40 protein-coding genes are annotated in these 51,113 nt (G+C 40.6%); 7 read left to right on the top strand and 33 right to left on the bottom strand.

Annotation, left to right across the window (positions count from 1 at the left end; all coding sequences use genetic code 11):
- Positions 1 to 764 precede the first annotated feature (764 nt).
- The 16 genes from CSV72_RS13680 to CSV72_RS13605 all read right to left on the bottom strand — a co-directional run bounded on the left by CSV72_RS13680 (position 765) and on the right by CSV72_RS13605 (position 17,927).
- Entirely contained in the window at positions 765 to 2,009 is a 1,245-nt protein-coding gene (locus CSV72_RS13680; protein ID WP_099678811.1) for a glycosyltransferase family 4 protein, read from the bottom strand.
- 14 nt (positions 2,010 to 2,023) lie between these two features.
- Complete coding sequence (locus CSV72_RS13675; RefSeq protein WP_099678810.1) at positions 2,024 to 2,758, bottom strand: GNAT family N-acetyltransferase; 735 nt, start codon at positions 2,756 to 2,758, stop codon at positions 2,024 to 2,026.
- Complete coding sequence (locus tag CSV72_RS13670) at positions 2,751 to 3,374, bottom strand: sugar transferase (RefSeq protein ID WP_099678809.1); 624 nt, start codon at positions 3,372 to 3,374, stop codon at positions 2,751 to 2,753. The genes CSV72_RS13675 and CSV72_RS13670 overlap by 8 nt, the downstream gene beginning before the upstream one ends.
- 20 nt (positions 3,375 to 3,394) lie before the next feature.
- Positions 3,395 to 4,585, bottom strand: a complete 1,191-nt coding sequence (locus CSV72_RS13665; protein WP_099678808.1) for a DegT/DnrJ/EryC1/StrS family aminotransferase — start codon at positions 4,583 to 4,585, stop codon at positions 3,395 to 3,397.
- A 36-nt stretch (positions 4,586 to 4,621) separates the two neighbouring features.
- Positions 4,622 to 5,329: an acyltransferase gene (locus CSV72_RS13660; RefSeq protein ID WP_099678807.1), complete on the bottom strand. Its 708-nt coding sequence runs from the start codon at positions 5,327 to 5,329 to the stop codon at positions 4,622 to 4,624.
- A gap of 83 nt (positions 5,330 to 5,412) precedes the next feature.
- Positions 5,413 to 6,525, bottom strand: a complete 1,113-nt coding sequence (locus CSV72_RS13655; RefSeq protein ID WP_099678806.1) for a DegT/DnrJ/EryC1/StrS family aminotransferase — start codon at positions 6,523 to 6,525, stop codon at positions 5,413 to 5,415.
- A gap of 14 nt (positions 6,526 to 6,539) precedes the next feature.
- The gene (locus CSV72_RS13650) at positions 6,540 to 7,643 is read right to left on the bottom strand and encodes a glycosyltransferase family 4 protein (RefSeq protein ID WP_099678805.1); all 1,104 of its coding nucleotides are present in this window, start codon (positions 7,641 to 7,643) and stop codon (positions 6,540 to 6,542) included.
- Between the two features lie 23 nt (positions 7,644 to 7,666).
- A complete protein-coding gene (locus CSV72_RS13645; RefSeq protein WP_099678804.1) occupies positions 7,667 to 8,782 on the bottom strand; it encodes an N-acetyl sugar amidotransferase in 1,116 nt (371 codons plus the stop codon).
- A gap of 26 nt (positions 8,783 to 8,808) precedes the next feature.
- Positions 8,809 to 10,029: a hypothetical protein gene (locus CSV72_RS13640; RefSeq protein WP_158232221.1), complete on the bottom strand. Its 1,221-nt coding sequence runs from the start codon at positions 10,027 to 10,029 to the stop codon at positions 8,809 to 8,811.
- A gap of 23 nt (positions 10,030 to 10,052) precedes the next feature.
- A complete protein-coding gene (locus tag CSV72_RS13635; RefSeq protein ID WP_099678802.1) occupies positions 10,053 to 11,318 on the bottom strand; it encodes a lipopolysaccharide biosynthesis protein in 1,266 nt (421 codons plus the stop codon).
- Positions 11,319 to 11,359: 41 nt separating this feature from the next.
- Positions 11,360 to 12,682, bottom strand: coding sequence for a nucleotide sugar dehydrogenase (locus CSV72_RS13630; RefSeq protein WP_199170110.1), 1,323 nt, complete (start codon positions 12,680 to 12,682; stop codon positions 11,360 to 11,362).
- The gene (locus CSV72_RS13625) at positions 12,649 to 13,710 is read right to left on the bottom strand and encodes a Gfo/Idh/MocA family protein (RefSeq protein WP_099678801.1); all 1,062 of its coding nucleotides are present in this window, start codon (positions 13,708 to 13,710) and stop codon (positions 12,649 to 12,651) included. Before CSV72_RS13625 ends, CSV72_RS13630 begins: the two co-directional genes overlap by 34 nt.
- A 34-nt stretch (positions 13,711 to 13,744) precedes the next feature.
- Positions 13,745 to 15,577: a polysaccharide biosynthesis protein gene (locus CSV72_RS13620; RefSeq protein ID WP_099678800.1), complete on the bottom strand. Its 1,833-nt coding sequence runs from the start codon at positions 15,575 to 15,577 to the stop codon at positions 13,745 to 13,747.
- Between the two features lie 81 nt (positions 15,578 to 15,658).
- Entirely contained in the window at positions 15,659 to 16,426 is a 768-nt protein-coding gene (locus CSV72_RS13615; protein ID WP_099678799.1) for a tyrosine-protein phosphatase, read from the bottom strand.
- A gap of 57 nt (positions 16,427 to 16,483) precedes the next feature.
- Entirely contained in the window at positions 16,484 to 17,203 is a 720-nt protein-coding gene (locus CSV72_RS13610; protein WP_304442243.1) for a CpsD/CapB family tyrosine-protein kinase, read from the bottom strand.
- Positions 17,181 to 17,927, bottom strand: a complete 747-nt coding sequence (locus CSV72_RS13605) for a YveK family protein (protein ID WP_099678798.1) — start codon at positions 17,925 to 17,927, stop codon at positions 17,181 to 17,183. Before CSV72_RS13605 ends, CSV72_RS13610 begins: the two co-directional genes overlap by 23 nt.
- Before the next feature lie 128 nt (positions 17,928 to 18,055).
- Between CSV72_RS13605 and CSV72_RS13600 the strand changes: the two genes are divergently transcribed.
- A complete protein-coding gene (locus tag CSV72_RS13600; protein WP_099678814.1) occupies positions 18,056 to 18,535 on the top strand; it encodes a VanZ family protein in 480 nt (159 codons plus the stop codon).
- A 33-nt stretch (positions 18,536 to 18,568) separates the two neighbouring features.
- On the opposite strand, the gene CSV72_RS13595 is transcribed toward CSV72_RS13600, so the two are convergent.
- From CSV72_RS13595 to CSV72_RS13520, 15 genes are all read right to left on the bottom strand, one after another.
- Positions 18,569 to 19,396, bottom strand: a complete 828-nt coding sequence (locus tag CSV72_RS13595) for a hypothetical protein (RefSeq protein ID WP_099678797.1) — start codon at positions 19,394 to 19,396, stop codon at positions 18,569 to 18,571.
- A gap of 155 nt (positions 19,397 to 19,551) precedes the next feature.
- Positions 19,552 to 20,646 carry an S-layer homology domain-containing protein gene (locus tag CSV72_RS13590; protein ID WP_099678796.1) on the bottom strand — a complete coding sequence of 365 codons (1,095 nt, stop codon included), beginning with the start codon at positions 20,644 to 20,646 and terminating at the stop codon, positions 19,552 to 19,554.
- A gap of 126 nt (positions 20,647 to 20,772) precedes the next feature.
- Positions 20,773 to 24,159 (bottom strand): DUF6359 domain-containing protein, encoded by a 3,387-nt coding sequence (locus CSV72_RS13585; RefSeq protein ID WP_233191294.1) that lies wholly within the window; start codon positions 24,157 to 24,159, stop codon positions 20,773 to 20,775.
- Positions 24,160 to 24,232: 73 nt separating this feature from the next.
- Entirely contained in the window at positions 24,233 to 24,484 is a 252-nt protein-coding gene (locus CSV72_RS13580) for a hypothetical protein (protein ID WP_099678795.1), read from the bottom strand.
- Positions 24,485 to 24,877: 393 nt separating this feature from the next.
- Positions 24,878 to 26,014, bottom strand: coding sequence for a M20/M25/M40 family metallo-hydrolase (locus tag CSV72_RS13575; RefSeq protein WP_099678794.1), 1,137 nt, complete (start codon positions 26,012 to 26,014; stop codon positions 24,878 to 24,880).
- A gap of 1,128 nt (positions 26,015 to 27,142) precedes the next feature.
- Positions 27,143 to 30,088: an S-layer homology domain-containing protein gene (locus CSV72_RS13570; RefSeq protein ID WP_099678793.1), complete on the bottom strand. Its 2,946-nt coding sequence runs from the start codon at positions 30,086 to 30,088 to the stop codon at positions 27,143 to 27,145.
- Between the two features lie 502 nt (positions 30,089 to 30,590).
- Positions 30,591 to 31,301: a WecB/TagA/CpsF family glycosyltransferase gene (locus CSV72_RS13565; protein WP_099678792.1), complete on the bottom strand. Its 711-nt coding sequence runs from the start codon at positions 31,299 to 31,301 to the stop codon at positions 30,591 to 30,593.
- Positions 31,298 to 32,590, bottom strand: a complete 1,293-nt coding sequence (locus tag CSV72_RS13560) for a nucleotide sugar dehydrogenase (RefSeq protein WP_099678791.1) — start codon at positions 32,588 to 32,590, stop codon at positions 31,298 to 31,300. Before CSV72_RS13560 ends, CSV72_RS13565 begins: the two co-directional genes overlap by 4 nt.
- Positions 32,591 to 33,190: 600 nt before the next feature.
- A complete protein-coding gene (locus tag CSV72_RS13555) occupies positions 33,191 to 34,378 on the bottom strand; it encodes a S41 family peptidase (RefSeq protein WP_099678790.1) in 1,188 nt (395 codons plus the stop codon).
- A gap of 89 nt (positions 34,379 to 34,467) precedes the next feature.
- Positions 34,468 to 35,682: a CAP and S-layer homology domain-containing protein gene (locus tag CSV72_RS13550; protein WP_099678789.1), complete on the bottom strand. Its 1,215-nt coding sequence runs from the start codon at positions 35,680 to 35,682 to the stop codon at positions 34,468 to 34,470.
- 462 nt (positions 35,683 to 36,144) lie between these two features.
- Entirely contained in the window at positions 36,145 to 37,062 is a 918-nt protein-coding gene (locus CSV72_RS13545) for a nuclease-related domain-containing protein (RefSeq protein ID WP_158232220.1), read from the bottom strand.
- A gap of 1,054 nt (positions 37,063 to 38,116) precedes the next feature.
- Positions 38,117 to 39,982, bottom strand: a complete 1,866-nt coding sequence (locus CSV72_RS13540) for an efflux RND transporter periplasmic adaptor subunit (protein WP_099678787.1) — start codon at positions 39,980 to 39,982, stop codon at positions 38,117 to 38,119.
- Between the two features lies 1 nt (position 39,983).
- On the bottom strand, positions 39,984 to 40,706 hold the full coding sequence (locus tag CSV72_RS13535; protein ID WP_099678786.1) for a hypothetical protein: 723 nt from the start codon (positions 40,704 to 40,706) through the stop codon (positions 39,984 to 39,986).
- A gap of 934 nt (positions 40,707 to 41,640) precedes the next feature.
- The gene (locus tag CSV72_RS13525) at positions 41,641 to 42,090 is read right to left on the bottom strand and encodes a transcriptional regulator (protein WP_099678784.1); all 450 of its coding nucleotides are present in this window, start codon (positions 42,088 to 42,090) and stop codon (positions 41,641 to 41,643) included.
- A 157-nt stretch (positions 42,091 to 42,247) separates the two neighbouring features.
- Positions 42,248 to 42,580 (bottom strand): hypothetical protein, encoded by a 333-nt coding sequence (locus CSV72_RS13520; protein WP_099678783.1) that lies wholly within the window; start codon positions 42,578 to 42,580, stop codon positions 42,248 to 42,250.
- Between the two features lie 166 nt (positions 42,581 to 42,746).
- On the opposite strand from CSV72_RS13520, the gene CSV72_RS13515 reads away from it, so the two are divergent.
- From CSV72_RS13515 to CSV72_RS13505, 3 genes are all read left to right on the top strand, one after another.
- Entirely contained in the window at positions 42,747 to 43,172 is a 426-nt protein-coding gene (locus CSV72_RS13515; protein WP_143561180.1) for a helix-turn-helix transcriptional regulator, read from the top strand.
- A 90-nt stretch (positions 43,173 to 43,262) separates the two neighbouring features.
- Positions 43,263 to 44,837 (top strand): hypothetical protein, encoded by a 1,575-nt coding sequence (locus CSV72_RS13510; RefSeq protein WP_099678781.1) that lies wholly within the window; start codon positions 43,263 to 43,265, stop codon positions 44,835 to 44,837.
- Positions 44,834 to 47,575 (top strand): DEAD/DEAH box helicase, encoded by a 2,742-nt coding sequence (locus CSV72_RS13505; RefSeq protein ID WP_099678780.1) that lies wholly within the window; start codon positions 44,834 to 44,836, stop codon positions 47,573 to 47,575. The genes CSV72_RS13510 and CSV72_RS13505 overlap by 4 nt, the downstream gene beginning before the upstream one ends.
- A 49-nt stretch (positions 47,576 to 47,624) precedes the next feature.
- Here CSV72_RS13505 and CSV72_RS16925 read toward each other — a convergent pair whose 3' ends face one another.
- Together CSV72_RS16925 and CSV72_RS13500 are read right to left on the bottom strand one after the other, a co-directional pair.
- Positions 47,625 to 47,783, bottom strand: a complete 159-nt coding sequence (locus CSV72_RS16925) for a hypothetical protein (protein ID WP_199170109.1) — start codon at positions 47,781 to 47,783, stop codon at positions 47,625 to 47,627.
- Between the two features lie 336 nt (positions 47,784 to 48,119).
- On the bottom strand, positions 48,120 to 48,533 hold the full coding sequence (locus tag CSV72_RS13500) for a single-stranded DNA-binding protein (protein WP_099678779.1): 414 nt from the start codon (positions 48,531 to 48,533) through the stop codon (positions 48,120 to 48,122).
- 145 nt (positions 48,534 to 48,678) lie between these two features.
- Here CSV72_RS13500 and CSV72_RS13495 point away from each other — a divergent pair, with 145 nt between their 5' ends.
- From CSV72_RS13495 to CSV72_RS13485, 3 genes are all read left to right on the top strand, one after another.
- Positions 48,679 to 49,230 carry a YwpF family protein gene (locus CSV72_RS13495; RefSeq protein WP_369802922.1) on the top strand — a complete coding sequence of 184 codons (552 nt, stop codon included), beginning with the start codon at positions 48,679 to 48,681 and terminating at the stop codon, positions 49,228 to 49,230.
- A 394-nt stretch (positions 49,231 to 49,624) separates the two neighbouring features.
- Entirely contained in the window at positions 49,625 to 49,918 is a 294-nt protein-coding gene (locus CSV72_RS13490) for a helix-turn-helix domain-containing protein (protein WP_099678778.1), read from the top strand.
- Positions 49,915 to 50,796, top strand: a complete 882-nt coding sequence (locus CSV72_RS13485; RefSeq protein WP_143561179.1) for an IS3 family transposase — start codon at positions 49,915 to 49,917, stop codon at positions 50,794 to 50,796. Before CSV72_RS13490 ends, CSV72_RS13485 begins: the two co-directional genes overlap by 4 nt.
- The last annotated feature ends 317 nt before the right edge of the window (positions 50,797 to 51,113 follow it).

The following is a 51,113-nucleotide window of genomic DNA, read 5'->3' as shown; positions in this document are numbered from 1 at the left end:
CTTGGTCGAAGACCTTACCAAAGAATTGTTATATCCAGTCAAAGAAATAGAAAACGCCCCAAGAATCTTTATGATCGATTCTTTGGGGCATTTTCTTTTATATTAAACAACGTGTTCACTGTTTGACGCTTACGAACCAACGTGACGCGTACCCTTCAGTCTCTGCGAAAAAAGTGATTTGAGTCTACTTCTTAGAATGATTTTATGCTATTATTATTCCTATGAGAAAACCAGACAAGAAAACCCAACTTACAATTGAAGAGCACGAGAAGAAGAACGAACAGTATCATGTATTATTTAAAAAATGTATGAATTTCACTTGCGATTTCAATAGAAGAAATCAATTCTTCAACTATTTTCTTTTACGATAAAAAAGCCACCAAATCGTTTGCACGATCAGATGACTTTACATTTTGTATGCTCAAAAATTGTCAGACTAGCGTCTGAATTGTGTGGTGCACAGGTAGCCTTTTCAAGTGGCTCCAATTACTTACATTTATTTCCTTAATATAATTTATTGATGACATAATCATTGTTTCCAGCTCCTCTTTTACTGGTGGGTAGGTTAGGAAGTCCTATAGTTGGTACTCCCCTATAGCCTGGAAAAAGTGGTTTATTTGTGTTTTAATCAATCTATTTCATATAATACATATGATTTTTAAGAATCTGTTGAATCTAGTCTAACATTAACAGCTGACTGTGTCTGTTTACTTAAAGGTAGATGAGGTTTTTCGAACTGAATTATGAGGTACTAGTGACTCTACTTATAAACTAGAATTACCATGCATCAAAATATCTTCCAATTCAGATGTTAAAGTTCTATAATCCAAACTTTTAGCGGCTGTTAATGCATTATCACAATATATTTTGTACTCATTTTCTCCCATACTGTAGAAGTACATTACACCTTTCGCTATCTGATTTGCGCTTGAATCTTCCGTGACAATTCCACAATTATATTTAGTGATTGGATTATAACTCATTTGTATAGTAGATAATATTGGTTTTCCACTAACAATATACTCTGATAATTTATTCAAACTACCTCCATATCTAAATGTAGGCGTCGGTTTACAATGTAGGATATTTAAATCACTTCTAGAAAGTATATATGGAATATATTTTTTATCTACTTGCCCCTTAAATACCACGTTATCAATTTCTTCATTCGCACATTTTCTTATTAATGCTTCTTTATCTGAGCCTTCTCCATAAATAATAAATATAATTTTACTACTTAACTCTTTAACTTTTTTTGCTGCATTAATAATTGCTTCAACATCATTAGCTAATCTAATTGAACCTGTATATATGACTTTAAATGTATCAGGATTTTCTAATTCTCTATCTTCCAAAGGGTAATCTACAATATTCTCTTTGTATACTTTAGTATCAACACCGTTTGTTATATTATGTATTTTGGACATATCGAGGATTGTATCCCATGATCTATCTTTAATATAATCTTTCCCACCAGGCATAGTGAATATCAAACTATCTGATTTACGATAAACATACTTTTCAACAGAATAAAGGATTTTTATGAATGGATTGTTCTTGGATAATCTTAAAAGTCCAACAATAGATTCTGGCCATAAGTCTCTGACTTCAAGTATAAATTTCACTCTTAATTTCTTTGCGATAAATAAGGGCGAAAGTGCAAATAATACACCTAGGTCGCAAACGATAACATCGGGTTTTAAAGATATTTTTTTATAATTCATTAATAGTCTAATTGGAAATTGTAAGTGGTTTATTATTCTTTTAATACGACTACCTTCATAATTGCTAGTTTTAATATGAATAAAATCTAAATCTTCATAACTTCTTTCGATAACTTTTTTAGGCTCATTATCCATGAGGTTGATATCAGTATTATGAATAGTACTTGCTGAAATAATTTTCACTTTATGACCGCTTAAATTTAAATACTTTGCCATAACATTATTTCTTACTCTTACCTCATATTCAGGTGGCATAGCATAGTGATTAATGATCCAAATGTTCATTACAATTTAACTCCTTAATAATTCATCGAATTCCATAAATGATATATTGAACTACAACCTTTAAACCTGTAATTTAGTTTGCTATAAAAATTATTTGCAACTATATTATTTATCTGAGTTCCAACTTGAATCTTTGTAAATTTGTTTTGGAAAGAAAATTCTTCTAATTTGGACATTAAAGACTTACCTACCCTTTTGTTTGCAAATCTTTTATCAACAGCTATTAACTCAACAATAATAGTTTTATCATCATTCTTTGAAAATAGAATGAACCCAGCTATTTCATTTTCCCTTTTTGTTATTATGAAATACTTATTCTTTTTATTAAATGCTGAATTAATCCAATGTAAGTAAACATTATTTTTTTTACAAGTAGATAGATAGGGGTCATTAATAAATCTAGAATGTATAAATTCATTTTGTGCAATATTTTTCACTTCTTTATTTTCGGGAAATGAATTATATATATAACTTTCTATATCAGAAGAATTTTCTTCTTTTTGAATTTCTTTTTCGAATTGAACATTCATATCTGCTAGGAATATATTGTCCATCTTACCTAACCAAATGTTATTTTCATTTAAGTTATTAAGGTTTTCTATAGTAATGAAATCATACCTTTTCATTTCATTTATAACTGTCGATTGATTTTCTTTTGATAGCACTCCATTTAAAATCACTCTAGCAGAATTCACTCCGAAGTATTCAGTATCCCAGACTAGCTCTTTTACAGAAAAGTTATTATTCATTTTTTCCACCTTCTGTATTCTTGTTATCTGATTCTATAAACACGCCTTTTCTTAGTAAGATCGTACTTATAGTCTTTAATAATATTTTTAGATCAAACATAAATGAGATGTTATTTACATAATACACGTCATTAATTAACCGCTCTTTCCATTGTATAGTATTTCGATAGTATGCTTGATTATATCCCGTAATTCCAGGCAAAACTTTAAGTTTTTTAATTTCTGAATCACTATACTGAAGTATGTGTTCTGGCAAGTCTGGTCTTGGACCGATAAAACTCATATTACCTAACAGTACGTTAATAATTTGTGGGATTTCATCAATGCTAGTTTTCCTTAAAAAGCTTCCTACTTTAGTTACTCTTACATCCTTATCTGAATTATATGTTGAACCATCCTCATTTCTTAAGTCAGGTGCGTTTTCTTTCATTGTACGGAGCTTATACATTTTATATGTTTTTTCATCTTTACCTAATCTAAGCGCAGCATAAAAAACCGATCCTTGATCCTCAATTTTTATCGCAATTGCACATACAATAATTATTATTAGTATCAATGGCATCAAAATTATTGAAAATAATATATCTAAAAATCTCTTTATTATTTCACTATACATTAATAGTATCTCCTACTTGTTTAAATTAGACTTAATAATGTTTGACAAACATATTTCACTTGTTCAGTAGTCATTTTAGTGTGCAAAGGTAAAGTAATTTCATTTTCATACATTTTGAAAGCGTTAGGGAAACCTTCTATCTGAAAGCCTAAATCCTTATATGCTGTATGAAGTGGCAGAGGCTTATAATGAACATTAGTAGAGATGCCCTTTCGAGCCATTTCAGTAATAATATGATTTCTAAAATCTTCATCTTTATCTATTAATCTGACCATATATAAATGCCCACTCGATTTGTATTCATCTGAAAAATGCTTTACTTTCTGAACTCTATCACTATTAAGTAACTCATCATACATCATAATAAGTTCTTTTCTCTTTTTTAATAAATCAGGATATCTTTCGAGTTGAGCTAATCCTATAGAAGCCATTATATCTGTCATATTACACTTATAGTTAGGTGCTACAATGTCATATTCCCATTGACCTACTTTAGACTTTTCCAAAGCGTCCTTAGATTGACCATGTAAAGACAATAGCATATACTCCGAGTAAATATCTTCGTTGCTAACTCCTTCAATATCTCTCCAAACTACCGCTCCACCTTCAGCTGTAGTTAGATTCTTAACTGCATGCATTGAGAAACATGTAAAGTCCGCAACTTCCCCACTTACATTTCCTTTGTATACTGCTCCAAGTGAATGTGCTGCATCTGCAATAACTGTAATTCTACCCATTCTTTCTTGAAGTTCATTTGAAGGATTAAACAAATCTCTTTTTCTATTTACAATCTCAAATATTTTATCATAGTCACACATAACACCGCCGACATCTACAGGTATCATTGCCTTAGTTTTACTAGTAATTGCTTTTTCTAGGGATTCATAATCTATATGATATGAGTTCTCCAATGTGTCAACCATAACTATCTTCGCACCAACATGATGTATCACACTTGCTGATGCAGAATAGGTGTATGCCGTTGTGATTACTTCGTCACCTTTCCCTATACCTAGGAGCCTTAATGTCATCTCCATAGAAGCAGTAGCAGAGTTAAGACATACCGCTCTATCTACATTACAAAAATCAGCTATATTCTTTTCAAATAGTTTTGTTTTAGGTCCTGTAGTAATCCACCCTGATTTTAAAGTGTCTACTACTTCATCAATCTCTCTTTGAGAAATATCTGGCGGTGAAAATTCTACTTTCATAGGACTACACTCCTTTCGGTTCTTCAAATTAATAAATTATTGATTTCTTAATAACTGCTCACTAGGAACCTTCCGTATTCTCTTGGCTGGAGATCCAACGACTAAACATTCTTTTTCAACATCCCTTGACACAATACTACCGGCAGCCACAGTTCCATCCTCATGAATTGTGATGCCAGGAAGTACTGTTACATTAGCACCAATTCTGCCGCCATTTTTTACTACAATACCACCCAAATGGTCATAACGTTCCTTGCTTCGACCCATGAAATTATCATTTGTCGTTACAACACAAGGCGCAATAAATACATAATCCCCTAATTCAGAATACGCTGTAATGTAGCAATTAGTTTCTAATTTACAGCCTTCCCCTATTTTACAGTCATTCTCAACTGCAACACCCCGTCCGACAATCGTCTTTTCACCAATTGTTACCCGTTCTCTTACAGTCGCTAAATCAGCTATAAAAACATCATCTCCGATTTCAGCATTTGCATAAATAATAGCAGATGTACCAACGGTCACTCCAGAACCAATCTTAGTCGGAAGTAATTCTTTTACGTCCGGAAGAATCGATGCTTTCGCGCGTGTTGGCTGTTTTCCAATCACAGCATTGTCTTGAATAATGACATTATCTCCAATTTTCGTTCCCGCATAAATGGTGACATTATTCCCGATATTCACACACTCACCAAAAGATACAGCTTCTCCAACAACAACATTTTCCCCTATTACAAAAGTCATTTGATCTCCACCTTTCTAAAAGAAGCATCACTCATTATATAATTAGAGTGATGCTAATACATATTATACATTCTTTGAAATGCTTATTTTAAATAAAACCCCTTGATTTTATCAATAATATAATCCTGTTGCTCACGCTTCAATTCTGGGAACATTGGCAGTGATAGTGCTTCTTGTGCTGCTTTCTCCGTCTCAGGTAAATCTCCTACTTTATAGCCCAAGTCCTTAAAGACAGGTTGCATATGAAGTGGAATAGGGTAATAAATCATCGTTGACACACCTTGTTCTTTTAAATAAGATTGAAGTTCGTCTCTTCTTTCAACTCGAAGCGTATATTGGTGAAACACATGATAGTTTCCTTCTATTTCAACAGGTGTCACTACTCGATCACCAAGAACTTCATTCAATTTTTCAGTGTAATAAGCCGCATGCTTACGACGATCCTCACTCCAGATTGGTAAATGAGGCAATTTCACACTGAGTACAGCCGCTTGCATTTCATCTAGCCTGCTATTATAACCTAACACATGATGATGATATTTTGGTTTACTTCCATGCACACGTATGACACGCGCTTGTTCAGCTAGATTCTCAACATTTGAAACAACCATTCCTCCATCACCATAAGCACCTAGATTTTTTGTCGGGAAGAAACTATAAGTTGCCGCACTGCTCATCTCGCCTACTTGCTTCCCCTTATACGTCGAACCAATCGCCTGCGCTGCATCTTCAATCACATGCAATTTATACTTTTCAGCAATTTCTATAATAGGATTCATATCCGCCATTTGACCATAGAGGTGGACAGGAATAATGGCTTTCGTCTTCTCAGTTATTACTTCCTCTATTTTAGATGGATCGATATTATATGTAATCGGATCAATATCAACAAATACCGGCACCGCATTAGCACGCGCAATCGCACCAGCAGTAGCAAAAAATGTAAACGATGTAGTAATTACTTCATCCCCGGCTTTAACACCAGCAGCCTGAAGTGCAATATGTATTGCATCTGATCCATTCGCAACACCAATTCCATATTTTGTTTTACTCATTTCTGCAATATTATTTTCTACCTGTTTAACATAACTACCCAATATGAATTGTGAAGAAGACATTACTTCATCAAGTTTTTGGAGTACTTCATGTTTTATTATTTTATATTGTTCGGATAGATCTAACATCTGGACCTTCATAGTATTACCTCCAATTATTTCATTAAATTTCTATATATATCGATTAATTTTATACTCTCCGCTTCCCAATTATATTCTCTCACAACAGCTACTCGTCCATTACGACCCATCCTCTCAGCTTCAACGGGATTTTTGATTATCCATTTAATAGCTTCCGCAATTTCTTCAGGATTTAATGGATCTACACAAAGTCCACTGTTATTTTTTTCGATAATGCCTTTCCATAATGGGAAGTTCGAAGCAATTACTGGAATGCCAGAAGCCATATACTCAAACATTTTGACTGGAAGTGCATCTATATAGTTAATAGTTGGATGAAGAGTCACTATACCTGCTTTTGATTTACTATATGTTTCTTTGACTTGTTCTCTATTCAAAAATCCAAGTTCTTTAACACTTGACCATCCCTTTAAACTAGTAACAATATCTCTTTCAGAAGAAGTGGCAAACCCGCCCCCCAACAACAAGGTAACTTCTTTTGACGTATCAATTGCTTTTACCATTTCTTTAATTCCGCGAATGAAAGTAATACCTCCCACATAACAAACAGCATTTTCTTTTTCAGACCATCTCACATTTTTAACTTGAAGCTCATCCAACAAAGGATAGTTGTTAACGTCTTGAGCTTTACATCCTAGTTTTAAGAAACGCTCTTTGATAAAGGGCGTTGCTGTAATAATGAAATTCATTTTTTTCGCGGCACGATTCTCATATAATTCAACTACTTTTGATATGATAGAATGTGTATAGCGCGGAAGCCACTCTTTAGTAAGTATTTGTCGTGGCACATCTTCATGCACATCATAAATAACTTTCTTACCTCGCTTCCTCAACTTCAATCCAATAGGTAAAAGCTCGGGATCATGAAAATGATAGATATCTGCATCAATTTCTAAAGCTTTTTTAAATACATTGTCAACTGTTTTCGTCATACGTTTTAAACGATTACCAGTATCTTTAAGAACCCCATGAATCTGAACACCTTTAACAAACGCATTCGGAGCATTGGGTACTACTAAATGAACATCAAACCCTGCATTTGCAAGAGATTGACATTCCTTAATGAATATTCTGGTGTCCGTATGGGGATGAACAGACGTTAGATGACAGATTTTCATACGACACAACCTTTTTCTCATAATTATCTATTTAAACTTGAATAAATACTAAATAACAATTTGAATAGTAATGTATCTTCTGTACAAATATATTCTGAATGATTGCGATTTTTTTCTAGAATAAGCAAATTTAATTCTTCTAGGGATATATCTAACTTATTCGCTATTTCTATCTTCTCATTCTCTATTCTGGAAGAATCGTATGGGGGCTCTGCCAATTCTTGCAATGCCTGAGCACGAGTAATCTGATTTGAAACAATCAAACTTGATAAATGAGCTTTTCTTTTATCAAAGTTAAATTTTGTAGGCAGGTAGTAAGACTGAAAGAATTTCGTCCAAATTGACTCGTAATGTTTACCACCATAATATCTCCACCCGGTGTTTTCCTCTAGTTCCTTCATAGCTTCTTCTTTATGATATGGAAGTAAATTTAACGGCTTAATAACTTTCATCTTTTTAATTAAAGGATAATATATTTTCATTTTATAGAAGTTCATAATAGGGTATTTTTTCAATTTCTTTCTTCCATGTTTTTGATAAATATTTTTGACGTGATTTCCGTCCATTGAATTGTAACCCCATGATTTAGGTAAAATGTTTTCAGTTTCCCAGTTTGAACCGTTTAACACATATTCTATATTATTTTTGACTGCATAAGTGTATAAAGTTGAAAAGAAAGCATGGTCTTGTGGAATATCTTGATTTGGAACAGAAGCTCTTAGGAATGCCATTTGCATTTCTTTCATCTCTTCCCAATCAATTTTCACAATTTCTAAATCCACATTGCCATATTCACAGATAGCTCTCACATTCTCTTCTGCGATTTTATTATTCCATCCTCCATCTACATGTAGTGCTAATAAGCGAATTCCCCATTCTTTAGCTTTGTAAATGAGATAAGAGCTATCAACTCCACCACTCAAACCAACAATTGCATCGTATTTTTTACCTCGCCCTGCTTCTTTGACTTTCCGAATAATCATCTCTAATTTCTTTTGACCAATTTCATTTGGAAAACAAACACGTTCACCCAATATTTTTGCATCCCTACAATGATTGCAAACCCCTTCTTCATTAAAAGTTATCTCGGGGTCAGTCGTATCCATTACACAAACTGTACATATTTGTATACTTTCCAAAAAATAACCTTCCTTCTTCTATAAACTTAATTTTCAACCTTGTGATCTTTTCTAAGTAATAAAATTAAAAGCATTCCAATCAAGATACCATTTGTTAAAATACTTGTTAATAGCGAACTATCTATAATTGAATAAAAACTAATTAAAACTGCACCGAGCGTTATAATTAATGGCTTTCCTAATGAAATGGTCTTTAATGTCCATAATAGTATCCCAAGTAATATTGAAAATAACAATATTCCTATAAGACCTAGTTGTGCATAAGCATCCCCAATATAATTTGTATTCGCATTAGACATTGCGTTACCGTAGTATTTTTCTCCAATTACATAATACAGCCCCTTATCAAATCGATAAGTAAAAACACCTTTTAAAATAGAATTGGATAACATAACTTTATCTACATCATTAAAATAATCATATACATAAATAGCGTTTTTTATAGGAACTAGTAACATTCTTCTAATGAAAAGTGTGGCTGGCCACTCAGATATACCTACTTTAAAGAGCACGAATGTAATTATTACACCAAAGTTCATTCCTACTATGTAAACTAAATAAAAGTTTTTAAAATACTTTAATAATAAAAACAAGAAAGTCAATAGCACTGGTGCAAAAAGAACAATCTTATGGGCCGTAATTGAGTAAATTAATAGTTGCATAATTAGAGTTAAAATAAATAATTTACTTTTCTTGTAATGCAAACTATACGCAAAAAGAAATAATGAAATTACTTTAGTTTGCCAATTGGATAAATAGCTTAAAAACTTCGGTAAATTAACATTTCTTCGAATTTCATAAACATTACTCAAATCAAATGCCTTTAATGTAGGATATCCTTCATATGCAATTAGTAATCCTGCTACTATTAGTGTACAGAAGATTAACATATTATTTAGTTTCTTTGAACTAATATTAGTAGCTTTCTTCAAATTGAGGGCTGGGATTTTACTAAGTAAAATCGTTATTGAAAAACCTATTAGTGTGAAATAGTAAAACTGTCGACTTGTACCTTCCATACCATACAAGACAGAAGTAGGTATAATTATAGAGAGGATGAATATCATTAAAATAATATTAGAACTATTAGTTGTTTTATTCTTATATCTAAAGAATATATATATCGGAATCAACAAAACACAAGACTCGACAAACTTTATTAAATTAAAATCCTTAATAAAACCAGTGTATTGATATAACTCACTCACATAGTTTAAGTAGGCGTAATCTAGTAATAACTTATACATTAACAAGAAAAACAGCTCTATAATCATTTCCCAACCCGTCTTTCAGTATTTTTTAAAGAAAACTTGTAAGAAAAGTAAATAAAAATTAAATACTTCAGTACAAGAACTCCTGAAAAAATCATCAGTGATATTTCTGTTGATTCGTAATAATAATAGCCAATCACAAATGACATGACTGATAACAATAATATAAAGATTTGAATAAATAGTTCTAACTTTATCTTCTTAGCTATAACAAACATATGTGAAAGAGGACTTGATATAAACTGTAAGTATAACGCTGGGATTAATATTTTTGTATAGGTACCAGCAATTATCCATTCTTCACCAAAAATGAATGCATATAGTTCTTCAGCAAAAAAGAATAAAATAACAAACGGGATGATTGGAATTAGTGCTAGCACATTAAAAGTCTTTCGATAAAGTGCTTCACATTCCCCTTGTTCTCTATAAAGCTTGCTTGCAGTTGATAAAAACACATCACCAACCGATCTACCGATTAAAGACATTGGTAAGTTTATTGTACGTATTGTTAACGAATAATAGCCCGTATGTTGAGATCCAAAAAACTTACTTAGTAATAAGCTGGGGATATTTGTTGAAAGTGCTTCTAATGAATGGGTAGTCATTGCGTATTTGGGAAAATCATTGTATTCTTTTCCTACAATAATAAGATCACTTTTACCAATATTCCCTTCATTCATTTTTTTAGTTATTTCAACATGCTTATTTAAACTTAAAACGGAAGTAATTTGACCAATAATAGAACCTATAACAAGTCCTAAACTTCCTAACTTGACAAAGCCTAAAATCAGTTGGGAAACAGCCGTAGCAATTGATTGATTAATTTTAGATTTAGCTAAATAATTAAAGCGTCCCCAACGATTGTTTAAATACGTTAGGGAGCTAAAAAGCCCAGTTAAAAACAGACCTATAGGAAGTACATAAAGCCAATTTGCATCAGTTAGAGATAATAGTTCAACCATCCGCTCACCAGTTGTTACGACTACTATTACGGCAATTAAAGTAACAATAACATTTATAGTGAACGCCAATATAAACAATGAAAAAGCTTTTCTTTCTTCATTTGGCAAAGCAATCGCAAGTTCATATCTACCATTAACTATAGGTGCCAATATAGAAATGACTGCAATATAAATCGCGAATACCCCAAACTGTTCTGGCGTATATATCCTAGTTAAAATTGGAGAAATTAAAATTGGTAAGAATTGAGCAATCGCGGTTCCTTTCATTAAAGTTAAAACATGTCTAACAAATGTGTTTTTCATTACTTTGTAAGAACCCTCATTTCCTCTCTACTTCATTGGCCTTATAATTTAAAGTAATTAAGCTTTTGAAAAACGAAATCCGTGTTTCTAGTATCTAATAGACACGAAGCATAATTATTAATTAGTTCATAATCAAATTCACTATGATTAGTAGCAAGCACAACCAAATCCACTTCTTTCAATACCTCTTCTGTCACTTGAACAGTCTCAATTAATTCTCCATACAACTTAAATTCTGACACAAAAGGATCCGCGACTTTCCAGTCGGCACCTGTTTTAGTCAACCTATTTAAGATGGGTAATACAGGAGATTCACGGTAGTCATCGATATCTTTTTTATAGGCAACGCCCAATATTAATATCTTAGAACCTTTCAAAGCCTTCTTCTTGTTATTTAAAATCTCTGAACAGCGTTGCACGACAAAGTCGGGCATACTATCGTTTATTTCTCCCGCTATTTCAATCAATTTCGTATGATATCCATATTCACGAGCCTTCCAAGTTAAGTACCATGGATCAATCGGGATACAGTGTCCACCTAGTCCTGGCCCAGGATAAAACGGCATGAATCCGTATGGCTTGGTAGCTGCAGCATCAATAACTTCCCACACATCGATGTCCATCTTATGACATAGTATAGCCATTTCATTAGCTAATGCTATATTGATATTACGGAATGTATTCTCCAACAACTTTTCCATTTCAGCAACAGCAGGACTTGATACTTCGTGTACGTCACCATCTAGTACAGTTCGATACATGGCAGCCGCCACTTTTGTACATGTTTTTGTTACGCCACCAACAACTTTAGGTGTATTTTTCGTATTGAATTCTTTATTCCCAGGATCTATACGTTCAGGAGAATAAGCCAAGAATACATCTTGGCCGATGATGAACCCTTTCTCTTCTATGATAGGTTTAATCAATTCCTCTGTTGTTCCAGGGTACGTAGTGCTTTCTAGAACAATAAGCGTTCCGGCAGTAACATACTGAGCTATGGCTCTTACTGAACTTTCTACATAGTTCATATTTGGTTGCTTATAAATATCCAATGGTGTCGGTACACAAATAGCTACTGCATCTACATCACGAATAAATGTATAGTCAGCCGTAGCTCTTAGTTTGTTTTCTTTAACAAGCGATTCAAGGTCTTCCTGAATAACATCGCCAATATAGTTATTTCCTTCGTTTACCATACGAACTTTATCTTCTTGAACATCAAATCCAATAACTGAAAATCCTGCTTTTGCCTTTTCAACTGCTAAAGGAAGACCTACATAACCTAAACCTACAACACCAACCGTTGCGGTTTTCCCTTCTAACTTTTGTATTAAATCTTCTGATATGCTTTTGATGGTTGGCACGCTATCTCTTCCTCTCTTGTGAAACTAATTGGTTTGTTTAATTGTGCTGACTCATAAAATGCTAGTACTAATTCTAAAGCATTTTTCCCATCTTGCCCAGTTACTGCTGGCTGGCGTTCTTCTAAAACAGAATGAATCATGTCTTGAATAACTTGCTCATGCCCGGGAGTTCCCCAAGGATTTGCTTTCACTTCGTTAATATACTCTCTAGTTGTAGTTTCATCTAATCCCTGAATATCTAGTGTTTCAAAATGCAATGCATGCATTCCACCTATTTTCACAGTACCCTTTTCACCAAAGATCGTAATGGATTCTTCATAGTTTTTGGGATAAACGGTAGTAGAAGCTTGAACAGTTGCTAATACTCCTGATTCAAAACGTATTAGACCCGTTGACACGTCTTCAGACTCTATATCTCGTAAACGTGTTGCTTCCATACTAAACACTTCAACTGGAGTTCCTAAAAATGATAGAAGTAAGTCCAAGTTATGAATAGCTTGATTCATCAGTACACCGCCATCATGTTCTTTTGTACCTCGCCAAGGTGCTTGATCATAATATTCTTGTCCACGGTTCCAATTAACGATACATAATGCATGACTGATCTTTCCAAGCAGTTGTTGATCTAACATCTCTTGAAGCTTCATCACTACCGGACGGAATCGATTAGGATGGACGACAGCAAGTTTCACATCATTTTCTTCAGCTGCTACAATAATTCTTTCTGTCTCTTCCATTGTCATAGCAATAGGTTTTTCTACGATGATATGTTTTCCATACGATGCGGCAAGTTCTGCAATTGAAGCATGTGTACCGCTTGGTGTACAAATGTTAATAACATCTATTGTTTCATCTCTTAATAACTCTTCAAGATTTGTGTACGGCAGCGCACCATAGTCAATCAAATAAGGCTCCATGAGTTCTGGAACTCGGTCACAAACCGCTACAAGGGTGGCACCATCTATTTTTGAAATAGCTAATGCATGTTTTTTTGCGATAAATCCGCATCCTACAATTGCAAAATTCATTTTCATACCTTCTATCATTTAGATTTTTTCACTGTTATATGGCATCACTTTTCACAAGTGGCGCCTCCCCAAACTTCCGATTCGCCAACCCAACAAGCGTCTTTTTCAACTCTTCATCACTCATACCCGGTAACTTATCCAACACATAAAGCTGCTCCGTCTCCGATATCGGTGTAGCCTTCCCAACATAAATCTTCGGAAACACATGTTCACTCTGACGTTCATTTTCATTCAATAACTCTTCAAACAACTTCTCCCCTGGACGAATGCCAGAGTATTTAATTTCAATTTCATCTTCCTCATATCCAGAGAGCTTGATCAAGTTCTTCGCTAAATGAACAATTTTAACTGGCTCTCCCATATCAAGCACAAAAACTTCGCCACCTTGCGCAAGAGTTCCTGCTTGAATGACTAGACGTGATGCTTCTGGAATGGTCATGAAGTATCTCGTCATTTCTGGATCGGTAATGGTGATCGGTCCACCTTTAGCAATTTGTTGTTTAAATAATGGTACTACACTGCCTCGTGAACCCAAGACATTGCCGAATCGGACAGCTGCGAATTTTGTTTCACTGTCTTTCGCTAAATTTTGCACAACCATTTCAGCAAAGCGCTTTGTCGCACCCATGATGTTCGGTGGGTTAACGGCTTTGTCGGTCGATACGAGAACAAAGTGGGAGACACCAAAGAATCTAGCGGCCTCTGCTACGTTTTTTGTACCGAAAATATTATTTTTAACGGCTTCCATTGGGTTGCTCTCCATGAGCGGTACGTGTTTATGTGCAGCCGCGTGATAGATTACATCCGGTTTTAGTTCGCCTATGAGGTCAAATATGCGCGTACGATCTTGCACGTCTGCGATCACTGGACATGTTTCTGTATGGGATGATACCTTTTGTCGCAGTTCCATGTCTATAGTATAGATCGAGTTTTCCCCATGACCGAGTAGTATCAATTTCTTCGGTCGAAATTCTACTACTTGTCTACAAATTTCAGAACCAATCGAACCGCCTGCTCCTGTGATGAGGATCGTTTTACCCGTCAGTTTTTTTGCAATGGCATGCATATCCAGTTGTACTTCATCACGCCCGAGTAGATCTTCAATCTTGACGTCACGCATATCCTTTACAGATACTTTTCCTGTCATTAAATCTTCGATACGTGGAATTGTTTGCGTTTTGACGCCTGTTTCAATACAACGTTTCATTAACTCTGTCATTTGCTGTTTTCCCATCGAGGGAATAGCGATGATAATTTTATCTATGTAATGCATATCCACTAATTGCTGGATGTTCTTTGTCCCCCTATAGACACGCATTCCGTAAATATCCAGACCTTGCTTCATTTTGTCGTCGTCTACAAAAATGACAGGTTTCATGCCGTATTCTGGATTACTCAATACTTGTCTTGCGATCATCGTGCCTGCTTGTCCGGCCCCTAGTATCATCGTGCGTTTCATATCAATGCTTTTATCTCTCACTACTACATCTCTTACTAGACGCCAAGACAGACGGGATCCACCTATTAGCAGAACGTGCAGCATCCATGTGATGGCCAATGCGCGTACGTAGACATCCTGTGTGAGAGTGAATTGAACAACTACCACTGCGAGGATAGTGAATGTTACCGCTTTGACAATAGACTTTAACTCACCTATTGATGCATACGACCAAGCTTTTCGATACAGGCCGTAATACCACGCAAAGAAATGATGTGCAATTTGTATCGTAATGGCACTGATTAGCAACATTTCATTAAAGATAATGGAAGTAAATGGATGAAGCATGAAGTACCCGATATAGATCGACAATAAGACAATAATGGAATCGGCTGCAATCAGCATAGTCATTCGTTTGCGTACAGTCAAAGGAGCTCCTCCTTTCAAGTTGTGTTCCTATCACATATGAACTAGTTACTTTTCAGTATCTATTTCTATCATACTAACAGCCTACCCAATTAATTTCCACCATTTCCTAGTAACTGGTGTTTCCGGTTCGTAAATGGTGAGCAATTTATTGTGAATGATTTGTTCATTATTCAACAACAACATATCCACCGTGTCCCGATCCACTTTCTTTTCAAGGACTTCTAATCCTTTGTTAAATAAGAATGGACGGTTATCTGTATTATGCGCATCCGCCCCGTACGCATGGATGAGGTTTGCTTCTATTAGTTGAATAGATAACTTCTGAATGTTTTTGCCGAAATGACCTGCAAGGCTACCCGCTGTTACTTGTGCCAGCGCGCCGTGACGTACTAGCCGCTCTAGTCGCTCAGGCTTCTCCGCTATACCTTTGTTCCGTTCAGGGTGTGCAATGATTGGCACGATGCCTTCTTCAAGTAGAGACTGGATGATTCGGACCGTGTATGCCGGGACGTGTTGAGTAGGTAGCTCAAGTAGTAAATAACGAGAGTTTGCTATAGTAAGTATGTCTTTATTCAATAAATTAGCGATGAGATGTTCATGGATTCGTACTTCTTGACCAGTATATAGAGTCAGGTCAATGTTTGCGGCTTTGATCATATCCCCTATTAGACGAACTTGACTTTCAACTTCCTTTACCGGTACGTGATATTGCGGGCTATAAGCGTGTGGTGTAACGACTAGATGTGTAATTCCTTCAGAAGCCGCCTCTTCTATCATCCGCATGGTTCCTTCTACTGTTTCAGGTCCATCATCTACACCGAACAGTAGATGGCTATGTATATCAATCATGTAGATCCTCCTTGCATTTTACTTCATTCAAGAAAAGTGAAAAGGCACCAGGCCCTTTCACTCATCGTTTCCATAATATTGATAGTAATAATGGTCTTTTTCCAGGATAAAGTTATTTAAAACAGTTCCTAGAATATTGGCTTGAGATGAGAGAAGTGCTTCTTTAGCTTTGAGGACGCCTTCTTTTTCCGTAGTTCCTGCATTCAACACTAGAATCGTGCCTTCCGCTTTGTTCGACAAAATTTGCGCATCTGACACAGACAATACGGGTGGAGCGTCAAAGATGATCAAATCATACATTTCTTTCAGCATTTCTAGCAGTGTTTCCATCGTCTTTGACCCTAGTAACTCAGCTGGGTTCGGTGGAATGGGTCCACTTGTGATTAAGTCGAGTCCTTCTATGTCTGTCTGCTGAATCACGTCTTCGAGCTTCCACTGACGCGTCAATAAGTTGGATAGTCCTGTCGCATTCATCCGAGAAAATGTATAATGCGTCGTCGGTTTTCGCATATCCGCGTCAATTAGGAGTACTTTCTTTCCCTCTTGCGCAAAGACCACTGCGGTATTCGCTGACGCTGTGGACTTCCCTTCTCCTGGTATTGCTGACGTGAAAAGAATAGATTTAAGATCATGATCGGGCATGGAGAAATTGATATTCGTCCGGATTGTACGGAATTGCTCGGACACAACCGATTTTGGGCTTATTGCCGTGACTAATTTACGTGCAACGGATTGTTTAGCATGTTTCTTCTTTTTAAATATGCGCATTTTTGACATGTGTACTAGACCCTTTCTTTGGAGCATCAATTGCCGTGTTGACTTCTTTTTTAGAAATTGGACTGACTAGCCCAAGCACCGGTAAACCGAGCAATTCTTCAATATCATGTTCTGTTTTCACGGTTGTATCTAAGTATTCTAGTAAAAATGCTATTCCTACTCCGATCATCAGACCGATGACCGCTGCGATTGCTACGTTCAGTTCTTTATTCGGCTTAACAGGTTGCGGATCTTCCGCGTAGACAGCAGGAGATAAAATATTGACATTATCCACTTTCATCAAGGTAACAATTTCTTTTTGGAACACTTCTGCAATGGTATTCGCGATATCGACTGCTTTATGTGCTTCCGGATCTTGCACGGTCAAATTGACGACTTGTGAGTTTTGTTCACTGTTCACCGTAAGCTGATTGCTAAGTTCTGCCGGCGTAGTATCAAGGTCCAAGTTTTCTATGACTTTGGATAGGATGACCGGTGTTTTAATAATGACATTGTACGTATTGATCAATTGTAAGTTCGTTTGAATATCTTGAGAATCGAATGATTGTTGCTCGACCTTTTCTTGATTCACTAATATTTGTGTTGAAGCTTGATAGATAGGGGTTAAATAAAAATAACTTACAACAGCAGCTATGACAGCCGCCACTAGTGTAATGCCTATGATCAACCCTAGACGTTTTTTTAATGTTGCGAATAACTCTTGCAAACTGATGGTTTCTTCCATGTTGTAAAATTGCTCCTTTTCGGCAAACTTGTGCATATTATAGCATAGCATAACATATAATTAGCATGAAAAATATCGAATTTCCAATTAAATCTAGGATTTTTGCCTATTTATGATATAATATGCATATGAAAAAAGTCTTCGCTTTTGTAATCGTCCTATGTATTATCGGTAGTTTATTTGTTTCTTCTAGTCAAACGTATGAACAACAATCCTTAATTCCTACGTTAGAAAATGCATTACCTAACAAGCCATTTGAAACCGCACTATCCGCACTGTCTATCCCGTACTGGAATACTACCATTTCCGTAGAAGAACGTGGCTATTATCGTTTTGTAGAATTTCTACTACGTAAAGGCGCACATTTTGTATTGTTTGGTCTGCTCGCAGCAGGCATTTTCTTATCCTTACCATCCCGTTTACCTAGATTCTTCATTGCAAGCGCTTCTACCTTACTACTTGCATGCATAGATGAAACCCATCAATATTTCACGGGAGGACGGACCGCCACTTTTCGCGATGTTCTACTGGATATGTCGGGAGCACTGACGTTCTTACTTATTTTGCAAATTGTCGTATGGTTTCGTTCAAGAAAACGACTAGTCTAAAAGGAAATCTTTTTAGACTAGTCGTTTTTCTATTTAATTCCCCATTATCTTGCTCTGCATACTATCACGACGCGCACTCTTTTGCGCTTCGTATTCATCACGCAAGCTTTGCGAATTTGATTTGTTATGTCCATTGGCCTGTAGGTCTTTCTCAAGCGAGCTCATGATGCCATTAAATTCAGCATCAGTCTGCGCCTCTAGCCCCGCTATAGAGGACATGTACTTATTATAGAAATAACCATAATCAATATTCTCGCCATTTGCTTTTTTCGTACTGTACTCTTTTTTCGCACCATTGATTAATGAGTTGAGCTCGCCATCCACTTCACTTTGTAGTTTGCTGACAGATGGTTTATAGTTACTTTTAATCTGCGCTACGGATTGTTTCTTATCTGGTTTACCTGTTGCGGGTTTATCACTTGTAGTGCTACCCGTTGAATTTGTTTGATTTTCTGAAGAAGGCTTCTTTCCATCATTCGTTTGGTTGTTAGGTGATGGATTACTTCCCGTGGTATCCGTGCCATTTTCTGTCGTGTTGGAACCTGAAGTTGTTGTTCCTCCACTTGTACCCATTGACGATGATCCACCCATCCCTCGTTGACCATCCGCGTTTCCACTACTAGTATCAGATGAACCGTCAGATGGTTGTCCATTTTTCTTATCGCCTTTTGGTTCTTCCCCTTTAATAAGAAGATCACTTTCATTAGGCGATGTAGCGTCATACGGCTTCTCTAAAGTCTTATCTCCTCCCCTGTTTGCCCATTCATTCTCTTCGAATTGGAAATGATACACAATATAGATACCGCCAAAAACAATAATAGATAATGACGTGATTAAGAAAATTTTAAGTTGCTTATTCATATTGATCTCCTCTACCCGTTCATATTATTTTGATTTTAACAGATTTATAGAGTGGTGGATAGCAGGTTACCAAGCAATTAGCATACTACACACAAAATAGTAATAGCCTCCTTAAACGTCAAGGAGACTATTACTATTTTAAAAGGTGCTTCACTTTAGAATTTAAATTCGTATGTGCTATTAAACGGTTCAGATTTAATTGCGCCATCTACTGTAAGCTTGACTGTCCGTCCTTGTAAGATGTTTAACGCTGCATTACGTGTTAAGCCTGTCTTAGCCAATACTTTATTGAACACTGTGTCGAAATCCAAGCTATTATCGATGTTCTTCGCTTCTACTTTGATTTCTTTTCCACCAAACATAACGGATACTGTTGCATTATTAACAACTGCATCTTCCTTCATAGAGTTAAATACTGGCTTCACTGCTTCACCAAATTCTCCAAATGTGCTTGCCGGGTTCTTAACAGTTACGTTGAACGTTTTCTCTCTTAACGCAATATAAACCGCGTCTGTAGAAGTATTTACTTTTGAAAACTCCGCTTGGATCGTGCTTTGCAACAACTTGTCTCCAGCTGTGTCTACTGGCGCATTTTCATCTTTCAACGCTACTTCTGTACGTACGACGAATGTTGCCATTTGTCCTCTTGTTACTAATCCGTTCGGCGCGAATGTAGTAGGCGTTGTACCTGTCGTAATATCAAGATCCAATAGTGCCGCAACATAGCCTGCATATGCATCAGTCGGTTTTACATCTTTAAAACGATTTGCCGCTAATGGACTTTGATCCAATGCGAAACCTAATGTAAGAATTTTAGCCATCTGTGATCGTTTCAAGTTATCGTTCGGCTTGAATGTCTTCACGCCATTTTCCGTGTAGCCCTGGATGTATCCAGCTTGAGCAAGTGCTGCGATTGGGCCATAATATTCACTAGACTTCTTCACGTCGGCGAATCCTGGATCTTTAACGTTTACCGTATCCAAGTCCAATACGTGAGCTAAAATCTTAGAAGCTTGTGCTCTTGTTACTGAAGCATTCGGACGATATGTACCGTCATTATACCCTTTTACCACGCCACGATCTGCTAGTTCCAATACCGGTAAATAATAGTGCACGCCAGGTTTTACATCCGTGAACGTTACCGCTGCACTTGTTTCCATAGGGACTGCCGCAACGAATGCTCCCGCTGCCATCGTTGTCGCTAATGTCGCTTTAAATAATTTGTGTGATGCTTTTGTAGTTTTCTTCATCTTTTCTACCCCCTATGTTTTTTGATTCGTTGGAACTATGCCAACTACTATTAGTATAATGTATTTCCAATAATGAACAAGTGTTGTTTTGCAGGGTTTAGGAGTTTGCGCACTAAAAGTGAGTAATTACTCGGCAGTAAAGTACCCATAAAAAGAAAGAGAAACCGTAACGGGTTCCTCTTTCTTTTTTACTATTTTCACTGTATCCACGGAAGCACCATTCATATACTCAATTTCTTGAATATTTTCGGCACCACGAATTTCTTTCACATTCTTCCCATCCACAATTACTTTCTTCACATGTGTACCCGCAAAATCGATAATCGCTTCTGCCTGTGCTGGATTTACATGCACCGTCACATTCTTGAACCCTTCTCCTTGGAACTTCGCATAATTACCAGTAAACAAGACGCCTTCACGGATAACTGATTGACCGTCCAATTGCACATCGACGCTCGGCTTATTAATAATCAGCTTATTCGTCTTAAACGACTTAAAGTTATAGAACTTCTCTACTTTTGGTGATGAACTTCCTAATGCCACTTGTACCATCACTGGATCATGATCACTTGCACGACCCGCCATGTCTGTATAATCCGCGTTTACGTGAAGCATATCCACTTCGGCTTCTTCCACCATATTATTCGAAACCAATATGTGATCTAGTACTTGGGAGTTTCCTTGGTATACATAAGAATAACGATCGTCCTCAGGTACTTTATTGACTAGATTCGTCATGAGTTTTCCCTCGTGAATCTTGAGTGCATTCGCAAACTGGAAGTCGTTAAAGTCACCAAGCGAAACAATATTCGCATCCGGATTCTTCTCTTTCACATCCGCGATGAAATCATACACGATATGCGCAATTTGTTTACGTTGAATTTCACTCTTTAAGACCGGTGGCTGGATTGCACCGAAGATCGGTGTATCACCACCTTTTGAGTTCCAGTGGTTTCCAATAACAATTACGTCATCACCATTGAACGTGAATTCCGCTGCTATCGGTTTACGGCTACTAGTAAATGCAGGATTCGCCGGATCAATTCTACCCGGATTCATTGTCAATCCGTTATCTTCATATCCTAGTGCTGTCATCGCATCACCATGTGGTGCATCTTTAAGTTTCACCCGTTCAGGGTTGTACAAAAAGCCTACGCGAATATTCGCATTCGGCTGTCCACCATCTTGATTATTAACGGGATCGATGTTGACATACTCGTACTGAACGCCTCCCGCTGTAACAATCGCATCGATCAAGCGCTCATAACTTTCATTCGCTTCAGGACCGCCAGCATCCGGACCGTTGTTATCTTGCACTTCTGTTACCCCTACAATGTCAGGGCTATGCATATCCTTAGCAAATGCACGTGCTAGTTTTTGTGTTTTATCATTAGATGTCGTGCTTTTGTTGTTCGAGAAGTTTTCCAAATTATACGAAGCGATTGTCAACTTCTTATCATTCTTCACAATCGAAGTCGTCTCAGGAACTGCATCTCCTTTAACAAAGTTCTTTTTCATTTCTCCATAATCTACGTAAATCTTATAATTTTGGAATGAATAGCCTACTACCCCGACGATTGGCCCTTTGAATTTATCACCTGTCGCTACTTCGAAGTTTCTCGCCTCACCGTTCGGCTCTAAACGGAATTGAATCAAATCTGCATTTGATTGAGCTTTCTTTAAAAGAACGCCACCGCTTTTCGTTTCGGTTTTACGACTTTCTAGGACAGTCGTTAGGTCACCGTGTTGTTGGGGGCCTACGGACTTTACATTGCCCACTTCGACACGCATTGCTTCACGGCTTTCCCAGAAATCCCCTGCATATGTTTCAATATCAAATTCTTTTAGACCTTCACTTAGTACTGCACCTGTTGGTAAATTGCTCTCATCAATTACAAACGGTTCAGGAAGTTCCACATTTTTCTTTACCACACGTACTTTACCGCCCTGATCTTCACGTACATTTATCTGTGTAGTTTTCAAATCTGTTTGCTGACGATCGGCATATCCGTCAATGGCGTACTCACTTACTTGTCCATCTACTTCTACTAAATCACCCGGATTTAAATTCCACGCATCACGCCCGCTATACAACACAATTGCTTCCGACGTTTTCAAATTGCCGTCACGCTCGTTGTCTGGCGTTTGGATGTGATAATACGTAGAACCCGACAATACAAATTTATAGGTTACAATTCCTTCGATTCCCTCGACCGCACTTCCATTAAGCGGAGACTCATGGCCTTGGCCTTGAATATCATGGATGCGTAGTGCATCTGTAATCGTGTAATCATATACTTGAACTACACTCGTACGACCATCACGTGCTACTGCAATCGTTTGTAGTTGTGTATCTTTCGTTAATTGGAATGGCCCTGTATATTGCTTAGACTTACTTGTTGGTGTTGATCCGTCCAACGTGTAGTGAATCGTTGCATCCGACTCTCTCGTTGTCAACGACACTTCTACATTATCTACAAATGTTCCACTTCCGGGACTCGCTCCGACTGGTCTTACTACCGTAACGTCTGCTACGATATCGAACTCATCCCGCGGGATCAGCTGATAGCTATCTTCAAATTGCTGAACGATACCTGTCACCGAGTCATAGGTCATTCCTGCTTCTAAACCTAAGTGGTCGCTTTCGTCCCGAACAAGCAAGTCTCCCTTACCGTCTGTTGCAGCAAAGTTCGCCCAGCCTGGTCCCGCTTCTTTATCAGACAGCGTAAGATTATTGACTGTGACCAATTGAGATTCCACTGCTTCTCCAACGGCGTCACCTGTGAGTACTTTTGCATCCGGTACTGTGCCTGCGGTCTTCTCCACAAGCTGCGCTCCATCAATCTGCAGTAAGTTTTTATATTCCGCCACTTTCCCGACAACTGTTACTTCATCGCCTATTTGCACTTCTAAGCTAGTAGGACGCAGCGTAATACCTGCTTTGCCGTCTTGAATCGTGATGGAGTTTTTCAGTCTAGCTGTAACCGTTCCTTTCACTGAAACAGTTTCTCCAATTGCCTTCGCACGAGCAGCTGCAATGCTGATGACTTCAACTGGTTCTGGTTCTGGTTGGGCACCTGCGAAAGTGATGGCAGATGTATCTTTTAATCCTGGACTAGTGAAGTACGCTTTTAAATTACCCGTTACAAGAACTCGCTGTCCTAATAGACCAGAATTTGTTTGCAAGCCCCATTCACTGCGTAAATTAGTTGGAAGCTGAACAAACAACATCTTCGCAACGTCTGTTTCACCCGCTTTACTTGCAATGGCTATGTTGGTATCTCCCGTTGCAACTGGTATAACATTTGTCGCGGATACTACAAACCCTACGATATATCCAGAGACGGTAGCCGTTCCTTCATTATTCGCTCGCGCTTCTTCAACAGTGATCGTTCCCGCTTTTACAGCGTTTGTTGCTCCAGTCGCAGCTTGTACCATTGGAGTCGTCGGCAAGACCAAGCTAAACACTAAGAAAAATATCAGGCTCATACGCAATACTTTTTTACCTTTCAATTACCACACCTCGATTTCATTAGTTAGGTAGATAGATAAAGCCTTCTGAAATACAGAAGGCTTTGTTTGGTACTTACAAAATGGTATCGCCTTTGACATCTACACCCTCAAAATTAAACAAATCTCCATCCAGATTTGATACATCTAGATTGCCTCCGACCTGAATGTTGGAGAATGATAGTGACTCTCCAGCAGTTCCGGTCAGAATAAGATTCCCTCCTACAATAGCATTTTCCAAGCTATCCATATCCGTGACAGAAACCTTTACATTACCTGGATACAACTTCGGAGTACTTTCCGTACCTGAAAATGCGCTTCCATTCACCGTTTGATCTTTGCTATTCCTGCCTTATACTGCATACTCGCAGCTTTCATACAGGCCTACACCGTACAAGCGACTTTGATCGCATACGGCGTGCCATCAGCGACAGTTTTCTATACATTATTTCCCCTATCCTTACTCTATTACAATAGTTTGGAAACAAGCAATGATAATAATTAACTATTTAGTTTACTCAGAACTCAACCTAAACGTATATAAAGAAATTCCAGAAAGGCATACCCAGACTAAAGATAGTTCCTAACTACTGACAATCCCGTACTCCACTACCAACTTCCGTATAAAATGGACAGTTTCATGGATTGTACAATATAAAAAAGTCTCCTAATCGCTCGCTGAACGACTAGAAGACTTCTTTTACATCTACCTAAAAACAACTTATTTCTGCTGTCTAACTACGCTGTAAACCGATCCACCGACTAATTCGATCATTTCTTTTAGTCGATCTTTACTCACGTGTTCCATCACATCATTCTCATTATGATAGTACGGCTCCAAGTTATGTGTTCCAGGCTCTCTTCTGATGAAGTTTGCTGCTGCAATTCCTACTTCGTGAAATTCCACATGGTCTGAAGATCCACGTTTGAACAACACAAGCTCTGATGGCGTACCAATAATTTTGGCTACTTTGTTTGCTGATTCTGTAACCAAGTTCGGTTTACCATCTACCGTATTCGTATATATAGCTGTTGCAGGTTCCCATGCCGTCGCCACCATATCCATATTGAAGTTTGCAATACTTCGAGAAACATCTTCAGCACTTAACGATTGTGCATATACTCTTGCACCCACTAGACCAATCTCTTCAGCACCGACAAATGCGATACGAAGTTCCTTGTCTAACGGCTGATCCTTTAACACGCGTGCCAACTCGAGCGCCGCCGCTGTACCTGCCGCATTGTCATTCGCTCCTGGCGCACCTGGGACGCTGTCAACATGCGCTGAAATATAAACTATTTCGCTGTTTTTACTACCGTTAGCCGGATATTTCGTCGCAATGATATTTTCTGAAGTCTCTTTCCCTAACACATTGACCTTGATATTCACATTGTCAGTGGAATTCTCCTTCAGTGCTTCACCTTGTGCTTTTGTAATCCCAATTGCCGGAATGGTAGATGTTGCAGAATAACTCAGTGGTGTTTCTTTTTCTGCGTTGTCATAAATAATTACACCTACAGCACCAGCATTTTGCGCACGATTCACTTTATCTTGGAACGTCACGCCTCCGCCTCTAGCGATCAACGCGATTTTACCTACTGCTTCTGGTTTGAAATCGGATTCTTCTCCAAACTCCGCAAAGTATAGAGGAGCCGTCACACCGTTAGCGTCTGTCGCTACGGAATTATTCGCTACTGCACTCGCAATCAGGCTCTCCCCAAGTGTAAACACGGATTCCTTCTTTTCAGGTAGGTCAAACTCTTGTCGATCTACTTTGTAACCGTATTCATTTAGACGGTCGGAAATCATTTTAAATGCGTCTTTCTCTGCTTGTGTCCCCGTTACTCTAGGACCCATTTTTGTAAGCGCTTCCGTATCAATAAATGCGGATTTTACATCAAACGCTTTAATGAAGTTCTTGATTGCATTTGCCTCTTCGCTATTCCCGTCTTATACCACATTAAGCAGCTTTCGATAGGGCCTACACCGTACAAGCGACTTTCACCGCATACGGCGTGCCGTCAGTTTATTTCCAATATTATCTTACTTCCCCAAAACAAGTATAGTACATCCAAATTTATTTACAATAACAACATATAGAATTGTCTGCTTTTTAGTAAAATTGATTCTTTTGTTACCCATAGCAAACATGAGCTAAGTAACGAGTTGATATGTTACTTTCATTTTATATTACTGAAGTAGATAATACCGCCTATGGTAGCGCTTACTTTTATTTCACTATTCGGTAATCTAAATCAGCCATCTAATCGCATGAACGATCAAAAAAGCCCAATCAGAAAATACTGATTGGGCTCCTATGCATGTACAAAGCTTAGATTTGGGGAAATAAGCTTGTTAGAATAACTACCACTGACTAGGTTCCTTCGCTCCCGCCAGTTTTACCCTCCTCACGTGTTACCACGCAAGTACAAACGGCTGACGATCGACACTACTATGAACCCGCTGCCATCTTACCGGCATCTTTGGTGCTGAAACACCTCTTCCGACAAGACTTCAAACGTTCCGTTACGTCCATCCCTTGTTTTGACAACCGTAGGTCTCCACTATCCAGGCGTGAGAAAGACTAGTTTAACAGTCAATTATACTAATCTCCTATTACCATTTCAGATCATAAGGTAAGTGCCGAACCCCTAGCTTAATTTCGCGACACCCACTACCTCACCCTGCCTACATGGATTCGTCTACCTGACCGTAGTTGCCTTTTAAAGAGCCCCGCCTCAGTTCGACTGAGTACGACTTCACCTGACTTAGTCCCTTTTGCGATTCAGCGCATCACTGGACCCAGGAGGATTAGGCACTTGCTTGTAGACTGTTGAGCAAGATCCGGAATTTCACCGAATAATCGGAACATAACAGTTAGAATAATGACCTCATAGATCACAACTAATTAAAGTATAGTCTATGAGGTCAAATTCCACTAATTTCGCTAATACACTAGCTTATATAGTAACGTTTCGTTTAGTTTTATTGAGGAGTAACTTTTACTTTGATGTCTTTTGTAACACCATCGATTGTTACTTTGAATGTTACTGTTGCTTCTTTCACGTCATTAGCCAATGATACTTTTGCACCAGTTGTTCCGTTACTTGTGATTTTCACATCAGTAACTTTTTCAGGTACGATTGTAACTGTAGATGCTTTGATATCTTCAACTTTTTTAGTACCGTATTGGTTTGAAGTAGCGACGTGTACTTTATCTTTTGTTTCACCAGATACTAGGTTAGCTATAGTACCACCAGTTATTACTGTTGCTTCAGTGATCGCTTTAGCAGCACTATAGCTTTTATCTGCTTGTGTTGCAGTAAAGAAGAAGTCTTGTACTTTAGCAGGTGTATTAGAAATTTTGTATGTGTGTTCTACTTTTGAACCATCATTATTAATTGTGAATGTAACTTTAACTTCACGCTCAGCAACTTCTTTATTGTCTACTGTAAAGATTTGCTTGATATTCTTTTGATCAACAATAAGTTTACCATTTTCAACGCTCACACCAGTTACGTTAGTAGTTGCAACATAGTCAGCAGTACCGTCAAGTTCAACTTTACCACCGTCTGCAAGTACACCTGAAACAGTAATTTTGTTTTCACCCTTAAGTGTGCCAGCAACTTCATCTGCTGCTTTTTCAGCATGTAAAAGACCTAAATCTTTAACTTCATACGATTTATATTCTTTTCCGTCAGTTACACGAACTTGTTGTTCAACCGCTGAGTTTGCAACTTCTTTAACAGCGTCCTTATCGTCCTTAGTAGTTAAGAAAATTGTAATAGTAGCAGTTCCATTTTTAGGCCCAGCTGTTATTTCATTTCCTACTACTGTAACTACTTTTTTATCATCTGCTGTAATACCTTTAACGGCAATTGTATAACCATCAGTTAATTTTTCCATTGTACGACCATACTGGTCCTCAACATTAACTTTACCAAAGTCAATTGTTTCTTTTCCACCAGCTTTTAAAACTAGTGGTTTTTTAAGTCCACGCACTGCAACCGGTTTAGCTTCCGCTTTAACGTTTACTGTTAGTGTTGCAACTTTATAAGTAGCAGTTTGGAATACAAGTGCTTGTGTTCCTTCTGTAGTAAATGTTTCTTTGTAGAATACTTGACCATCTTTAACAACTAGGTTTGCTTTTTCTACGTTTTTACCACCAATTTTAATACCCTTATCTTTGTTAGATAGTAAATTTAAATCAGTAATAACATTACCATTTTTATCAGTAACTGTTACAGGAATTAATGTTTCTTCGTTTTTAACTGCTACTTCAGGTTGACCTACTGTAATAGCGTCAGTAGTTTCAGTTTCAGCAACTTTCACAGTGTAATTAGCAGATTTACCGTTAGTTGTAGAGATTAAAATTAAGTCTGTTTCTCCTGCTTTTTTAATTTTTTCAATCTTAATAACTAGTTTAGTAGCATTACCAATTGTTTGTGTTACAATTTCAGTTTTTTCGTCTGAGTTCTTTTTAAGTAATAAATTTTCTTCATTCGTATTAGTAACAACTAATCCTTTTGCTTTATCTACATCAGTAATTACTTTACCGTATTGATCTTTAAGGTCAACAACGATGAATGCATCGCTAGCATTTGTTTTATCATTTAACGCTACTTCTTCACCTTTAGCATTAAAGATACCTGTAACTGAGATATCAGATACTGTTGGTGTCGCTGACAATTTCAATGTTTTTGTAGTTGAAAGACCAGATTTAGTATCAATTAGAACTACTGGTACTAAATCGTTTAATTTCTTTCCGGCTACCACTTTTTCACCAATCGTTACTACACCATCTTTAGCACCGATGTTGCTGTTATCGTTTGTAGTAAGGTTTGTATTTTTAGTAATATCAGTTCCATACTGATCTTTAACCATATAACCTACCGTAGCAGTAGTATCAGTTGGGAACACTCCGTTTACAAGATCTTTATTCACCACAGCAACTTCATCTAAAATTTCAATTGATGCAATTTTAACCGCTTCAACTTTAACTGTACCTGTTAAAGCTTTGTCGCTTAAACCAGTTACGTTTACAGTGTAATCTGCTGCTTGGTAGTTTCCAGCGCCGATTAATTCCACTGATTTTTTATCGTCAGACCATTTAAGTGTAACGTTTTGTTTGAATGTTCCACGTAACAATTCAACTTTAGCTTTTTCAGTCTCTACAGCTTGGTTAAATGTGATTGTAATAGTTTTTGCATTAGTTGCTTTTACTGATTCAATTGCAGTTTCTTTAGCTTTCACTTCGTCATAGTTCGTTTCAGCAGCCTTGTAAAGGAATGAAGCGAACTGTCCACGAGTTGTTGTGTTTTTTGGGTTGAATGCTGGTGCAGCTGGGTTTGTGATATCGAAGAAGTCTAATACGTCAATAGCCGGACGTGCTTCTGCTTTTGCTTTATTAAGATCTGTAACATCCTTTTTCCAGTCTTGCTCTTTTACATAAGCAACTAGGTCGAAGTCATTTAGTGTGTTTAAAGCACGCACTAATACAACAGCCATGTTTTCACGAGTAATGTTGTCAGCTGGTAAAAGCTTACCATCGTTACCGTTGAATACGCCGTTGTCTTTTACTAATGCAGCCATTTGTAGAAGCTCGTCATTAGATTTAGAAGTTAAATCTGTGAAACGTGGGTTTGTTTTGTAGTCAGTTGGCACTTTATATCCTTGTGCAATCAACCATTTACCCATCAATTTTGCAACGTCAGAACGTGTAAGTGTTTTGTTAGGTTGGAATGTTCCATCTGGATATCCTGAGATTACACCTGCGTCAGAAAGTGCACCGATTGCCGCTTTGTGTGAGTTGTTGTCTTTAACATCTGTAAATTCAGCCGCGAATGCAACTGGTGCTACTGCTGATGCTACTAGTGCAGCTGAAGCAGCCCCTACTACAAACTTGCGATATTTCGTTGGTTGGTTAGCCATTAAATAATTTCCTCCTTGATGATTCTGTTTTTGCCAGTTACTACCTATGTATGAAAGTAGTAGGCATTACATATTAAAGTATAGATAAGAACAAGCTGAAAGTCAATTAATTATTAGTACACCCGATAGTCTAATAGAGGGTTTTACCAAGTAATTTGCCTCAGATTCTATTGGTTAACTAGACTATAGCAATATTAATATTTTTATTTGTATTATAAATATAGTTATTTAGTATCGCGTCAATTTTAAACAAACAAAAAAGCTCGAACAGATGGGAACTGTTCAAGCTTTTTTGTTTGCGGTCAACCAACCGTAACGCTTTGCACGTATTGTGCTATATACAACGAGGAAATTATTCTTACAAGTGTGATTCTATCACTAATTTAACTAGATTACAAGATAGTAATATAGCTAGATTACTGAATACGTAAGCGGAACGGGAGGGGAAAACCTATCCTCCCGATTCATCTGCACTTAGAGTGAAAAACACCTAAGCCGAATCTTACTTCTTTTTATACACCTCAACCAAAAACTTTGGCAAGTTCATCTGACGCTTGATCCGACTTGGTTCAAGCAACAATCGATATAGCCACTCAGCACCTGCTTTTTGGAATACTGCCGGTGCTCTTTTAATATTCCCTGCCAGCACGTCGAATGATCCGCCTACTCCTTGGAATACTACCGGATGTAGCTGGTCGCGATATTGTTCAATCCACTGTTCTTGCTTCGGTGAACCCATCGCAACGAATAAGATATCTGGTTTCGTTTGATTAATCGTGTCGAGTACAACTTGGACATCTTTTTCATAGCCATGCTGGACACCGGCGATTTGAATGTTCGGGTGCATCACTTGTAATTTTGCCGCTGCTTCTTCCGCCACTCCAGGTTTCGCACCATAGAGGAATATACGTTTTCCGCGTGCGGCGGCTTCCTGTACGACGCGGTCCATCATATCGATGCCCGTTACACGTGAACGAATCTGACCTTTTTTCAACTTAGATGCAAGAATTACACCGATACCATCCGGAATTTGAAATTCCGCTCGGTTAAGCAATGCTTTTAGTTCAGGATCTTCTTTTGCTTTCATGAGCTTTTCCGGATTGATCGCCACGATGAGTGATTTCTTTCCTGCTTCGATATTCTCAAAGACTTTCGGAATCAGTTCATCGTAGTTCTCAGTGTTGACGGAGACGCCTAGTATTTCTTCTTTCATTTATATAGCTGCCCCTCTTTTTTGCCATCTCCTAATTTGAAGAAGCGATATTCCGCTTGCTCCCATTTATCTGCTTGGAGAGCATTTTTCGTATCCAACATGATCGGTCTCGGCTGCTTCGTCTGCAAGTCTGCTGGATTCAGATCTTTGAATTGATCATGGTCTGTAGTTAATAGAAGAAGATCAGCTGTACCAATTGCTTCTTCAAGCGTTGCAACTTGCGTTGAATGCTGTAATTCTTTGATGTGCGGGTCGAATGACACGACGTCTAGACCGAGTTGTTGCAACGAATCTATCACTTTCGTTGACGGGCTTTCGCGCATGTCATCGACGTTGCCTTTAAACGCAAGACCAAGAACCGCCACTTTACCGTTTTCGATATTGTATTCCTGTAGCAAACGCTGTGCGCGCTTCGCAGTATACATTGGCATGCCATCGTTCGTTAGACGTGCTTTTTTGATGATATCCGCCTTTTCAGGTGCTAGTTCCACTAAGAACCATGGATCGACTGCGATACAGTGACCGCCAACGCCAGGGCCTGGTGTATGAATATTGACGCGTGGGTGGAAGTTTGCAAATTTGATTGCTTCCCAAATGTCCACGTCGATTCCTTCTGCGATTTTTGCGAGTTCATTGGCAAAGGCAATGTTGACGTCGCGGTATGTGTTTTCCATTACTTTAACGAGTTCCGCTGTAGTTGCGTCCGTTAGATGGATCGTTCCTTTAACGAACACTTCGTAAAGATCTTTCGTCATCTCTGCTGATTTCGCATTGATTCCACCAACGATGCGGTCGTTGTTGACTAGTTCTTCGAAAATCTTACCTGGAATTACGCGTTCCGGTGAGTGAGAGACGAATAGTTCTTCTCCAATAATTAGATCCGTTTTACGTAATTCAGGCAGCATGATGTTTTCGACAGTCTTTGGTGGGACTGTTGATTCCAAGATTACCAGTGCGCCTTTTTTGACGAACGGCACGATCGATGCGGTGGCCGCACGGATGAACTTCAAGTTCGCTGTGTTGTCCGGGTTGATTGGTGACGGGACCGCGATGATGTAGACATCTGCTTCTACTGGTGTAGTCGATGCTTGGAAGTGTCCTGCGTCTACGGCTTTCTCCAAACGCTCTTGCAGGCCGTTTTCTTCTATATGTAGTTGTTTGTTGTTGATGAGATTGACGACGCGTTCGTTACGGTCGACGCCGTGTACTTGCAGGCCGCTGTTTGCAAACATGACGGCAGTTGGGAGGCCGATGTAACCTAGGCCTACTACGCATAATTTCTTTTCCATAGTGTATGATACCTTCGCTTTCTTAATTTAGATTGGGGTAGTCAAAGTCTGGGTAGATCTTGAGTTGGGTATTGGATCTGCACTACAGGCGGACGCTTTCCTGCGGGCATGGCTTGAGTCTCCTCGTCCGCTGCGCTACCTGCGGGGTCTCAAGGCTCATGCTTATCCCGCGGGAGTCGCCGCCTTTCGTTCCGATCCTACTTACAGTTTGGTGGCACAAAGCTACCACTTTCTTTCTTTGTGTTGAGGTCTTCGGTTCAAGATCCCAATACATTTTAATTCAAAGAGAAAGGATGAATCTCTTCATCCTTGAATTTTAATAGCTACTTTTAAATATGATAGAGTACTTTAGCATTTATGCTCTTCCTCAAAACTCCAAAAGAATACACAGTGGATCGTAAGCGGAAGGCGGCGAGTGCAATGATGTGCTCCTAACGCTTCGCTTTTACTCGCAAAAGCCTTGAGACCCTGGACGAAGCGCAGCGTAGGAAGCGGCTCAAGCCGAGCCCATGGGAAAGCGTCCGCCTGCAGCGTCGATCCACGTTGTCTTCCCCTTACTCCATCTATATAGTATACCAACTTATATTCATTACGACCAATTTATTTAGCTCGTGCCGGTACGCGCACTTGCACGGTATAAGGTGTATACGTTCCTTTCACCACATTCAACCCGTTAGCCCCTTCTATGCCCGGGTGAACAATGAGCATATATTCAGCTCCAAGCGCCATCGGTCTCGCTGGCTGGATCGTCATCGTTTTATCATCACTAGCTTTTTTAGCCGTTTGTATTGAGACGCTTCCGAACTTCACAAGTTCCATCTTGTTGAAACTTTTCGCTGGACCGAAGTTCATTTTCTGTGTGAACTCGACGTTGAATACCTTTGATTGCGGTACGTCAGTTGGTCCTTTTATAAACTTGTAACCTTGTGCTGCCAAGTCTGATGTGACGAGGCGTTTGTGCATACCCGTGTGTTCTGTGCCTGATTTCATTTTGATATTCGGCTCGACACCTTTATGTTGCACGGGTGTTCCTTTAGGTCCTGTGTAGTGACCGGTTGTCAGTTTCAGTGCTCCGCCGTTTTCTAATTCAAATAACGACTGGACGCTACCTTTTCCTTTTGTTGTCTCCCCTACTACGTTCGCGGCGCTTTGGTCTTTGAGGCTGACTGCCACAATTTCAGAAGCGGACGCTGAGTAGCGGTTGACGAGTACGTATGTGTCTACCGGGAATTTATTTTTCGCTGGAACGACGTTACCTGATTGTGTGCCCATGCGCGTTTGCAGTTTGTACGCTTCTTTTACTTTCGGGAAAAACCCTAGTAATTGTTCGGCGCTGTCTACGTAGCCGCCACCGTTAAAACGTAAGTCGAGAATTAACCTCTCCGCTCCTGCCGCTTTCAAACGCGACCAGTGGGCGTTAACGTCTTCTTGTAAATGCGCAGAGAACGACTTAATTTTCAAATATCCGACGTTTCCGTACATCATATGCGAACTCACATTGTCTGGATTGTGCGGTGCCGTAACAGCTGCGACTTGCACAGGTGCTGTGGCGCTTGCGTATTGATTGAGATAATCATTATATTCAGCTGGCGTCATGTACACCGAGTATTCATCGAGCTGACGTACGACTTCGGTGACGTTTCTCGCATTGCGAAGATTAGTAGGTTTGTCGCCATAATAGTACAAATCGACAATTTCTTTCACTTCGTCAAGAGTCGCAGCTTCGGTGACGGGTGTTAAGCAGAGCCAAGCGAAAACAGCTACTACTGCAATAAGGGTTTGTTTCATTGCGCTTCCTCCTTTATTCGGTGGGGTTGGTAAAAGTATGTATCTTTTCACTATACCCTATACACCAGCGGTTAAGCGGCTAACTATAATTATTTTTTCGAATATAGTGTCACCCAATAGATTTTACCATCTTGGTCCGTTGTCGTGCCTGCTCCCATATGCGTAAATACTGGATTTAGGAGATTCTCCTTATGCGCTGGAGATTCTAACCAAGCATTTGTAATTTCAAGCGCGTCAGTAAACCCTGCACCAATATTCTCACCGTATGCCGTCCAGCTATAGTCGAATTTCCCAAACAACTCCTCAGTCGTTCCGTATGTCGGCGTAATATGCGACAGTTCTCCAAGTTTCACCAAGTCTTCCGCTCTTGCGCGAGAAATTCGGTTGAGTGCAGGATCCGCTAGCAGATTGGTAACGTTGGCTTGTTTTCGTTTAACGTTCACATTGATGATTGCCTGAGCCGCTAATGAAGGCTGTTCTGGTTCAAGTGACGGCTTCGGTGGCTCCGGTTTTGGTGCTGGTGGAACTGGCGTTGGCTTCGGTGCTACTGGTTTCGGCTGTTCAGGTGCCGGCTTTTGATTATCCGGATTCGGCTTAATCAAATTTTTATCCTTGTCGACATAGCCCTTCTTTTGATTATCATATGTAATCAATCCATTTTTGCGATTTTCGTCAAATTGCATCGTCCGGTACAGGAATGCCGCCATTTGGCCACGAGTGACCGGATCATTCGGATTGAACTTCCCACCCGGACGCGTCGTGGTGATATTGAGCTCGGCAATCGTAATAATGTATTCATATGCCCCACTGCTCTTATGGACATCATCAAAAATAATGAAATCATTATCATCCGTGACGATGTGATAGCCAAGGACTAATAGTTTCGCCATTTGTCCCCGAGTAAGTGGTTTATTCGGATTGAATTTCTCCGCATTCTTAAACAAGCCCCGCTGTGTCAACGCGCGGATATGATCATACGATCCGTTGTCCTTCGTTACATCCTTAAAATCCATTTTATACGCATGGCTCGGTTTCGCCCCAATGGAAACCGCAATCATCTTGGCCGCCTGAGCCCGAGTGACTGGTTTATTCAGGCGATATGTATTGTCAGCATACCCTTTAATGATGTCATTGGCTGCCATATACGTAACAGCGTCGTAGGCATAGTGTTTCTCGGGCACGTCTTTAAAAGTCACGGCCTTCGCGGCTTCCACCGACGTGGGAGCGGTTAGTCCCGCCGCGGATACTGCGACAGTCATCACAATAGTACTTAAGAATATTTTTTTGTTGTTAACTAGACTCATATAAACGTCCTCCTTTTGTTAAAGTATACGGGATTTGGCAGGTGTTTTGGTAGAGTATTAGCGAAATTTGTCGATTGGTGGTAGATAAGGGGGTGGCTTATGAGCGGTTGAGTGGTCGTTATGAGCGGATTCTTGTCTATATAGGGCGGATTACCGGCTTGATAGAGCGGATATTTGGGTGGATAGAGCGCTAGACGGGATTGATTGAGCGGATAAAGAGAAACATTGAGCGCGTGGGAGTTTTGGATAGCAGGGATCTCCTCTATGAGCGATTGGCCCATGTGCATGAGCGGATATTTGTCTATATAGAGCGGGTTGCCGGCTTGATAGAGCGGTTAATTAGGTGGATAGAGCGCTGGGCGAGATTGATTGAGCGGATAGCGAGAAACATTGAGCGCGTGCATTATCTGATTTCATTAAGAAACCAGCGCATATAAAGCATATGCGCTGATTTAGTTGCTTTTACAAATTTAGATTGTCCGTTTTGAGGAGCTGCGGGGAGAGTTGGTAGATGGCGTTTCGCTTTTTACCGGACATTTCGGTGAAGGGGTTGGCTAGCATTCGTTTTGCTATGTGGCGGGAGTGGATATTGGTGAAATGGCGGAATTGCCGGTTCGTGAGTTGCTCGCCGCCGATGCAGTACCATTCCGCTAGCGTGGCATGGTGGGCGTGGCGATCGATATGGCCACACGCTTGGCATTGCCAACTTCTTGTTCGCCACAGCATCGTTAATTGTTCACAATTCGGGCACGTGACACCGCTTGCTAGATCTTTTATGGAAAGTGCATATTTTTCGATCAGCGGAAACGGATCGTAGTGCCGGTGTGTTTTAAGGAGTTCATTCGCTAACTTCTTGATTTGATTGGCGTTCAAAATATCTTCTTTCATTTCTAAATTCCTCAATCGGTTGGGGATTTCATACGAGAAGACGAGTCGGTGGGATGATGTGTTTTCAATGGTGAGTTCGTTTTGGTAGGCGAAGACGATGTAGTCGACGAGGGGGATGTCGATGTTGCGCGCTTGCAGCCAGCTGGCGAAGTAGTGTTTTTTGCGTTCCATTTCTTCAATTGGGCTTCTTAGGACGGTTCGTTCCCCGTTGACTGATTCGCGGATGAATTGCGTCGGGTTTTGTTTGATGTGTAGTTTGCCTGCGATGTTTTTAATTTCGAACAGGATAATCATACTTGGAGTAATCAGGATGGAATCGATTTGGAAATAGGCATGCTCGTGTTTCAGGAAAATGTCGTGGAGGATGGCGTGCGGATACGGCGGGATGAAGTCTCGTAATTGGTAGTCGAATTCCCTCTCCCCTCCGAAGCCCGCTTTGCCGTTGTAGAAGTCGGTTCGGATTTTTTCGTACTTGTCGTGATTGACCGGCAATCGTTTTAGAAGCGACTGTTGCCCGATGATCAGCTTAGGGATTGTGCGCGTTTTGTAGAGTATGTTGTTTCACCTCCCTATTATGGATTGTGTGGCGTGTATTCATTGTAGCAAGAGTGTTAGTTGTTGGGAAGTAATGGGATAAATTCGATTTTGAGTGGTTTTTCGAGGGTGAAATTCAATTTTGGGATGGATTTGTTGGGGAGAATTCAAATTTCGGGGGTTGAAGAGTGATTTTCGATGTGAATTTGTTTGAAAATATGTCTTTAGTCATGTGGATTGTGTCGGCTATGAGCGGTTGATTGGCTTAATAGGGCGTTGGTTGATCGTGATAGAGCGGATAGATGGCTTTATAGAGCGCTTCAACAAGGAGATAGAGCGAATAACGACTTAGATAGAGCATTTAAAGAAAAGTTTGAGCGCGCGGCTTCGCCTTGCTTGATTTAGTTCAAAACACTGGTCGTATGAGCGGATCGCATGCTTGATAGAGCGGTCAAGCGCGTGGATAGAGCGGATACGCAGGTTGATAGAGCACTCAAGCACGTAGATAGAGCGGATATAGACTTATATAGAGCGCTTAAAGAAATGTTTGAGCGCGGCGGCTTCACCTTGCTTGATTTCGTTCAAAACACTTGTCGTATGAGCGGATCGCAGGCTTGATAGAGCGGTCGAGCATCTGGATAGAGCGGATACGCAGGTTGATAGAGCACTTAAGCACCTAGATAGAGCTGATCAAGATTTATATAGAGCGCTTAAAAGAAAGTTTGAGCGCGGCGGCTTCGCCTTGCTTGATTCAGTTCAAAACACTGGTCGTATGAGCGGATCGCAGACTTGATAGAGCGGTCAAGCGCGTGGATAGAGCGGATACGCAGGTTGATAGAGCACTCAAGCACCTAGATAGAGCGGATATAGACTTTGATAGAGCGCTTAAAGAAATGTTTGAGCGCGGCGCGGCTGCGCCTTGCTTGATTTAGTTCAATACAATGTCCGTATGAGCCCCCTCAACAGAAACACCACAATAAACGAAAAAAACTGCCCCTTAAAGGGCAGTTTTTTATCGTTTAATCAAATACCGTACATAGTTTTGCCAAGGTGTCGTTTTCCATTTTTCCCATTCCGGTAGATAGAGCGGAAGTGGGTGGAAGACGGATTGGTGCTCGAGGCTGCTGTCCAGATCTTCGTTGTGCAATGCGACCATTCCTGGTTCGACGCCTGTTGCAAGGACCGTTCGATCAAGGGATGTGAATGGTGCGTCGACGATGTTTTGGACTGCTCGTCCATTGTTGTCTAACGTCCATACTTTTGCATTGTTCTCGTATTTATCTGTTAGCCAGTTCGTTTTAACACTTACCACTTGGTTGGCTTCATTCGTTTGAATGAACGTGTTGACGTTTGTGCCGAATGGCAAGTCCATTTGCTCGTCGTACGGTGCAACGCGTACTTCGTAATATGCTAGTGGATTGTCTTTTTGTGTATTGCCTAAGGCTTTATACGCTTCTAGCCATTCGTCTTCTTTCGCAGGCACTTTGGATACCGATACGACGACTCCATTAATGGTCGAGATGTCATTCGGGTAGTCCGGTGTGATGCGTTCTTGGATTTCTGCTAGTTTCTTTTCTTTATTCGTTAATGCTGGTTTACCTTCAGGTGAATCGTTTACTTCTGGATTGGAAATAGTGCCATCCGGGTTCGTGATCGTTCCATCAGGATTTGTTGTTGCATCATCTGGATTCGGTGTAGTTACAGGTGTTGTATCGGGATTGGTCGTGCTATCCGTATTCGGAGTGCCTGTAGTTGGCGCCGTCTCCGTGTTCGGTTTGTTTTCCGTACCTGAATTATTATTGTTCGAGCCGTTCGGCGAAGATACCGGTGTATCCGGCTTGTCGAGTGAGCCGTCCGGGTTACCGGATGTCCCGTCGAAGTTTTCTTCAGGAGCGTTCGAATTAACAGCTGGTGGTTCTGTATCTGTTTCGTCGATTTCCGTTTTTGGATCATCGTAAGGTACGGTACTCGGTGGTACGCCGTCCGCAGATACAGACGCTACGGATTTGCCTTTTTCACTGCCGATTCCATCTTCCGTATCTTCTGGTTCTACAGGTTCTACCTGATCTTCTGGTTGTTGATTCGGATCGACTTTCGGTGTGAACGGTGTCTGGATCGAGTCATGCTGGATCGTGACCTCCGCACCCATTTCCACGTTTGGCCATTCGTTGTCGAGAACGTATGTGACAATCGTCTGGTCGGTGCTGTAAATATCAATAGATGGTGACTCGCTATCGCGTTTGATTGCTACGACATAGCCGCTTACTGGACTCGTCAGTGCAGATTCATTCGGTATTTCCGCAAGCTGTGCTTCGACAACTTCCGTTTTACGCTGCACTTCTGCTAGATCACGCTCCGCTTCCGCAATCGCTTGCGCAAACGTTCCATCATCTCTCACTTCAATGCCCACATTCAAATTGACACGCACTTTTTTCTCGTCGTTCGTATCATAGTAATCGCTGTCGTTTTTCGAACCGTTCGAAGAGGACTGTTCATACTCCAGATTACTGATTGTTTGTGAAATCGAAGACCCCTGGTTTTGCAACGCGGATAGTTCTGACTCTAATTCATTGCGTTTGGAATCAATTTGATCCACTTTCAATGAAGCGAGCTCCGTTCCAAAGTCCACCGTCTCCCCTTCTTGAACGAGCCATGAATCAATGGTTTGGTCGTCTTTCAAGTAGATGGTATGCAAGTCTTTAGGCGAAATGAATCCCTCTTTATTGAGTTCTTCCTTGTAGTCACCCGTCGTCAGTCGTTCATACTCACCGACATATTGCGCTTTCGGGATGACACTTTTTTCAGCAAACACTAAATACGTGTTCAATGCTAGGAACGCTGTAATGAGGACCGACACGATGATATTTTGTATTCTCATCTTATAGTCCCCCTATCATTAACAAGTTCAACATTTTTTCAATGGGAGCAAAGCCAACTGCCGCAGTGATCAATGCAAAGACCACATGCAAGGCGATTAACATCCACAATGCGTGCTTGCGGATTCCTTTATGCTCTACAACTTCTTCGCCGACAAGTGACGTTTCCACTTTCGAGAAGCTGATGAAGCGATACTGAACCGCCACAATCAATGCAGAGAAAATTGTAAGTTGATTGACAAATAGAATGATGTACCAATTATCCAAGAATGTGACCCCGAGTGGTCCGAATGAGAGAATCGAAACCGCTGCTGATTTTCCAGCAACTGCGAAGATCAGGAAATTGATGAGTTTTTCAATTAATAATAACCCCGTGACCACTAGCTGCAACTTCAGCAATGGCTTAAACGGAATTTTCGTCAGCATACTTAAAATCCATGCGACGCCCCAGAAATGGAACGACATGTAGATGATGGCCCAGAGTATGGCACCGACTAATGCGGTGATACGGCCGATGGTGAATTCATCGAGCGAACCGTTCGCCAAGATATACGTCATCGTCCCCGTATTCATACCCCACATATCGCGGAGGACGAACAGGATGATGCCCAAAATGAATACGCTAAACACACGGCGTTTGAATCCAGTGACGGTGCTTTGCCCTATTTCAACGGCAAGCCGGTCAGGATAAAATAGCGAACGCCAGTAACCGTAAGTAGAATACATATGTACTTCTCCTTTGCCTCCAACTTATCCACTGATTATATCAGTTTCTATCTCTCTTACTTTATCAAAAAATGGCGAATTTGCAACGAATGTCTTGTTTTGTTGCAGAAATTGGCAATAGAGTTGGAGATTTAAACGCTTAAAGATGCAGATAGAGTTACATTGTGTATGGAATTTCCGCTCCAGATGGGTGACGCTTTCTGGAGGGCGTGCGGTGAACCACACCCCTCGCGTTGCTCGCCGGGTGTTTCACCTGTCCCGCTGATCCTCTCAGAGTCGCCCCCATCTTCCGCTGCAATCCTACTTTTATGGTGGATGGAGGTAAATCACCTTCATTCGATAGTGTGTGAACTATTTTTGTGTTTGAACTTAATTAAGTTCAAGTTAAGTGCGATTCAAATTAATTATAATCCTAACTTTAATGACATTTATAAGTATCCCCCACTCACATTTCAGGGATTGGAGCGGCAGGCGGCGACTCCCGATGGATCAGCCCGATCAGGTGAGACAACCAAAAGAGAGCGCAGCGAACTGGTTGGCTCACCGCGGGCCCATGGGAAAGCGTCCGCCTAGAGCGCAAATCCCCTCACGTACCCTACGACCAGCCTCTCCATTTTAAAAACCCCTAGTCCATTAGATTCATTTAATTATCTGAATGTTTCTAATCCAAAGAAATAGTATATAATAGGAAATAATAGGGTATAATGGGCTCTAATTACATAAAGGAGGGATGAGCGATGAACTTGGAGAAGACTATTGAGTTTACATGGCAAGATTTCGCACTAGGCCTGGGCGGATCAGGACTATTCGTAGTGGCGCTCCATTTCCTGACACTATGAGAAAACGTATAACGCAACGCACATAAAAACACCTCAACGTCGACGCACATAGATGTGCTTCTAACTGAGGTGTTTTTAACGTTTTAATGTGATGATCAAATCACTCGCAGTCCTTCCATCAACTCCTTGAACAAGAGTTGGTTTTTCGTTTCTAGTGCATAATCTACCATTCTCTCCCAATTATCTTGCTCCAACTTCTCCACCAAACCGTCCGCTTCACGCATGTACTCTTCCTGTAGATGGCCTTCCAATCCCATCGCTCCTTCGAGTATAGTCGACAAATGCAAATGTAAATCGGAAACTAGCAACAATTGATAAAGTGGGATCCGTATAAACCGGTTTCCTCGCTGAAAGACGAATACTTCTCCTAAATTCTCAATCTGCAGACTTTTCGTATTGACAACGATTTCCTTCCCTTCTTCGGGGATGAATTGGAATACCTCATCATTTCGCTTAATCGAGAAATATTGATAAGCGAATACAAGGCGTAAGTTGAATTCTTCTTTCCTGGTGAAAAATGGCTTGATTCGCTGTATGACTAGCATTTCTTCCCCCTCCTCCTCAGTAATTTGAATTTTCCGATTATTATTAATATATCACAATGAAGAGGATTTTGTGCATGATATGAGCCGGAAACCATCTAATATACCAAGAGAATTTTTCAGAAAACGGTCATAGTGGCGAATCTCGCTGTCTTTCGGGTTATTCATCACGACCTACAAGAAAGGTTTTGGATACCGGCTGATACTCGATGTCCCCTTCTTTCAATCGTTCCAGTAATTGTTCGCTTGCATCGACATTTGTTTTCTCGTAAGAAAAGATCATTTGATTGTTTGTGTAAGAAATAACGACTTGCTCGAAGATCATCTCGTCACGCGTGACGTTATACAAATATGAAACTTTTCCATTCGGATCATGGACGGATTTTTCGGAGTATTGTTCGAGTGACTCGAAGAAACATAGTTCATTTGCGATAACGGGTTCCGGCTTTTGTAAACGGTGACGCAATTGAGGAACGTGTAAAATTAATTGCACTTTTTCTATCGCTTTCGCCTACTTTCTATTTTTTATCACAATCTTCTCATAATATTGTAGAAAAACCTCAGAATTGTCATTTCGTCAATTCGCATTGTCTAAATAACAATTTAACGAAAAACCGGATTCTTTTCTTATACGATGGCGAGAAAAACGGGTGATGAAAATGAGTTTCGGAACACAATTACGAGAATACCGCGATGAGTATTTACATATTTCACAAAAGCAAATGGCAGAGGATCTCGGAGTCGACGGTGCGACGATGTCTAGATACGAATCAAGTGAACGGGTTTTCCCAATTTATTTAGTGCCACTTATTAAGGAAATCTATAATATACCGGATGATGTGTTACTTGCGATGATTTTGGATAAACCGTTAAAGACGGTACGCCCTTTTTCGAATCAGACGCTCGATAGTACCACCACGTATGAAAAAGGTTTTCTAGCGCAGTATGGTTCATTAATTGAAAGCGAGCCACTGTTGAAAGAATTTATTTTACGGGCAAATTCATTGGACTATGAAAACCGCCAGTTGTTGCTGTCAGGCATGTTGAACCTCATGCAGTTGTTCGATAATCAAACAGGTAAATGAAAATGGATTGTTTTTATGCCCCTCAAGTTGTGGTAAAGGACTGAAAAAAACGGTATAATAGGAGGAATGCTTAAGTAAGGAGTGGATTCGGTGGCCATCACTATTGAACGTATCGCAAATATGCACGAATCACAAATCGAAGAATTCATGAATCATATTAAACATACATTTCAACCGTCTGTCCCAGCACAGGCGGAAATTATACGCAAGGCTGCTTCACTTGTACGTATGAACGCAATTGGTGCGTATCGCTACACGGAAACCGAGCAATCCTTAATGGCTAATATTTCGGGTACAGAGTCCGAATTCGCACGTCTTTCTTTCATGACGATGGAGCCGTACTGCACTTGTGCTGACGGGGACTGGTGCGCGCATCAGATCGCGGTCGTTTTCCATTTGTACTCGCAGTTTCATTCATTATCCGATTGGCTGAATACATGGCGCCAGTCAGGAACTGTGCAGACACAATTGTCGATCAATGAGCGGACGCCGGAAGCTTGGTTGAACGCATTATCCGCATTAGTGAAGCCGCTAACCGAGTTGAGTCCAAGTGACGGACCGACCGGATTCTTGCATTATGCTTCAAAAATTGAACACCAGAAGACGCGGCTTTCTCCTTTTGAATGGGAATGGAAGCCGCTCTTTTCGCTGTACTATCAGCTAACGTTATTACGGGCGGCGTGGCCTTTCTTAAAAAGCGAGCTATCGGCCAATGATTCCTATCATTACGGCAAATGGCAGCTGACGATTTGGCTCAATGAGCAAATGTCCGAAATTAAAGCGGGCATCAAACAGCTAAGTTCGAAATCACGTCTATTTGAGACGGATGCATTCCATGTGAAGTTGAAAGATTTGATTCATTCATTCGCAATAGAAGAAGATGGTTTATTCTCGAAGCGTTTTGAAGCGTTCCGTCTTGTCTATACTGAGCTGTATTCTGACGAAGCTGAATTGACAGAGGAGATTGAACGCCTGCAGAAGGAAGCGGCAGAAGACGCGCCATTATTCCGTGCGTTTCTCTATTTGACGTCGGGACGTTTTGACGAGCTCGATGAGGAACTGAATACTCTAGACGCTACCGCTGTTCCCCAGTGGTTGGCATTTGCGCTCTATGCGAAGGAAGATGAGGATTTTGATATCGTGCAGTCGATTATGCTGCAATTGCTTCCTCATTTAGCTGAGCATTATCAGCAGCTTGCGACGCGTAACCGTTCGGCGTTTGCCGAGGATATCGACGAGTTGCTGGCGCTGTCGGATGTTTCAGAAGAGCAACGCGATCAACTATTCCAATCATATGGATCGGAGGCTAGTCGTGCGTATGGCAAGTTCTTATTCGAGCGTAATCGTTACGCTGAATGGGCTGCGCTTATGCATTTAACTCGAGGGTCAGTCGATATGATCGATAGCTCGGCAATGAAGACGGCACTCGCGGAAGATTCGCAAGCGGTGTTCCCTCTCATGCATGCCGAAGCACTGAAATTAGTCAAAGAGAAAAATCGAGATAGCTATCGCCGTGCGGTACGTTTGTGGAAGCAAATGAAGACTGCTGCGAAACGCGATGGTCGCAATGAATTTTGGAACCGTTATGTCCATACAGTCCGCCAGCAATTTCCACGTCTGCGTGCACTGATGGAAGAGATGGAGAAAGGAAATCTACTTCTATGACCGATTCGAACATCTTACAACTTTCATTAGAGTTAACGTTACAAGAAGGACAAGACGGCATCTTCATCGTATCCGCAAATATCGCAGGTGAAGCGCGCAAGATCGATGCGGATATGTTGGTGTCGTATTTATTTTATTCGGATGAACCTACGATGTACGGCATGCTAGTTGAGCAGCGTGATAATTGGCTCGATGTATCGATCGACATGTTACTGCGCTTGTTTTCGGCTGGTAGTCATCCGTATGTGCAATACTCTGGGGCGACTTCAAGCGATCAACAAGTACTGACAGACATTCGTGAAGCCGCAACGTTGTGGAATGACGCCGCGTTGTTTTCATATGTTGAAGCGACTGAATCTGGACTGTCGTTTGATCTCGACAAGACCCATCTATCCGAGCAAGCTGGACGCTATATCTCGCTTGCGATGCGTGGTCAGTTGGCGACGCTTGGTGTCTCGATGGCAGACTTCCCTGCTTTGTTGCCACACTTCAAGCAGTATGGATGGCCGAATACTGACAAGTCGAAGTTACCATTCCGCGTAGCCCTTCGTTTGACGGAGCCGGATATCGATGAGACGGATTGGTTGCTTGAGACGATTCTGATTAGTGATCGCGGTGCGCAGTGGTCGCCAGCTATCGGTAAAATTGCGGGCTCGATTGAAAACGCTTTGCCAGCGAAACGTAAACCGTATGCAGAAGATATTGAAGAGCGCCAAGCCGAGATGGTCGGGATTTTCCGTTCTGTCGAATGGTATGAGCCGAGACAGTTTATGCACGTGCCGTTAAATGATGCACAAGTGCGGATTTTCATTCAGGAAGATTTGCCGCTTTGTCAGGCATTTGATTATCCGGTAATATTACCGGCTTGGTTAAAGACTGTCACCGAGACGAAGTTGAAGATTCGGACGTCTGCCGGTATGCAGTCGTATCGTTCATCAGCAAGCCTCGATCAAGTGTTGTCGTTTGATTGGCAGTTTTCACTCGCCGGGGAAAAGATAGACAAGGATCAGTTCCAGAAGATGGTCGATGAGAACCGCGAGTATATCCGCGCAGGCGATGAGTGGTTCCATTTGGATCCCGCTTGGCTGAAACGAATTCGTGAGTTGATGGAGCAAGTAGACGACGGTGAGTGGACAGTGAAAGATTTGCTGTTCAATGAAGTGCCAGAAGAGATTGCGCCTGTCTATGATGAAGAGGAAGAAGACGATCCGTTAGTAGCATTTTCGATGCAACAGTCTTTGCGTAAAGTGATGAATATGCTGCATGACAAGAAAGGTTTGCCGCCTGTTCCGGTACCTCAGACGTTGCATGCCGAGCTACGTCCGTATCAACAAGAAGGTTTCGAGTGGCTTCATTTCATGCGTGACAATAAATTCGGTGCGGTGTTGGCGGATGATATGGGACTTGGTAAAACCGTTCAGCTCATCACGTATTTACTGTATGTGCATAATTTACCGGAAACGGACTCTCCTTCACTGATCATTTGCCCGACGAGTGTTATGGGTAACTGGCAGAAGGAGCTTGAGCGTTTCGCACCTTCATTGAAGGTACATGTACATTACGGGACGAATCGTGCGCGTGAGGAACAGTTTGCGGATATTATAAACAAGCGTCAAGCGCATATTATTTTGACGACGTATGGTACCGCCACACAAGACGGCGAGATGCTGTCAATGTATGAGTTTGCGAATGTATCCATTGATGAAGCGCAAAATATTAAGAACTTACAGACGAAGCAGTCACGCGCAATCCGCAAGTTGCGCGGTGGGCATCATATCGCGTTGACAGGTACGCCGATCGAGAACCGTTTGTCGGAGTTATGGGCTATATTTGATTTCATTCATAAAGGGTATCTTGGTAGTTTCCGTAAATTTAGCGAAGAGTTCATCGTGCCAATTGAGCGTGATGATCTGGAAGCGGAGAAACGGAAATTGCGTGCTCGAATTCAGCCGTTCATGATGCGCCGGACGAAGAATGATCCGGAGTTGCGTTTGAACTTGCCTGAGAAGCTCGAGCAAAATGAGTATGTACCACTGACGCCTGAGCAAGCGGCATTGTATGAGAGTTTTGTTTCGGAGACGAAATTCAAACTCGAGACTTTGACTGGATTTGAGCGCAAAGGCTTGATCTTGAAAATGCTTAGTCGTTTGAAGCAATTATGTAACCATCCTGCATTATTCCTGAAAGAACCGCCAGCCCCTGCTGCCGAGTTGACGACGCGATCCAATAAAATGGCGCGAATCGTTTCAATGGCAGCGGAGATTGCGGCGAACGGTGAGCAATGCTTGATCTTCACGCAGTATATCGGCATGGGGCAGATGATTCGTCAATGCTTGTCGGAGCTGCACGGGATTGACGTGCCGTTCTTGACGGGTAGTATGCCGAAAGGACAACGTGATGCATTGGTCGAGGCGTTCCAAAACGGAGAATTCCCGATTTTCATCCTGTCATTAAAAGCTGGGGGCACCGGCTTGAATCTGACGCAGGCGAATCACGTATTGCACGCAGACCGTTGGTGGAATCCGGCTGTGGAGAACCAGGCAACGGATCGTGCGTACCGTATCGGGCAGACCAAATTCGTGCATGTGCATAAATTTGTGACTGTTGGGACGATCGAGGAAAAGATTGACGAGATGCTCGTCGAGAAGGCGGCGTTGTCAGCTGATTTGATTCATTCGAGTCAGTGGTTGACGGAGCTCAATGATCGAGAGCTCGAGGATTTGCTGACGTTTAATTAATATTGATCATTGGGACCTGTATCGAAATTGGATGCAGGTCTTTTTGTATTCATTTTAAATCGGAGGGAATAAGGAAAGGGTTTGTTTTGATTGTTTCAAGATAATTGATGCGCTCGTTCAGGTTGGCAATAATGCGGATCAGCTGGCCAATCTGGTCTTCGAGGCGCTGGATATCTTGTTTTTGTGCGACTGTAGGTGTGCTGTGCATGTGGGCTTCATCCTTTCTATGAGCGGGTATGTAATTCCGTCAGCCCGCCTCGTGGAAGTGGTCTCCGACAACAACGGGCGACGGATGAGTTGGCGTAAAATTGATTCAGTTCCTATGCTGAATGTACTCCCGGCATCACAGAGGATTGGGTCCCCACCCGCTCTTGCTTCTGCCGAGTCATGCTAGTTGGCGAATATGCTTGTAGTGTCGTGTAGTTTTCTCTTTTTTCATTTCTTTTCAGTTGTGTGTCATCCATGTCTTTTCAGGAATTGATCAGCAACGGATGTGCGACGGCGGATCTGCCTTGGTCTCCCTCTCCTTTCGTTTTGGGTCTGGTTAGAAAATAGGAAGTGCGGTTTCGGCTGGTTTCGCTTCTTCAAAACGTTTGGGCCCAGTAGATGAATGCGTTTTCATTTCAGTGTGTTGAGATTTGGGCGACTTCGACAGGAAGCGAATGTCGTTGCACATGACTTCCGTGATATACACTTTCGACTGATCTTCGCGTTCGTAGTTCCGGGTCTGAATGCTTCCACTGACGCCTACGAGCGATCCTTTGCCGCAGTGACGGACTAGATTTTCGGCGGATCGTCCCCAGACGGAGCACAACACGAAGTCGGTTGCCACTTCCCCGTTTGCGTTTTTGAAGCTGCGATTGACAGCGAGGACGAACGTGGTGTTGACACGTCCTGATGAGTGTTCTTTTAATACGAGGTCTTTTGTGATGCGCCCTACTAAAGCCACTTGGTTCACGAGTTGGTTCCTCCTTTCTTTGTGCTGCCCTTATCGTAATCTACATAGGATCTTATTGGCAAAGTGGCAAAATTGAATTTTACTATCGTTTTAGGCGTGGTTTTTCAATTTTCATTCGAATGATTTTCGAGATTTTCGCGGTCGTATGCGATTTCTGTACGACGAGCAATACGGCATTTTTGAATTCTCGAGTATTTTGAGATTTTTATGCTATACTTGGGAAAATTGTACCGAGGTGATGGAATTGAAGACGTTTAAAATGATTTCGGTGGAAGTGGTTCAGGAGAGCGGCGTGCTTGCCTTTCCGCTGTTTGACGGCATTATCATCAACCAGGAAAACAGTCATCGCTTGTGGGTGCTTGAGCTTTTCATTGATGCCAAGCATAAGGACATTATGGATAAGTGGAAAGTTGAGGAGACGTTGCTGACCGTGCGCGTCGTGATTTCGTATCCTGGCAACGAGCCCGCTTCGTTCGATGTGGCGGTGGAAAACTGGCGACAGATTGGCGACCGGATTTCCGTGTTAATGAAGGGGCGTTTGAAGCGTGTCCGATCGAAGTATCCGGAATATTTGTTAGAAGAGTTGCTGGAGGAAGGTTTGGAAGGCGATGCGTTGCTTGAGCAATTCCAAACGGCTATGTGGGATCGGCCGAGGTTGAAGCGTGATACGGAGCTTGATGAGATAACGAAGTTGTGATGGGTTTTTATGGATTTGATGAGGTTTGATGGATTTGATGGATGGATGGGCTGCCCTATTTTGGGTGGCTTTTTTTGGTTTTTTGGGGTGGGTGGTTGGGCGGATTGTTGGTGGGGATTGAGCGGGTAACGTGCTACATAGAGCGTTCGTACACTGGCATTGAGCGGATAGACTGACGTATAGAGCGCTTGGCGATGTGCATTGAGCGGATGGCGGGTGCGATAGAGCGCTTGGGTGGATATATAGAGCGGCTCGCGGAGTTTGAGCGGATACGGAGTTACATAGAGCGCTCGGACACTGGCATTGAGCGGATAAGCAGACTGATAGACTACCTTTAAAGTAGACAAACTATAAAGCGCACTTCTACAATTCATATAGATAAGGGGTTGAGAAGATGGCGGAGAAAACAAGAGTATATTCAGAAGAGACAAAACGAGAAGTAGTTGAGCGATTTTTAGAGGGTCATCGAGCAGTTGATTTACAGGAGCAATTTGGGATTAAGAACCGTAGAAGAATTTATGACTGGGTACACAAAGTAAAAGATGCTAATTCTTTGGAAGCTTTGAAGGATACCCGAGGGGTTTCTAATAGAGGAAGAGAAAAAGAAATAAGTTTAAAAGAAGAAAATGAAAACTTGAAACTAGAGAATCTTTATTTAAAAAAGCTGTTAGATCTAAAAAGGGGGTGAGTTCAACAGCAGCTGATTTTGATTTTGTGGAAGCTTATAAAGATCGTTTTTCTATTACGGAATTGATAAAATACACACAGCATTTAAGTAGATCAGGTTACTATAAACGACTAAAGACGCCCAGTCGCCCTTCTAGGGCGGAGCGAGATAAGGAACTTCTCACACAAATGCTTTCTCTTTACATCACACATGGTGGTAATCTGGGGAACATACGATTTAAAGACGCACTGCGAGAGAAATATCAAATCACGGTGAATGAAAAGCGGATCCAACGGATGAGAGAATATTATAATATGCCTTTGAAAACCAAAAGAAGAAAACCGAAGAAAACAGGTGATATTCACTTTGTCTGTGATAATATTTTGAATCGGAACTTTACGGCTATTCTTCCAGGGAAGAAACTATGTATAGACATTACGTACTTACGTGTAACTAAGCCACGCGAAAAATTCATTTATTTATGTGCAATCATTGATTTATTTAATAACGAAATTATCGCCTATTCTATACAGGATACGATGGAGATGAGTTTAGTATTTAAGACGCTTAACATAGTAGAAGAAAAAGGACTTGCCCAACCGAATGCGATCCTTCACAGTGATCAAGGCATTCAATTCACAAGTCCTCGTTACGTCAACCGATTAAAGCGAATGAATCTCATACAATCCATGTCTCGCAGAGGCAACTGCTGGGACAATGCATGTATCGAGAGCTTCTTTGGGAAGCTGAAGACAGAGATGCCAGGTTTTGTAGAACCTGAAACGGAGTATGAAATGATTCAAGCGGTAACCGATTATATTTCATATTATAACGAAGTGCGACCACAAAGGAAACTATCTGGAACGCCTATTGCGTACAGAAGCAATCAGGTCGCATGATAGAGAAAGGATTACATGCGAATTGTAGGGTGCTTCTTCATGTGCGTTTTATCGAGTGTCTACTTGACAGGTTGTAAGTCAGAGTGATAGAGCGCTCGCCGAGACTCATTGAGCGGTTAAGATGAGAGATTGAGTGCTTGCCCTCATACATAAAGCAGATATTGAAAATTTATGAGTGCGTGAGGTACGAGTTTCCAAATCCTAAATTCAATCAATTACCATTATAAAACACAAAAAAGCCACTCCCCAAAGGGAATGGCTTCGCGTGCCTAGCAACGTCCTACTCTCACAGGGGGAAACCCCCAACTACCATCGGC

Origin of the sequence: Sporosarcina sp. P20a, assembly GCF_002743175.1 — a bacterium.
Lineage (GTDB): Bacteria > Bacillota > Bacilli > Bacillales_A > Planococcaceae > Sporosarcina.
The sequence above is the reverse complement of the archived record's forward strand: the minus strand, read 5'-3'. Positions and strand labels throughout refer to the sequence as shown.

What these genes read in the sequence shown, in the direction of transcription:
- CSV72_RS13680 (WP_099678811.1), bottom strand. Translation starts at nt 2,009, where the DNA reads ATGAACATTTGGATCATTAATCACTATGCTATGCCACCTGAATATGAG.
- CSV72_RS13675 (WP_099678810.1), bottom strand. Translation starts at nt 2,758, where the DNA reads ATGAATAATAACTTTTCTGTAAAAGAGCTAGTCTGGGATACTGAATAC.
- CSV72_RS13670 (WP_099678809.1), bottom strand. Translation starts at nt 3,374, where the DNA reads ATGTATAGTGAAATAATAAAGAGATTTTTAGATATATTATTTTCAATA.
- CSV72_RS13665 (WP_099678808.1), bottom strand. Translation starts at nt 4,585, where the DNA reads ATGAAAGTAGAATTTTCACCGCCAGATATTTCTCAAAGAGAGATTGAT.
- CSV72_RS13660 (WP_099678807.1), bottom strand. Translation starts at nt 5,329, where the DNA reads ATGACTTTTGTAATAGGGGAAAATGTTGTTGTTGGAGAAGCTGTATCT.
- CSV72_RS13655 (WP_099678806.1), bottom strand. Translation starts at nt 6,525, where the DNA reads ATGAAGGTCCAGATGTTAGATCTATCCGAACAATATAAAATAATAAAA.
- CSV72_RS13650 (WP_099678805.1), bottom strand. Translation starts at nt 7,643, where the DNA reads ATGAAAATCTGTCATCTAACGTCTGTTCATCCCCATACGGACACCAGA.
- CSV72_RS13640 (WP_158232221.1), bottom strand. Translation starts at nt 10,029, where the DNA reads ATGTATAAGTTATTACTAGATTACGCCTACTTAAACTATGTGAGTGAG.
- CSV72_RS13635 (WP_099678802.1), bottom strand. Translation starts at nt 11,318, where the DNA reads ATGAAAAACACATTTGTTAGACATGTTTTAACTTTAATGAAAGGAACC.
- CSV72_RS13625 (WP_099678801.1), bottom strand. Translation starts at nt 13,710, where the DNA reads ATGAATTTTGCAATTGTAGGATGCGGATTTATCGCAAAAAAACATGCA.
- CSV72_RS13615 (WP_099678799.1), bottom strand. Translation starts at nt 16,426, where the DNA reads ATGATTGATATACATAGCCATCTACTGTTCGGTGTAGATGATGGACCT.
- CSV72_RS13610 (WP_304442243.1), bottom strand. Translation starts at nt 17,203, where the DNA reads ATGTCAAAAATGCGCATATTTAAAAAGAAGAAACATGCTAAACAATCC.
- CSV72_RS13605 (WP_099678798.1), bottom strand. Translation starts at nt 17,927, where the DNA reads ATGGAAGAAACCATCAGTTTGCAAGAGTTATTCGCAACATTAAAAAAA.
- CSV72_RS13600 (WP_099678814.1), top strand. Translation starts at nt 18,056, where the DNA reads ATGAAAAAAGTCTTCGCTTTTGTAATCGTCCTATGTATTATCGGTAGT.
- CSV72_RS13595 (WP_099678797.1), bottom strand. Translation starts at nt 19,396, where the DNA reads ATGAATAAGCAACTTAAAATTTTCTTAATCACGTCATTATCTATTATT.
- CSV72_RS13590 (WP_099678796.1), bottom strand. Translation starts at nt 20,646, where the DNA reads ATGAAGAAAACTACAAAAGCATCACACAAATTATTTAAAGCGACATTA.
- CSV72_RS13575 (WP_099678794.1), bottom strand. Translation starts at nt 26,014, where the DNA reads ATGGGTCCTAGAGTAACGGGGACACAAGCAGAGAAAGACGCATTTAAA.
- CSV72_RS13570 (WP_099678793.1), bottom strand. Translation starts at nt 30,088, where the DNA reads ATGGCTAACCAACCAACGAAATATCGCAAGTTTGTAGTAGGGGCTGCT.
- CSV72_RS13565 (WP_099678792.1), bottom strand. Translation starts at nt 31,301, where the DNA reads ATGAAAGAAGAAATACTAGGCGTCTCCGTCAACACTGAGAACTACGAT.
- CSV72_RS13560 (WP_099678791.1), bottom strand. Translation starts at nt 32,590, where the DNA reads ATGGAAAAGAAATTATGCGTAGTAGGCCTAGGTTACATCGGCCTCCCA.
- CSV72_RS13555 (WP_099678790.1), bottom strand. Translation starts at nt 34,378, where the DNA reads ATGAAACAAACCCTTATTGCAGTAGTAGCTGTTTTCGCTTGGCTCTGC.
- CSV72_RS13550 (WP_099678789.1), bottom strand. Translation starts at nt 35,682, where the DNA reads ATGAGTCTAGTTAACAACAAAAAAATATTCTTAAGTACTATTGTGATG.
- CSV72_RS13540 (WP_099678787.1), bottom strand. Translation starts at nt 39,982, where the DNA reads ATGAGAATACAAAATATCATCGTGTCGGTCCTCATTACAGCGTTCCTA.
- CSV72_RS13535 (WP_099678786.1), bottom strand. Translation starts at nt 40,706, where the DNA reads ATGTATTCTACTTACGGTTACTGGCGTTCGCTATTTTATCCTGACCGG.
- CSV72_RS13525 (WP_099678784.1), bottom strand. Translation starts at nt 42,090, where the DNA reads ATGCTAGTCATACAGCGAATCAAGCCATTTTTCACCAGGAAAGAAGAA.
- CSV72_RS13515 (WP_143561180.1), top strand. Translation starts at nt 42,747, where the DNA reads ATGAGTTTCGGAACACAATTACGAGAATACCGCGATGAGTATTTACAT.
- CSV72_RS13505 (WP_099678780.1), top strand. Translation starts at nt 44,834, where the DNA reads ATGACCGATTCGAACATCTTACAACTTTCATTAGAGTTAACGTTACAA.
- CSV72_RS16925 (WP_199170109.1), bottom strand. Translation starts at nt 47,783, where the DNA reads ATGCACAGCACACCTACAGTCGCACAAAAACAAGATATCCAGCGCCTC.
- CSV72_RS13495 (WP_369802922.1), top strand. Translation starts at nt 48,679, where the DNA reads ATGCGATTTCTGTACGACGAGCAATACGGCATTTTTGAATTCTCGAGT.
- CSV72_RS13490 (WP_099678778.1), top strand. Translation starts at nt 49,625, where the DNA reads ATGGCGGAGAAAACAAGAGTATATTCAGAAGAGACAAAACGAGAAGTA.